We start from the raw sequence: 53,430 nt of genomic DNA, 5'->3' as shown, positions 1-53,430 counted from the left end.
GCGCGTTGATGTTGCGGATCGACCGGGCCGGTCCAATCGCCATCAACGTACGGGCGTAGTCGGGCGTCTGCAGGAGACCCGGCACCACGCACGGTTCGAAATTGCGGATGAGTTCCGCGTCCTTCTCAAGGCCGGCCAGGTCGAGAGCGGCGGCGGAGATACGCCCCTCATACGCGCGCTCCCAACTCTTCCCTGGCTTGTGGGAGGCCAAGTGGAGAAGGGACTCCCGTAAGGGGCCGTCAAGAACACCGTAGAAGTCGAGGAGGTCGGCCAGCTCCTGGCGGTCGATGGAGTGCAGGCCGTTCTCCAGCGTGCTGAACCAGCCCGTGGACCGACCATACCGGCGGGAGGCCGTCTCGATGGTGATGCCGCGGTTCTCGCGGGCCTGGCGCAGTGCCGAGCCGATCCGGCGCAGGCGGGCGGACGGGATGTTCCGGGAGGGCATCCGCTCACGATGTCACTTTTCGTGTTGCTGTGCGTACGGAATGGCACGGGTTGAACTTTCATTCGGAGAAGATTCGGCGCAGGTCAGCGAGTGTTGCGGCCTGCCGCGGCTGGTCGTGAAGGTGGCTCCGGCGAGTGAAGGGAGCCGTCGGTGCAGATGTCGAAGACGCGGTACGCGCTGCTGGTGCGGTTGGCGTGGGAGCTGCGGGCGACGCCGGTGACGTCGCTGCTGGTCGTGCCCGGTCACGGCGAGGCGGTGCTGTGGGTGCTGGGCCGGGGCGGCCGCAAGGAGGCCGTGCTGGCCGTACCGCGCCCGGACCGGTGGCGGCTGCTGTGGCGCGGCGTCGAACTGGACGTCGCCTCGGTACCGGAGGCGGCCCGCCGGATCGCGGCGGCGGTCGCGGCGTGACCGAAGAGGCCGTCGTCCTCGGCGAGATCACGCTGCCGGGCATGCGCAGCTCGGTCGCGCATGCCCGCGCCTTCCTGCGGGAGCTGCTGCCGTGCGACCATCCGGCGCTCGACGACCTGGTCACCGTGGGCAGTGAGACGGTCTGCAACGCCGTCACCCACACCGCGTCCGGACAGGCCGCCGGGCGGGTGACGGTCGTGCTCCTGGCGCGGGGCGGCGCGTACCGGCTGGAGGTCACCGACGACGGCGCCGGCGGGTCCCGCCCGCGCCTCGAGGCGGAGGACGGCGGTGAGAGCGGGCGGGGGATGCGGATCGTCGACGCGCTCGCCCGGCGCTGGGGCTACCGGGAGGACGGCGCGCGTACGGTCGTGTGGGCCGAGTTCGGGAACGGCTAGGCGGTGACCGGCTCCTGGAAGGCGGCGGCGTTGCGGGCGCACCAGTCGGCGAAGGTGCCGGGCGCGCGTCCCAGTAGCCGCCGTACGGTGTCGGTGCGGAGTCCGGTGGTGTCGGCGCGCATGAGGGTGAACCCTTCGACGATGGCGTCGGCGAGCGCCGGGGGAGCGCCGTGGGGGAAGCGTGCGCGTACGGCCTCCTGTGGCGTGGCGATCTCGCGGACCTCGAGGGGACGGCCGATCGCCTTCTCCAGGATCCGGGCCTGCTCGGTGACGGTGAAGGTCTCCTCCCCGGTGAGGACGTACTCCTCGCCCTGGTGTCCGTCCTCGGTGAGTGCGAGGGCCGCGACCGCCGCGATGTCGGCCGGGTCGATCGGCGCGTAGCGGCCGGGGCCGATCGGGTCCAGGATGTAGCCCTCCTCGTGGATGGTGGGCAGCCAGTCGAAGGCGTTGGTCATGAAGCCCCCGGGCCGCAGGAAGGTGGCGGGGATGCCGGAGGCGCGGATCGCCTCCTCTCGCTCGTGGTGCCAGCGGCCCATGGCCGGCATCGGATCGCCAAGGACGTTGAAGGACGACAGGTGGACGATGCGGCTCACTCCGACCGCCCGGGCGGCGGCGACGACGCGGGCGGTGTGCTCGATCCCGATTCCGGGCGTGAGCAGGAACAGCCGGTCGACACCGTCGAAGGCGGGCGTCAGGGTCGCCGGGTCGTCCAGGTCCGCGACGACGCGTTCAGCGCGGGCCGGCAGCGCGGCGGCGCGGGCGGGGTCGCGGACGAGGATGCGGAACTCAGCGTCTTTGGCGGCGAGCTGCCGGACGAGCTCACGGCCGACGTTTCCGGTGGCGCCGGTGACCAGTATCATCGGGATTCCCTAGGGTCGTTTGCCGTCTAACGATTACAGCGCAAGACGTTAGCCGGGAAATGATTAGCCGTCAATCAATCTGCTCGCGGGCCCGTTCCGCGATGCCCTGGAGGCCCGATGCCCGAGTTCCTGGACCTGCACGGCAGGACGAACAAGGTGGTCCGGGCCGCGGCCGAGGCCGCCGTACGACGCCACGGCCTGCACCTCGGCCAGGACCACCTGCTCGCGGTGCTGTGGGAGCGCGACGGCAGCACTCCGGGTGAGATCGCCGCCGCGCTCAACGTCACCACCCCCACGGTCGTCAAGATGGCCACCCGGATGGCCACGGGCGGGCTGCTCACGCGGCGCCGGGACGACCGGGACAGCCGCCTCGTACGGCTCTGGCTCACCGACACGGGACGCGCGCTGCGCGAGCCGATCGAGGCCGAACGACGGCACCTGGAGGAGAAGATCACCGCGGACCTCACCGAGACCGAGCGCCGCCACCTGATGAGCGCGCTGGCAAAGGTCCACCGGTCGGCGAACGACCTGCTGGACGGCCCGCCCATCGAACCCGCCGGCTGACATCCGGGCCGCCGGCATGCCGCGCGGTCAGGCCAGGTAGCCGCCGTCGACGGTGAGGACGGCACCGGTGACGAAGGACGCGCCCGAACCGGCCAGGAACGCGATCCCCGCCGCGATCTCCTCCGGCCGCCCGAAGCGGTCCATCGCGTTGGCCCTCCACTCGGGTCCGTGCGACCAGCCCCAAAGTAGCTCTGTGTAGTTGCGGATCCTGGTCGTGAGGCGGCAGGCTGGATCCGCCGTGGAGCCGTCCCGCCCCCACCTTCGGGCGGGTTTCCTCATGTTGGCGGGTCGCTCCGGGGCGAGCTGGGTCCCGTCGCGTCGGCTCCCCGGTGTGACGGGACCTAGATGATCGCCAGCCAGGAGGCCATGGGTTCGCTCGCGTCGACCGGCAGGCGCACGTACGGTTCCTGGTCCTCGGCCGGGGTGTCGGGCGGCGGGTCGTTCTCGGTGGCGTGGCCGTCGGTGAGCGGGGTGGTCACGCGGGTTCTCCGGCGGGGAGTTCGGGCCGTGGGGCGGGGACGGCGGGCTCCAGTTCGGGGCGGCGGCCGTCGGAGAGTTCGGGCACGTACTTGTACAAGGTCGCCCGGGAGACCCCGAGCAGGCGGGCGATGGAGGCGATGGTGGCGTCGGGGCGGGCGAGCATCGCGCGGGCGTGGGCGATCTGGTCGCGGTCCATCGCGGGCGGGCGGCCCAGGCGGGTACCGCGGGCGCGGGCGGCGTCCAGGCCCTCGTTGGTGCCTTCGATGATGAGTTCGCGGATGAACTCGGCCAGGGCGGCGAAGACGTGGAAGATCAGGCGGCCGCCGGCGGTGGTGGTGTCCAGGGCTTCGTGCAGGGAGCGGAACCCGATGCCGCGTTTGCGCAGGCCGCCCACGATGGCGATGAGGTCCTGGAGGGAGCGGCCGAGCCGGTCCAGGGACGGGACGACCAGGGTGTCGCCGGGCCGTAGGTAGTCCAGGGTCTTCCCCAGTTCTTCGCGTTCGGCGTTCTTGCCGGACTTCTTGTCGGCGAAGATCCGGATGCAGCCCGCGCCGGTGAGCGCGGCGAGTTGGCGGTCCAGGCGTTGGTCGCGGGTGGAGACGCGGGCGTAGCCGATCAACGCGCCGCCGGGGAGGGCGGGTTCGGGCAGCAGCGGTTCGTCGGGCAGCGCCAAGGGCGCGGGAACGGGAGCGGTGGCCACGGCTCCAGCGTAGAGAAAGGGGTGCTGGCGGTGTTGTTGAACACTCGGCTTTGCAACACGTTTCTCAACGCGTCCGGACCGGTTTCGGCGCGTGCGGGACGCCGGAAGTTGATCTTGTTGTAAATCGAACGATTCTCAACGGTCGGGGTCGGCGGGGCGGCTGGGGCGGGGCCGCGGTGTACGACTCGGACCGGGCCCGGGGCCATCATCGGATGCTGATCCGCCGGCGTAGCGAGGTCGTGTCGGACATTCAGCAAGACCGCCGTCGTCGTCATCACCGCGAAGTCCGCCGGGCGCAAGGTCTTCGGCCTCGCCACCGCAGACGTCCGTCTCGCTTGACCTCTTGCGCGTCAGTCCGGCAGCCAGTGCAGCTCGTGCGCCAGGGTTTTGGCGACGGCACGGATGCGGCGGTGTAGTGGCGACTGCTCGCGTGGGAGGACCAGGTGGATCGTCAGGCTGGGCGCGCCCCGCAGCGGTCGCCAGGTGAGACCGGCCGGTGGTGCCGTGCCCGCGGCTTCTCCGGCCGGGGCGAGGGTGACCCCGTCGCGCAGGTCGCGCTGAGACATGTCGAAAGAGACTGCGGGCGTGTGGAATCGGGGGTGTGGTCGGGTGTCTCGGAACAGTGCGGACAGCTGATCGTGGATCACGGGGTTGGCCGCACGGTCCGGGAGTCGCAGCGGATACGCGGCCGCGTCGGCGATCTCGATCTCCGGGTGTTCGGCCAGCGGATGGTGCTGCGCCAGCTGGACCCCGATGCGCTCACGCCGCAGCAGGAACCGGCGCACGCCACGGCCCGGCTGTTCACCGCGGGTGATCCCGGCATCGATGCGGCCGTCGGCGACCGCGGGGGAGATCTCCGGTGTCGCCATCGGGACCGCGCCGACCTCGAGTCCGCTGTTGCCGCGAATCAGCCTGTCCACCAGGGCCGGTGCCGTCTCGGCCCCGGCGCTGAGGCTGTATCCGATGCGCAGCGTGCCCAGTTCACCGGCCGCCGCGCTCCGGGCGGTGTCCCATGCCCGGTCCAGCGCCGCCAGCGCGGGCGGCGCGGACTCCGCCAAAGCCGCACCGGCCGTGGTCAATACGACGCTACGCGTGTTGCGGACCAGCAGGGCCGTACCGAGTTCCGCCTCCAATCGGCGCATCCGGGCGCTGAGTGCGGGCTGTGCGATACCGATCCGTGCGGCCGCGCGGGTGAAGTTCAACTCCTGCGCCAGCACCAGGAAGTACCGCAGGCTCACCGTATCCGGCGCCACGTGCCCTCCCTGCCGATTGATAACGATCCGTTCTGAGTCTATCCCGTACCGGTCTTTCCCTCGACCGCACATCAAGCCCTAACCTGCGCATATGACGATTCAACTGACCGCAGTACTGGACATCGCACTCACGCACACCGCCGATTTCGAGTCCGCCCTCACGGCTCTCGCGAAGGCCGCGGCCACCGAGCCCGGTGTGCTCGACTATGGATTCTGGCGCGACCCGACCCACCCGGGCCCTCCCCGATGTCGTAGCCTTCGTCGGCGACCTCCCGCTGTGGCTGGCCACCGACTCCCCCGCGCTCCTCGAAACCACCTCCGTCCTCACCCAGATCCCGATGCTCCGCACCTAGCGAGGTCGGCGGCAGTTCTTAGCAGGAACTCCCAGGTCACCCGGAGTGTTATGGTCTCGTCTCTGGACGGAGGTCGTCATGCATAAGTTGGTGGTCCTGTATTCCAAGCCCGCCGACCCTGACCACTTCCGCGACTACTACGTGAACAACCACCTTCCACTGGTCATGAATTGGCCCGGCCTGCTTGCGTGGCGCTACAGCTTCGACGTGGCGACGACCAAGGGAGAAGCGCCGTATTTCGCGGTCTTCGAAGGCGACTTCGCTGACGCCGCCGCCATGGCCGCGGCGCGGGAGTCGGCGCAAGGCCAGCGGGTGGCCGCCGATGTCGCCAACTACGCAACCGGCGGTGCGGTCATCATCCACTATCCGGTGCAGGACGGCACCGGCTGAGGCAGGCCGGTACGCTCCGGGACGCGTTCGGTCGGCCGTTGCGGCCAGGTCCGGCTATCGGCGGACGCCGTTCGCGGTTGCCGGTTCGTTGAGCGTCAAAGGTGGGCCGATGTCCTGGCAGGATGTCACGGTGGTTGATGCGTGCGTGCGGCGCGACGGCCGGGGCGGTAGCCCCACGGCCGTCACCGACGACGACCCGGCGGCGACGGACGCGGACCGGCGTGCGGTCGCTGCTGCGGCCGGCACCTCGCACGCGGCGTTCCTCGGCCCGGGGCGGACGCCGGACGGTGGCTGGCCGGTCCGGTTCTTCACCGCCACCGCCGAACTGTCCGGCTGCGGCCATGGCACCGTTGCCGCGCAGGCCGTCCGGTTGACCCGCACCGCGCTGGGCGAGCTGAACGACCGCCAACACACCGGCGGGCGCACGTTCGACACCGTCGCGATCCGCCGCCCCGCCGGCATCGAGGTGTGGTTCGACCAGGGCCTCGTCGCGCTGCGTCACCCGGCACCGGACGAGCGCGCCGCGATCGTCGCCGCGCTCGGGCTCACCGCGGACGACCCGCATCCGACCGACGCGCCACGGATCGCCGCGCCCGGCGCACCACGCATGCTGGTACCGGTCCACGACCGGTCGGCGCTGCTCCGAGTCTGCCCACACCTCGGCAGGCTGACAGCGGCGTGCCAGCGGTACGGGCTCCTCGGCTGTTTCGTGTACGTACCGCCGGTGGGCGACCGACCGGGTGCGGCGCGGATGTTCGCGCCGGCGATCGGTGTCGACGAGGACGTCGCCAACGCCAACAGCACCGGCTGCCTGGCCGCCCACCTGCTCGACACGACAGGGGCGCAGACGGTCGCGATCGAGGTGGAGCAGGGTGACACCCTCGGTCGACCGGCCAGCGTGCTCGCTTCGGCCCGACGCGGGCCGGCGGGCATCACGACCCGGGTCGGCGGGGTAGCGGTGGTCCGCGACGGACACCGAGGCGACGACTAGACCGTCCTCTTCTGCGATCCGCGCATGGGGCTGGGGCTGTCCGCTGCGGTCAAGCGTTGGCACCCGGTGGCGGCCGTCAGCGGGACGCGGTGTCGAGGGCGCGGCTATCCCGTGCAGGTGAACCGTGAGGCGAAGGGCCAGCCCTTGCGGCCGGCGCGGCCCGGACGGTAGATGCGCCCGCGCAGCTCGCCCCGGTAGATCACGGGGTCGGCGGTGGTTCCTGGTGTGCCGTAGATCATGGTGGAGCGTTTGGTCTCGCCGAGGTCGGTGACCATTACGTCCCCGACCCGTTCGAACCAGCCGAACGAGTCCGCTCCGTGATGCGCGCCCAGGCAGGAGCAGTCGCAGTCGACCCCCTCTGCCTCCAGGCACGCCCTGGTGCATCGCGACAGCCGTGACATGTCCCGCCACAACACGACGTGGCCGTACCGGTCGACTGCCGCGATGATCAGCCGGTTCAGGCAGGTTGTACCCGGTCGTAGCGCCGACTCGACGCTTGAGCGTGTCGCCCGGTCCTCGGGGTCGATCGAGCGAAAGAGGGGCGGCGGAGTGCGTCGAGCGCCTCCACCCTGCGCGCGTGGTGAGACGCGCAGGGTGGAGAGCGGTGACCCAAGGAGGCGCTCGCCGGCCGACGCCGACGCAGCGGTAGCTAGTGCCTAGGCGTCTCGGACGGCCTGGTAGGTGAGGAGGGCGAGGCCGTCGCCGACGGTGCGGGTGTCGACGAGGCGCATGGGCTTCACGCCGCCGGTCTCGCCGAAGAGCCGCTCGCCTGCCCCGACCACGCACGGGTAGGTCATCAGCCGTAGCTCGTCGGCGAGGTCGTGCTCTATCAGCGTCTGCACGAGGCGACCGCTGCCGTAGACGACGATGTCCCCGTTCACCTGCTGCTTCAGCTTCGAGACCTCCTTCACCACGTCGCCCGTCAGGACCGTCGAGTTGCTCCAATCGGGACCTTCGAGGGCGGAGGAGGAGACAACGTACTTGGGTAGGCTTCGCAACCTGTCCGCCCACTCGCCACTGCGGGATGCCCAGCCACGGGCGACGAACCACGCGTAGCTGCGTCGCCCCAGCAGCAGGGCCTCGGCCCCCAGCGCCTCCTCGTACTCGACCTTGGCCCACGCTTCGCGGTCCTTGTCCCCAATTCGAGTGAACCAGCTGCCGCGCTCGAAGCCCTCCTCGCCGGCCTGGATGACTCCGTCGAGCGAGATGTTCTCGCTGATGACGATGTTTCCCATGTCGGTACTCCTTTGTTGGTGTTGTCGGCTACCACTGATCTAGACGCCACGGCGTCGGAAAAGGGGGCGCTCGGCAACCGCCCCCTTCGCCCCTCGGCCGGCGTCCATACAGGGTGGAAGCGCGACAGGGCGCAGCAGAGAGGTGGCGAGAGTGGAGTTGGTGAGAGCCGACCTGATCAGCAGGGCTCGGGCTGGGGACGGCGAGGCGTTCCGAGCGCTGACCGAGCCGCACCGCCACGAGCTACAGGTGCACTGCTACCGGATGCTCGGGTCCTTCCAGGACGCCGAGGATGCCCTCCAGGACACCATGTTGGCCGCCTGGCGGGGTCTTGGAGGGTTCGACGGGCGCGCCTCGCTCCGCACCTGGCTTTACCGGATCGCCACCAACCGGTGCCTCGACGCGCTTCGCTCGGCCAGCCGACGACCCGCCAAGGAGTGGGACATCCCGGGCGTTGAACCGCCCGAGCCGACCCGACTCGGTGAAGTCGTATGGCTCGAGCCATTTCCCGACGCCCTCCTCGAAGGCGCGATCAACCTGCCGCTCGGCCCGGAGGCCCGCTACGAGCAGACCGAATCGATCTCCTTGGCCTTCGTGACCGCGCTTCAGGTCCTGCCGCCCCGCCAGCTCGCCGTCCTCATCCTGCGCGACGTCCTCGGATTCCACGCGAACGAGGTGGCCGACATGCTGGATTCGACCGTCGAATCGGTCAAGAGCGCCCTCAAACGGGCGCGCGCCGGCCTGCAGCGCCGCCGACCGCCGACCGCCGACCGCGAATCGCCTCCCGCCGCCGACTCGCCCGCCGAGGATGCGATCGTGGCGAAGTTCGTCAGCGCGTACGAGTCCGCCGACATCGACGCGCTGGTGGCCCTGCTGACCGACGACGTCTTCATGTCCATGCCACCGCTGCCCCTCGAATACCAGGGCCGAGACGTCGTGGCCCGCTTCTGCACCGACATGTTCGGCTCGGGCCGAAGGTTCGACCTCGTGCCGACGCGAGCCAACGGTCAGCCGGCGTTCGCAGCCTACCTGCGCGCCCCAACCGGCATCCGCCATGGGACCGGCCTGTTCGTCCTCACCCTCGCAGGCGACCGGATCTGCGCCATGACCCGCTTCGAAAACAGCGTGCTCCCATCGTTCGGGCTACCCCGATCACTCCCTCATCTCCAGAGGCCGGGATAAACCTCAATGAATCCGGCAGATCATCACATATGCGCTTGCCGCATAACGGACTCCTGATCGGTTTCGGGTCGGTGGCGTCAGGCGGGGACGCGGTCGGCCGGGGCGGTGGCCGCGCGGCGGTCCCGGCGCAGCAGCAGCGCCGCGATGCCCAGGCCGGCCACGGTGAGGAGCGCGCCGGCGAGGGGGATCGCCCGCAGCCCCGGGCCGTCGTCGATGATCCGCCCGCCCAGCCAGCCGGCGAACGCGGCGGCGAGCTGGAAGCCGGAGGCGTTGACCGCGACGGCGAGGGCGGGGGCCGCGCCGGCCGCGGTCACCACCCGCGTCTGCATCCCGGGGATGATGGCGAAGGCCAGCGCCCCGACGGCGAAGGTCAGGACCGCCGTGGGCGTCTTGAGGCCGCCGGTGAGCCAGAACACGGTCAGGACGCCGGCGAGTACGGCGAGCAGCCCGGCCAGCGCCGGCATCAGCGCCCGGTCCGCCAGCCGGCCTCCGGCGAAGTTCCCGAAGATCGCGCCGGCGCCGTAGACGAGGAGCAGGACCGGGACGACATTCGCGGCGAACCCGCCGACGTCAGTGAGCAGGGGCGTGATGTAGATGAAGACCGTCACGACGCCGACGTTGCCCACCGCGGTCAGCGCGATGGCGAGCTGAAGCTCGCGGTTCGCGAGGACCCGCAGCTCACCGCGGACCGATCCGGTCGTGGCCGGGGGCTGGGCGGGGACGAACCGCAGCACGAGCAGCAGGGCGGCGGCGCTGAAGGCCGCGACCGCGAGGAAGGTCGCCCGCCAGCCGAGGTGCTGGCCGACGAACGTGCCGATCGGCGTGCCGAGGATGATTCCCAGGTTCATCCCCAGGGCCACCTTCGCGACGCTGGACGCCTGCCTGCCGGCGGGGGCCGTGGAGATGACTGTGGCGATGGCGACGGCGAAGAACGTGGCGACGACGAGGCCCGCGACGAACCGCGACAGCAGGAGGATCAGGTGGTCCGGCGCCGCCGCCGAACCCAGGTTCCCGAGCACCGAGACCGCGATGAGGCCGGCGATGAGCGGTTTTCGGGCGGCCCGGGCCGTGAGCACGGTGATGACCGGACCGCCGATGATCATGCCTGCGGCGTAGGCGGTGACCAGCAGGCCGGCCGCCGGGATGGACACCGACAGGTCGGCGGCCACGTCGGGCAGGATCCCGGCGATCACGAACTCGCCGGTGGTGAGCCCGAAGACCACGAGCATGAGGGAGAACACAGAGACAGGCATGGCAGAACTCGTTCTGTCGACAAGAGGTGATCGGTGACAAGGCGGCGGGCAGGGGAGCGCGCCGCACGCGACGTCCGCCCGCACCCGCGGCCGGGCGCGGTGACGCGGTCCGTCACGTGACGATCTTCGGCGCGACGGTTACGATGCGGCAAGTACCTACCTAAAAGTCAGGTACTTACCTGGAGGTGTGTTCGCATGTCAGGGCGCAGGTGCCAGACGTTCGTCGGCGGGCTGGACGCCGCCATCGACGTGGTCGGCGGCAAGTGGAAGGTGCTCATCCTGTGGACGCTGAGCGGCGGCCCGAAGCGGTTCGGTGAGCTCAAGCGCTCGCTGGACGGGGTGAGCGAGAAGATGCTGATCCAGCACCTGCGCGAGCTCGAACGCGACGAGGTGGTGCACCGCGAGGTGCACAACGTGGTGCCGCCGAAAGTGGAGTACTCCCTCACCGCGTTCGGCACCACCCTCATCGAGGCCCTGCGGCCGCTCGGCGACTGGGGGTGTGAGCACAAGACCCGCCTGGAGGCGATCAGGAACGCCCCGGACCACGCGGCCGGCGCTCCCGTTCCCGCGGGCACGGCGCGGGGGGCCATGGAGACCTGACCTTCCGGTCATGTACGAGCACGCGTGGGAGAAAAAGGGTGGCTCAGCGCGTCATTCTCGACGGGAGTGCCCGAGTATGCGGCTCAGCCACTGGGTTCGGGCGTGGCGGGCTTCGCGAGTGAGGGCCGCGGTGGGGGCGACCGAGTCGAAGCCGTGAAAGGCGCCGGGCCAGACGTGGAACTCGGCATCGCCGCCGGCACGCCAGATCGCGTGAGCGTAGGCGACGTTCTCGTCTCGGAAGGTCTCCGCCGAGCCGACGTCGATGTAGGTGGGCGGCAGCCCGCTCAGGTCGGTGGCGCGGGCGGGGGCGGCGTAGGGCGGCAGGTCCGGAGCGCCGTACTGGTCGCCCAGGTAGGCCTGCCAGGCGACGGCGGCCGAGGACCTGTCCCATAGGCCGATGCCCGCCATCTGGTGGGCGGAGGGGGTGTCGAGGCGGTCGTCGAGCATCGGGCACTGCAGGAGCTGCCCGATGGGTGTCGGTCCGTCGCCCCGGTCCCGGTTGAGCAGGGCCAGGGCCGCGGCGAGCCCGCCGCCGGCGCTCTTGCCCCCGATGATCACGCGTTCGCCGTCGATGCCGAGTTCGTCCGCGTGGCCGACGGTCCACAGAAGTCCCGCGTGGCAGTCTTCCAGCGGCCCCGGATAGGGCGTCTCCGGCGCCAGCCGGTACTCCACGGACACGACGGCCAGGCCAAGCGGGGCGGACCAATCGCGGAGAATCTTCGGCAGGACGGACCAGGCGTTGCCCGTGATCATCCCGCCGCCGTGCATGTAGTACAGCACCGGCAGCGGCCGGGCGGCGTCGGCGGGACGGGCGTACACGAGCGTGACGTCCGGACCTCCCTCGGCACCAGGCACGCTCAGCTCCTCGACGGCGAAGCGGCCGTCGGCCCGCAGCTCGGCCGCGGTGGGGAGGGGCCGGCTCGCGGCGTCTCGTTGGCGCTGGGCTGCGAGATTCTCAGGAGTGAGCCGTTCCCCCGACAGATCGCCCAGGGCCGTCAAAGCGGCGCCCAGCTCGGCGTCGAACGGCGGGGCCGTCCGTACGGCGATTGCTTTGGAGGCCAGGGCGCCCCGGCGCCCGGTCATGACGCGCCGCGCCGGCAGGCGAAAAGACGGCCTCGGGCCGTGCTGAGCCGCCGGCCCCCGGCAGGCACGGCTACAACGCCAGATATCGGTGTCATGGCGATCATGGCCCCAGCAAACCACGGACAGCGCCGGTCACGGCTGGTGGCTGCGGGCCGGTTCCGGCTCGTGCTGCGACGTCTGGCCGTGTCGGGGAAGCAGGAGCGGGGTGGCCAGGATGAGCAGTCCCGCGACCGTGAGAGCGGTGCGTGGGCTGGTGACGTCGGCGAGCAGCCCGGCGAGCGCGGTGAAGACGGCGATGGACGCCTGCTGGCCGATCGACCAGGCCGACAGGGTTCGGGCGACGAGATGCCTGGGGGTGTGTTCGAGCCGGTAGGTGGCGAGCACCGGGGTGTACAGGCTCATGCTGATGATGATCGCCAGCTCGACGGCTATCACGGTGACGAGACCGACGACGCCGGGACGGACGAAGGCCAGGCCGATCAGCCAGATGGCGCGCAGGGTACCGACCGTCCGGAAGACCCCGTGCTGGCCGTAGCGGGCCACGACACGGCGGGCCAGCCGGGAGCCGATGAGTCCGCCGACGCAGGGGGCGGCGAAGGCGAGGCCGTACTGCCAGGGCGGGAACCCGAGCTGGCGAAGCAGGAGCACGGCCAGCAGCGGCTCGGTGGCCATGATCAGACCGCCGACGAGCATGTTGTTGAGGTAGAGCGCCCGCAAACCCGGATCGCCCAGGATGTGTCGCCAGCCGTCGAGCAATGCGCCCGCCCGGACCAGGCTTTTGCCGGTTGCCTGCGGCGCTTCTTCTCGGCCCTGAATCGCGGTGATGCCCAGCGCGGAGAACAGGTAGCTGAGCGCGTCGGCTACCACGGTGGTGACCGGCCCGAACAGGCCGATCGCCGCTCCGCCCAGCGGTGGCCCGACCGCGATGGAGCTCCAGTTCGTGGACTCGAACCGCGCGTTGGCCACGAGCAGGTCATCCGGCCGGACGAGGGTCTTGAGGTAGGCGCCGCTGGCCGCGTTGAAGGCGATCTTGGCTGCGGCGACCACGGCCGAGATCACGAGCAGCTGGACGAAACTGAGCCAACCGACGGCGTAGGCGACCGGGATCGTCGCCATGACCGCAAACCGGGTCAGGTCCATCGCGATCATGACCGGGCGCTTGCGCCGAAACTCCACCCACGGCGCGAGTGGCACCGCGATCAGCGCGCCCACCGCAGGCCCCATCGCGGACAGCGCGGACACCTCAGCGGGGCCGGCATGCAACACCAGCACGGCGATCAGCGGGAATGCCCCGAACCCCAGCCCAGACCCATAGGCGCTCACCGCATAGGCCGCCCACAGCCAGCCGAACTGCCGACCCAACGGTCTCCTGCCCACCATGCTCAGCGCGCCCCTTGATGTCCCACCCGAACAAACCGACGTTGACCAGTGAGAGCTAAGCGAGCAGCACAACAGCAGGTCAAACAACCGCACTGCCGGCGATTCACAACCATCCGTTGTTCACTAAGGTCGATCGGCGTGGATCTCGAAGCAGTACGTACCTTCGTCGCCATCGCAGAAGCGGGCCAGTTCCAGGAGGCCGCCGCCGAGCTGGCGGTCACCCCGCAGGCCGTCTCCAAGCGCATCGCCGCGCTGGAGCGCAACCTCGGCGTGCGGCTGTTCACGCGCGCCCCCCGCGGCGCCGAGCTCACCATCGATGGGCAGGCGTTCCTGCCCCACGCGCGCGAGCTGCTGCGCGTCGCCGAGCGCGCGGTCGCGTCCGTGCGCCCGGGCAGCCGTCCGCTGCGCGTCGACGTGATCGCCTCGCGCACCGCGGCGTCGGGCCTGATGCGCGGCTTCCACCGCGCGTACCCCGAGATCGAGCTCGACGTGGTGATGCTGTTCGACATCGAGACGGCCGTCGCCGACATCCGGTCCGGGATGATCGACGCGTCCTTCCGCGCCGTCGCCGTGCCCGGCCGGCCCCTTCCCGAGGACATCGAATCCGTCCGGGTGCTCGACGAACCACTCCAGCTCCTCACCGGCCCCGCCCACGCGCTGGCCGGCGCCCGGTCGGTGACCCTCGCTCAGCTCGCCGGGCAGCGGATCTGGATTCCCGGCCTCGTCCCCGGTACCGAGTGGGCCGCCTACTACGACGATCTCGTCGCCGAGTTCGGCCTCACCATCGAGGCGACCGGCCCCAACTTCGGCTCCGACGCGCTCCTCGACACCATCGCCGACACCCCGGCCCTGGCCACCTTCATGGGCGAGCAGACCCGCCTCATCTGGCCCGCCGACCACGGCCTGCGCCGCATCCCGGTGACCGGCCCCACGCCCGTCTACCCGCACTCGCTCCTGTGGCACCGCGACAACCCCCATCCAGCGCTGGCCACCCTCCGCGCCCACCTCTCCGCCGCAGCGGCCGGCCACGGCGCCGCCGGGACCTGGGCACCGGGCTGGGTGATTCCGCGCTGAACGGCCCCCGCCGCTCGTGATGGCGTGTCGCCCGCAGGTCAGATCCGGTTCTCACCGCCGTCGACGTACAGGTTGGCTCCGAGGAGGAAGCTGCTCTGCTCGGTAGCGAGGAAGGCCACCACGTTGGCGACCTCGTCCGGGCGCCCGATCCGGCCCAGTGGGACACCCGCGGCGAACTGTGACTTGGTGAGGGCCGTGTCTCCCGCGACCATGGCGTCGAGTCCAGGAGTTCGGCGTCCAAGGATCCCTCGCCGGCGACGACCTCCGGCAGGTGGCCGACATGGCCTTGCGAAGCTGGCCACCTGCCTGACGGCTCGACGACCGAGGGTGCCGGCGGAGGATCCGCAGAGCGGAAGCGGAGATCGCTCGTACCCGAGATGCCCGGACGCTCCAGTGCCGCAACGAGGATGGCCCTCGACCGCGATCGTGGTCGAGGGCCATCCTCGTGCCTGCATGGGTGCAGGCGCCCTGGCCGGGCTCAGCGCTTGGCCACGAAGACGTGCGCGGCGGTCCGCGTGGGGAGCTCGGCGGCCTCCCCGCCGCTGCCGACCAGCACGCCGCCGGGCGACGACGTCACGCTCACGAACGCGCCGGCCTGCACCCCGGCGTGCCGCAGGGTGTACATCAGCCGGGGGTCGGTCTGGATCGGCTCCCCGATGCGCCGTACGACCGCGCTCGCGCCGTTAGGCCCGAGCTTCAGGTCGCTGAGGCTGACCATGCTCTCGTCGAGGAACGGATCCACGGCGCTCGTCCCGCCGAGCTCCTCCAGGCCCGGGATCGGGTTGCCGTAGGGCGACTCCCTCGGGTGCCGCAGCAGCTCCAGGACGCGGCGTTCGACGGCCTCGCTCATCACGTGCTCCCAGCGGCAGGCTTCGGCGTGGACCTGCTCCCACTCCAGCCCGATCACGTCGACGAGCAGGCACTCCGCGAGCCGGTGTTTGCGCATGACGCGCGTGGCGATCCGCCGGCCCTCTTCCGTCAGCTCCAGATGTGCCGGTCGCCGGCGACGCGCAGCAGACCGTCGCGCTCCATACGGGCGACGGTCTGGCTGACCGTGGGGCCGCTCTGGTTCAGACGCTCGGCGATGCGGGCGCGCATGGGGACCACGCCTTCCTCCTCGAGCTCCAGGACGGTGCGGAGGTACATCTCCGTGGTGTCGATGAGTCCGGACATGCCGTTCGTCAGGCGGGGGTTTCGGCGGTTGCGGTCAGGATCGCGCGGCCGAGGATGTGGCCGGCCATGGTGAAGCCGAGGAAGGCCGGGGTGGCGTCGGCGGGAACGCCGATGGACTCGGCGTCGAGGGCGTGCACCACGATGAAGTAGCGGTGCGGGCCGTGCCCGGCCGGCGGGGCGGCGCCGATGAAGCGGGCCACGCGGGCGTCGTTGGGCAGCTGGAAGGCACCCTCGGGCAGGCCCGAGCCGGTGTCGTCGCCGGCGCCCTCGGGCAGTTCGGTGACGGTGGCGGGGACGTCGGCGACCGCCCAGTGCCAGAACCCGGACCCGGTGGGGGCGTCGGGGTCGTAGACGGTGACGGCGTAGCTCCTGGTGCCTTCCGGGGCGCCGCTCCAGGACAGCTGCGGGGAGACGTCCTTCCCGCCGGGGACGCCGGAGGAGAACTGCTCGGGCGACCAGGCGGCGCCGTCGGTGACGGTGGTGCTGGTAACGGTGAAGGAGGCCGCCTCGGGGAGGCGGGCGAAGGGGTCGTTGGCGCTCATCGCGTCGTTGTTCCTTTCGGGCCGTGCTGTGGGGTGACGGTGATGCGGCCGGCGGAGGGCCCGCCGCGTCGCGGAGAGGCAACCGCCGTCGTCTTTCATCGACCGTCAGATCGACCATAACACGGATAATCGATTATCTACTCGATCGTCTATGCTGTCGGCATGACCCAGACGGCCCACACCTCGACCTCGTCGGGGAAGCAAATGCTCTCCGAGCAGGTCTACGCACACCTGCGGGACATGATCATGCGCGGGGACTACGCCCCCGGTGACGCCCTCAAACCGCAGGACCTCGCCAAGGAACAGGGCGTGAGCCTGGCCGTCGTGCGTGAGGCGCTCGTGCGGGTGGTCGGCGAGGGCCTCGCCGACCGGCTGCCCAACCGCGGCTTCGCCGTCCCGGCCTTCTCCGACCGCCGCTGGCAGGAGATCGCGGAGGCCCGCCGGACCATCGAGCCGGTCGTGCTGCGCATGTCCATCGAGCGCGGCGACGTCGACTGGGAGGCCCGCGTACGAGGCGCCCACCACCGCCTGGCCCGCACCCCGGCGTACGTGCCGGAGGAGGGCGAGTACTACAGCGGCGCCTGGTCCGAAGCCCACCGGGTCTTCCACCGCACCCTGCTGGAGGGCTGCGGCAACCCCGTCCTGCTCGAGACCTTCGACCGGATGTGGACCGCGAGCGAGCTGGCTCGCCGCTGGTCGGCGCACCGCGATCCCGACCGCGACGGCGCCGACGAACACCGCCGGCTCGAGGAGGCGGCGCTGGCCCGTGACGCCGACACCGCGGCCGAGGTACTGGCCCGGCACCTGACCATGACCGCGGCCGCACTGACCGGCCGCACCCACCACGAACCCGCGAAGGAAGCCTGACACGCCTCGCCGGCCCGGACGACTGACAGCGCGGCCGATGACGCCTCCGCGTACGGCCGGGCGGTTGTCGATGGGCGACAGCGGAGCCGCACGACGTTGGCGCCGGTGATCTGTGCGGCGGCGCACGCCGTACGGAGACTTGACGCGGTGCCGTGCTGACGGCGGCGATCGGTGAGGAGACGCGATGTCCGGCAGGAGACTCAGGGCCCTGATGATCTGCGCGGCGACGGCCGCGGTGCTGTCCGTTCCGGTGAGCCCGGCCGGTGCCGCCGGGCTGCGGGACGTGTTGTTGGTCGGCAACAGCCAATCCGGCAGCGTCAGCTTCATCGACGGGCGCACGTACCAGAACCTCGGGACGTTCGACGTCATCGGCGACCTGCAGCAGCGGCTCGACGAGATGGACCCGATCCAGCGGGCCGGGTACGAGACGGTCAAGCAGATCGAGGGCGGCGACCGGTTCGTCGACGACGTGCAGCTGTCCCCGGACGGCAGGACGCTGTACGTCTCGCGCGGCAACCTCGACGACGCGGCGGCGTACGACCTGGTGGCGAAGCGGCAGCTGTGGCACACCCGGCTGGACGGCTTCCACGCCGACCACGCGGCGCTGTCCCCGGACGGCAAGAAGTACGTGATCTCGGCGACGACCGCGCAGGTCGCCGAGGTGCTGGACACCGCGACCGGAGCGGTCGTCGGGAAGTTCGCCACCGGCACCTACCCGCACCAGAACGACTACACCGCCGACGGCAAGTACATCTACAACTCCAGCATCGGGGTGACGTCGCTGTCGCAGGCGCTCGAGGGGCTCAAGGGCACCTTCCAGCTGACGAAGGTCGACGCCTCCACCCTCAATGTGGTCAAGACCTGGAAGCTCCCGCACGGGATCCGGCCGAACCTCATCGCGCCGGACGGCAACACCTTCTACGCCCAGCAGTCCTACCTCAACGGCTTCATCAAGTACGACCTGGCGCAGTCGAAGATCGTGGCGACGGTCACCATGCCGTACAGCGACCACGGCAAGGCGCTCAAGCCGGACGACTACCCGCAGAACTCCGCGCACCACGGCCTGGCGCTGTCCGGGGACGGCTCGAAGCTGTGCGACGTGGGCACGATCGACGACTACACCGCGATCGTCAACACCGCGGACCTGTCCACCAAGGGCATCGTCAATTATTCGACGGACAGCCTGCCGTACTGGGGGACCAGCAGCGTCGACGGAACGCGCTGCTTCGTCTCCCTGAGCAAGGCGAACGCCGTGTCGGTCGTCGACTACGCGACGGCGACAGAGGTCGCCCGCGTCCCCGTCGGCGTCTTCCCCCAGCGGGAGCGGATCGGCCAGGCCGCCCCGGAGGCCATCGCGGCCCTGACCCCTGCGGGCTGATCCGGTCCACACTGGGCGTCACGGGAGGAGCTCCCGTGACGCCCAGTGCCAGGAGACGAACATGACGGATCGCGCCGTCCTCCGCCGTCTCATGGAGAAGATGCGCGCCGATCCGGGAACCCTCGAAGCCGTCGTCGAGGCCGCCCGCGCCGAGTCCCCGCCGATCGCGGTGCTGCCGGTGCAGGAGGTCCGGCGGCACATCGCGGCGCTGCTGGCGGTGGTGTCGGCGGCGTTCATCGACGAGTCGGGGCTGAACGAGGACGACGCGCGGGTCGCCGACCGGCTGGCCACCGACCGGGCGCTGCAGGGGGTTTCGCTGGCGGCGCTGCTGGACGGGTTCCAGGCGGCGCGCTCGTACATCCTGAAGCGGCTGCTGAACGAGGCCCGTTCGGCGGGAGTGTCCCTCGACGGGCTGATCGAGGAGCTCATGGAGCTCGACGCGTACGCGAACGGGCTGCAGAACCGGCTCATCCACGCGTTCCGGGAGACGGAGCTGAGCCTGGCGCACTCCGCGCACGCCGCCCGCGTGCAGGCGCTGCGGGACCTGCTCGCCGGCGGCCCGGTGTCGGCCGCCGCCGGCGCCGGCCTGGACTCCCGTCGGCGGTACTACTGCCTGGTCACCGATGTCGGCGACCCACGGGAGGCACACCGTACGGAGGCGGCGCTGGGCCTGCCGGACGGCGTGTCGGGGCTGGTGGACGGCCGGTTGTGCGCGGTGACGACGCGGCCGCCCGCCGAGGCCGCGATCCTGGTGGTGGCCGGTCCGGCGGTCTCACCCGGCGAGCTGGCCGAGGTGTACCGGCTGTGCCGTACCGCGCTGGCGTCGGCGCGACGGCGTGGGCTGGACGGGCTGTGGGAGCTAACGGCGCTGGCGGTCCCGATGGCCCTGGACGCCCATCCCAAGCTCGGTGAGATTCTCGTCCGGGAGCGCCTTCCGGGCCTGGACCCCGGGGACGAGTTCCACCGGCTCCTGGCCGAGACGGCCCTGACGTACCTGGAGCACGGCGGGCGCGCCGATCGGACCGCCGCCGCGCTGCACGTCCACCCGAACACCGTCAAGCACCGGCTGCACCGCCTGGCCGCGCTGACATCGTTCGGCGAGCCGGTGCCCCCGGCGGAGACCCTGGCCGGCGCCCTCCGCTGGCACTGGGCGCTGCGGACGTGGCTCGGCGTTCGCCCGGATCCGCATCGCGAATGAGTTCCGGGCCGGCGACCGTCACCGCGACGTCGGGGATTCGCAACCGCAGCTTGCACGCTGGATCAGCGAGACCGGGAGGATCTCCTCCCCGCCCGGCCTCTCGTGACCTTGCCATGCCCGGTCGAGGCCGGCGATGGCGGAGCGCGCCATGCGCTCGGCCGGCACGCCGATCGTCGTCAGCGATGGATTGGTGAACGCGGTCTCCGGTACGCCGTCGAAGCCCACCAACGCGATGTCGTCCGGCACGCGCAGGCCGGCCTCGGCCACGGCGTGCAGAGCGCCGACGGCGAGTTCGTCCGTGGCGGCGAAGACGGCGGTCGGCCTGGCCTTGTGCTCGAGGAGTCTCCTCATGCTCGCGTGGCCGCCGGCCCGGGTGAACGCGCTTCGGGATCGCACCCGCCGGTGCTCCGGGACACCGCGTTCGGCCAGTGCCCGCCGCCATCCGGCGACCCGCGCGCCGACCGGCCCGGCGTCGTCGGGGCCGGCGAGCACGGCGACGTTCTCATGACCGTGGTCGAGCAGGTGCGTGGTCGCCAGCCGTCCGCCGCCGTCGTTGTCCGCCAGGACCACGGCCGAGAGGGTGTCCGGCGGCGCATGGTGGACGTACACGGCCGGGACCGGTGCCGAGGCGAGGGCGTCGAGGGCGCGCGGGCTGTGCCGGGCGCTGACGACCACCAGCCCCTCCACCCGGGAATCGAGGAAGGCGTGCAGGTACGCCTCCTCGCGGTCGGGGTCGAAGCCGGAGTTGCCCACGACGACGAGCCGCCCCGCGTCGAAGGCGGCGGCCTCGATCGCCTGCCCCAGCGACGCGAAGAACGGGTTGGCCGTATCCGGCAGCAGGACGCCGATCACCCCGCTGCGCTTCGCGCGCAGCGCCCGCGCCACCCGATCGGGGCGATAGCCGAGCTCCGCGATCGCCTGCAGGACGCGTTCGCGCGTCGCCGCGGCCACCGGGCGCGGGCCGTTGTTGATGACGTAACTCACCACAGCCGTCGACGTCTGTGCGCGGCGGGCGACGTCCGCCAGCGTGACACCCAACGTTCCCCCTGACTCTCGGCACTCGGCCATCCGACGCCACAGCGTCGCATCCCGCGCCGGCATCCGCCACCGCCCACTTCCATGTCACCCTCTCGCTCCTCTAAGGTATCTAATCGATTAGATCGGAGATCGGATGAACGACGACGGCGGGACACCGGACCGGGGCACCGACCCCCTTCGCCTGGTGATCGACACGGATACGGCATCGGACGACGCGGTCGCCCTGCTCCTCGCGTGCGCGGAGCCGATGACGGAGATCGAAGCGGTGACGACCGTCGCCGGGAACGTGCCGCTCGACGTGGCGACCCGCAACGCGCTGATCACTCTGGGCATGGCGGGCCGAGGTGACGTACCGGTGTATCCCGGCTGCGCGCGACCCCTGCGCCGCCCGCCGGAGACCGCGCAACACGTCCACGGCGCCGACGGCATGGGAGACGTGGGTCTGCCCGATCCGGCACGGTCCGCGCAGTCCGCGCACGCGGTCGAGCGGCTCCTCGAACTCGCCCGCTCCAGGCCCGGGGAGCTCACGCTGGTCACGCTGGGACCCCTGACGAACATCGCCGCGGCCCTGGTGCGGGACCGTGACCTCCTGCGCAGGTTCCGTCACGTCTACAGCATGGCCGGGGCCTCCGACGCTCAGGGGAACGTCAGCCCGGTCGCCGAGTTCAACGTTTGGGCGGACCCGGAGGCCGCCGCCGTCGTGCTCGACGCCGGCGGGCCCATCACCTTCGTCGGCTGGGACGTGTCCCGGCGGTATGCCGTGCTGGATCCCGACGATCAGGCCAGGCTGCTCGCGATGGGCACCGTCCGGGCCGACTTCGCGCATCGGATCAACCGGAGCGTCGCGGAGTGGGCGGCCACGGTGACCGGCCTGAAGGGATACGACCTGCCCGATCCCATCGCGATGGCGGTGGCCCTGCGTCCGGAGATCGCGCGAGTGATCGAGCGCGTGCACGCGACAGTGGCGGTCGGGGACGAGGCACGCGGGGCTCTTCTCGTCGATCGGCGGGTGAACGCGCCCGCCGGCAACGTGGATCTCGTGCGCGTCGTCGATTCCGCGGCGTTCAAGGAGATGCTCTTCGAGGCCTGCGCAAAAGGGCCGCGCATGGCGGACACCCTGGTGCACGGCGCAGGGGGACCCCGATGACCGGGCGAATCGAACTGCACTGCCACCTGGACGGCTCGGTCCGGCCGGAGACCATCCGCCGCCTGGCCGCGGCCCAGGATCTGACGCTGCCGGGGCCGGTGGACAAACTCGCGGTGGCCCCGCCCTCGTGCAGGACGTTGCCCGAGTACCTGGGGTACATCGATATCGCCCTCGACGTGCTGCAGCGGCCGGAGGCGCTGCACCAGGTGGCGGTGGAACTGGTCGAGGACTGGGCCGCCGACGGCGTCGGCCACGGGGAGGTGCGCTTCGCCCCACAACTGCACCAGCGGGCCGGCCTGCGGCTCGAGGAGGTCCTGGACGCCGTGGACGAGGGCTTGGTCGAGGGAAGCCGCAGATGGGGCGTGACCACGAGCCTGATCCTGTGCTGCCTGCGGCACCAGCCGCCCCGGATCAGCGCCGAGGTCGCCCGTCTCGCACTCGACCGCCGCGATGTCGTCGCGGGGCTGGACCTCGCCGGGGACGAGACGATGCCCGGAGCGCCGCACCGGGAGGCCTTCGACGCCGCCCACGCCGCCGGTCTTCCGGTGACGATCCATGCCGGTGAGGCCGCCGGCGCCGACAGCGTGTGGGAGGCGCTCGACGTGCTCGGCGCCCAGCGCATCGGCCATGGAGTCCGCAGCGCGGAGGACCCGGCGCTGCTGAGCCGGCTGCGCACGGACGACATCGTGCTGGAGATGTGCCCGACGTCGAACGTGCAGACCGGCGCGGTGACCACGCCGGCCGCCCATCCCATCGACACGCTCTTGCGGCAGGGGGTCCCCGTCACCGTCAGCACGGACGCCCGCACGGTGTCGAACACCACCCTCGGCCGAGAGTTCGAGAGCCTTCGCGCGATGTTCGGGTGGACGGCCGCGCAGGAACGCGAGTGCCAGGACAACGCCGGCCGCGGAGCCTTCCGCGCCCCGTGAGCGGATGATCACTACCGTTTTCTGCTTGAAACCGTCGTCCATGATCTGGAGGCCCTGAATGGCCGGTGGCAACTCGATATCCCAGAAGCGGGAGAAAGCCGCCGTGCCGGGCCCGAGCGGAAGGACGGCGAGGGTGCGCTGGTGGCTCCGGCGTCCGCGGGTGATCATCCCGGTGGCCGTGGCCGCCTTGGTGCTGGTTGCGACGGGCGTGCGCTACCTGCTCGACGACGGCATGTCGGGGCCGTCCGGGCCGTTTCCGCGTCCGGTGGCCACGCAGGCGCCGGCGGGCGTGCCGCAGCTGGTGGCCACGACCCCGGAGGGGCCCGGAAGGATGCAGATCTACGGCGGGGTGGCGATCAACGGAGCTCTCAAGTTCTTCGGCGGTCGGGGCGATGCCGTGCGAGCCGTCGGTATCGCCACCGGCAGGACGTACTGGAAGTACAAGCAGAAACATGCCCAGCCGATCGGATTGGATCGCACAACCGGCGACGTGTACGTCGACGGGCGACACGACCTCGTGAAGATCAACGTGCGTACTGGGCGGATCCGCTGGTCCAGGCCCACCCCCGGCTACTTCCCCAACGAGCACGCCATCGTGTCCGGCACGGGGACGCTCGTGATATTCGACGACTACGGCAGCGGCGGAGATATGACCGGGATCGATCCCGTGACGGGGCGAACCCGGTGGACGAGCGCCCACAGCTGCGACAAGGTGAAAAGGACCACGGTGGTGGTCGGCGGAACACTCGCCATGGCCTGTGGGCTGGCAGACGACGTAGTGCGCGGCGTCGACCTGGCGACCGGGAAACAGCGATGGCAACAAGAACAGTCTTCCGACTTCTCTGTACTGGACGACGGGCAGGGCCACGTCGCGGTATCGGCCAAGGATGGATTCGATCTGCTCGATCCCGCGACGGGCAAGGTCCTCCGGCACCACCTCACAAAAGGTGAGGTAACGGTCGCGTTCAGCGATGGAATGCGGCTCAGTGCCTGTGCGCTCGGCAAGAGCCGAGGGATGTGCGGGAGTGACGCGGACACCGGAGAACGGCTGTGGAGCAGCGCCTTCCCCGGCCATCCGGCCGGATACGTCCCAGGCGACCCCGGCAACCGCGCATACGCCACCGTGGCCGACGGACGGGTCTACAGCCTCTCTGCGATCGACACCCCACAGAGAGAGGTCGACCAGATCGTCGTGTTCGACCTCCGCACCGGCAGGCGTCTCGCCGACTGGTCACTCGATGGCTTGACCATGAGCCAGGTACCCCTGACCATCGCCGATGGCGTACTCGCCGTCCACAAAGACGACGTAGCGGGGGCTGTCGGCCTGTACGCCGACCGCCCCGACCTGCACCGTACCCGCCATCTCTTCTTCCAGTAACGCCACCTGCGAGAGCCTGGCCGCGCCGACGTCCTTCGATGAATCCGGTGCCGCCGGGGGAGTCCTCGCGGGCGCGCTGTGCCGGCGGTGGGCGCTGCACGCCTGGCTCGACGGACGCGGCCGCTGAAGCTGAAGAGCACCGGGGACGGAGGCCGCCGCCCGGTCAATGGGCGGAGAACCCGCCGTCGACGAAGATCGCCTGGCCGGTGACGTAGGCCGACGCGGCGCTCGCGAGGAACACGGCCGCGCCGGCGAAGTCGGCGGGCTCGCCGTTGCGGCCGATCAGGGTGCGCTCGGCCATCGCGCCCTGGCGTTCGGCGGGGATGTGGGCGGCCAGCGGCGTCACCACGAAGCCCGGCACGAGCGCGTTGACGCACACGCCGTGCGGCGACCATGCCTCGGCCTGCGACCGGGTCAGCGCGACCAGCCCGCCCTTGGAGGCGCCGTAGGCGCCGCTGTTGCTGAAGGCCCGGAAGGACTGCTGGGAGGCGATGTTGATGATGCGGCCGTGGCCGCGGCGGGCCATGCCCGGGCCGAACCGCCGGCCGAGCAGGTGCGGGGCGTCGAGGTTGACGGCCATCGTCCGGTCCCAGGTGTCCTCGTCCACGTCGTCCATCGGCGGCCGCAGGTTGATCCCGGCGCAGTTGACGAGGATGTCCGGCTCGCCGAACGGCTTGGCGGCCTCCTCGGCGGCCCGGTGCACCTGAGCGCGGTCGGCCAGGTCGGCCGGGACGTACGCGGCGGGGCGGCCGTGGGACTCCAGCTCGGCGGTCGTCTCCCGCAGTTCGGCCTCGCGGCGGGCGATGAGGACCACTCGTGCCCCGGCCCGGGCCAGGGCGACGGCGATGGCCCGGCCGATGCCGGAGCTGCCGCCGGTCACCACCGCGACACGGTCGTCGAGGGAGAAGAGGTCGTCCAGGAAACTCGTCACGGGCCGCCACCTTAGTGGACACAGGGGCGGGGGAATCGCGGCGACAACGGCAGTGAGATGCTGATACATCCAGGCGGGAGGCGGTTCCCCGGCGGACCGTACCGTTCGCTACCGGGAGGCCGCGCTGCACACCGTCGTCGCCGAGATCGTCTCCGTCGTGCTGCTGGTGGCGGTGCTGGTGTTCGCCGTCGCCCGTCCGCGCGGGCTGCCGGAGGCGGTGGCGGCGGTGCCGGCGGCCGGTGTCCTGGTGGCCGCCGGCGCGGTGTCGCCCGCCCAGGCGTGGGCGCAGACCCGCACCCTGCTCCCGGTGGTCGGGTTCCTGGCCGCGGTGCTGGCGCTGGCGCAGCTGTGCGACGACGAGGGACTGTTCACCGCGGCCGGGGACCTGGTGGCGCGCGCCTGTCACGGGCGGCCGGTGCGGCTGCTGGCCGGGGTGTTCGCCGTCGCGTCGCTGATCACGGCGGTGCTGAGCCTGGACGCGACGGTGGTGCTGCTGACCCCGGTGGTGTTCGCGACCGCCGCGCGGGTCGGGGCGCGGCCCCGCCCGCACGTGTACGCCTGCACCCACCTGGCCAACTCCGCGTCCCTGCTGCTGCCGGTGTCGAACCTGACGAACCTGCTGGCGTTCGCGGCCAGCGGGCTGTCGTTCGCGCGGTTCGCCGGTCTGATGGCGCTGCCGTGGCTGGCGGTCATCGGCGTGGAGTACGCGGCGTTCCGGTGGTACTTCCGGGGCGACCTGGCCGTCGTGCCGGGAGGGTCGCGGCCGGCCGGACGGCCGCAGGTGCCGGTGTTCACGGTCGTGGTGCTGGCGCTGACGCTGGCGGGGTTCGCGGTGACGTCGTTCACGGGCGTGAACCCGGCCTGGGCGGCCCTCGGCGGCGCGCTGGTGCTGGCGGTACGGGCGCTGCGGCAGCGGCGGACCACGGCGCGGGGGCTGGTGGTGGCCGCCGGTCCGCTGTTCTGCCTGTTCGTGCTCGCGCTGGGCATCGTGGTCAAGGCGGTCGTGGTGAACGGCCTGGACCGAGGCGCGGACCTGGTGCTGCCGCACGGGTCGGGCCTGCCCGCGTTGCTGGCGGTGGCCGGGCTGGCCGCGCTGCTGGCCAACCTGATCAACAACCTGCCCGCCGTTCTGGCGATGCTTCCGCTGGTGGCATCCGGCGGGCCCGGCCCGGTGCTGGCGGTGCTGATCGGGGTGAACCTCGGCCCGAACCTGACCTACGTCGGTTCGCTGGCCACCTTGCTGTGGCGGCGGATCCTGCGCGAGCACGACGCCGAACCCGGCCTGGGCGACTTCACCCGGCTCGGCCTGCTGACCGTACCGGCCACACTGGCGGCCGCGACCGTGACACTGTGGGTCGTGCTGGCGACGATCGGAGGCTGACCCACCGTGAAAGTGATCATCTGGGTCGCGGAGGGCACCTGGGAGGCCGCCGTCGACGCGGCCCGCGACCTGGCGCCGGCCGACGCCGACCTGACACTGCTGCACGTGACCGGCGACGAGATCGCCGCGGCCGCCCACCAGGCCTTCGCGGGTCTGCTCGGCCGGGGTCGCCGCGACCGCGATCCCGGCGCCCGGCTCGAGGCGCTGTCGCAGGCCGCCGCTGCGGACCTGCTGGAGGCGGCCACCGCCCGGCTCGGCCGTCCCGCGACCCGGCAGGCCCGCCACGGCCGGATCGAGCGCGAGGTCCTACGGGCCGCCGAGGACGCCGACCTGCTCATCTGCGCGCGCGACGGCGCCCGCGACCGGCTGGGGCCCCGCAGCCTGGCCCCGCCGACACGGTTCGTCGTCGACCACGCGCCCTGCCGTGTGCTGCTGGTGTGGCCGGAGCCGGCCCCGGGCCTGGACTCCCTCCCGCCCCCGCCGGGCTGAGGGGTCAGCGGTCCGAGGCGACCTCGGGCCGGTCGGCGGGCCCGGTGGTGTCCTCTGCGGTGTCCTCTGCGGTGTCCTCTGCGGCGGCCGGTTCGGCGCGGGCGTCACGGCGGCCGCGCATGCTCCGTACGGCCAGGACCGCGACGACCAGGCCGATCGCGGCCCACGTGCCGTAACGGGAGATGGTCTTGGCGACGTCGACGGCGTCCTGGCCGAGGTAGTAGCCCAGGCCGGTGAGCATGCCGATCCACAGCAGCGCGCCGAGCGCGTCCAGGATCACGAACGTCACCAGGCGCATCCCCGTCCATCCGGCGATGACGAACAGCAGCGCCGCCGGGACGGGCACGTAGTAGGCGACGACGAGGCCGACCCAGCCGAGCCGGTGACCGAGGCGTTCGGCGCGGGCGATCAGCCGCTCGCCCCGGGCGCCGCGCCCGGCCGCGAGCGTGAGCATCCCCCGGCCCCACAACCGTCCCGCCCACCAGAAGAACGGGTCGAACATGATCATGCCGGGCACGGCGGCGAAGACCGCCAAGGGCAGGGACACCTCCCCGACCCGGGCGAACGCCCCCGCGGTGACGATCGAGGTCATGCTGCCGGTCAGCAGCTCGAGCAGCACCGGATTCCGGCCGATCAGCAGCGGCCGCAGCGGGATGAGCGCCAGGCCGTACAGGCCGCTCAGCGCGATCCCGGCCCAGCAGATCAGGTCGGCGCGGCGCGGCCGACCCGTCCAGGGCAGAGCGGGCTGTGGTCTTTCCCCCGTGGCCGACATCCTCCGATGGTAGGCCGTCGGTGCCGAGGTCCGGCGCGCCGACGGCTTCCGGCATAGCGGCGGGCCCGGCGCGCGTCTACGGGGGTACATGACGAGAGGAGACCCGTGAACGCTGAGGCGCGTCGGCAGTTCACCGAGTTCGTCGCCGCGCGGACGCCGAGCCTGCTGCGGCTGGCGTACGTGCTGACCGGCGACCGGCACGCGGCAGAGGACCTGCTGCAGAGCGCCCTGACCAAGACGGCGGGCCGCTGGGGGAGTGTGCGCGACAGCCCCGAGGCCTACGTGCGCAAGGCGATGTACCACGAGCAGGTGGGCCGCTGGCGCAGCCCGCGATGGAGGCGCGAGACGGTCAGCGCGGACATGCCCGAGCCCGTGGTGGCCGACCGGAGCGAGGAGGTCGATCTGCGGCTCGCGCTCGAGCGCGCGCTGCTGGCCCTGCCGCCCCGACGGCGGGCCGCGATCGTCCTGCGCTACTTCGAGGACCTGCCCGAGGCGGAGGTCGCGCGGATCATGGGCTGCTCGGTCGGGACCGTCCGCAGCCAGACCGGCCGCGCGCTGGCCCGGCTGCGTGAACTCGTGCCCGACTTCGCGGCCTTGGTCGAGGCGCCCCCGGCCGGATCGATGAGGAGTTGAGATGACCGTACGCCAGAACGAGATGCTCGAGGACACGTTGCGGCGGATGGCCGACCGCACCGAGGCCGGTGAAGGGCTGCCAGAACGACTCGCCGAACAGGCTCTGCGCGGGGCGTCCCGGCGGCGCGCCGCGCGGATCGGCGTGGGAGCGGTGGCGGCCGTCGGCGGCGTCGCCGCCGTGGCGCTGATGCCGATCGCATCCGGAGACGGCCGGGCCACGCCCGTGGCGGCGCGGCCACGGCCGGTCGCGACCGGCCGTGCCGTGCTGCCCGCCAATACGGCGGCCCAGCTCGCGATGGTCCGTGCGTGCATGGTCGGCGACCCGAACATTCCATCGCCGCCGCGCCGGCCGACGCCCGGCGCCGCGGCCGATCACGGGCGCACCGGGCCGGGAACCCACGTACGTGACTTCCGGGTCCTGGCCACCTACCGGGACTCCCGGGGCCAGGCGGTGTTCCTCGGCAGCACCGTCGCGCACCGCGTATGCAACCTCGACACGTCCGGGCGCCCCAGCCCGAGCGATCGGACCCCAGGGCAGACCGCCGTCAACTGGTGGCACTTCCCCGCCTTCACCGGGCCGATCTCCCTGGAAGATCAGGCCGGCGGCGTGCTCAGCACCAAGGAACAGAGCCGGAGCCGGGCCTACGCGGAGGGAATCGAGGAGCACCTCGCCGGTTGCGTCACCCCCGACGTCGCTCGGGTGACCGTCACCCTGCCCGGCGGGCGGGCCCAGGACGCCGCGGTGTCGAACGGGTTCTTCCTCTGGCGGGCGGCCCGGACCGGGGCCTCCCTGGCCGGGGCCGGGCAGGAGAAGGAGGTGATCGTGCGAGCCTATGATCGCGGCGGCCGCGTGCTGAAGACCGTGACGCGCCGCGTCGACGCGGCGGTCCTGCCGCGATGACCAGGGCCGAATGCCGCGGGGGAGGCCCGTGGTCGTGCTGATCCGCCCGGCGCCGGGCGGCCCGCAGCATGATGTCGGATTTTCGCTAGCAGAACGCGGTGGCCACCGGCAATGCTTGTCGGTATGCATGAGGACGTGGAACGCTGCGTACGCGCCGTGCAGTCCAAGGACGCCCGGTTCGACGGATGGTTCTTCACCGCGGTGCTCACCACGGGGATCTACTGCCGTCCCAGCTGCCCGGTTGTGCCGCCGAAGCCGGAGAACATGCGGTTCTTTCCCAGCGCCGCGGCGGCCCAGCAGGCCGGGTTCCGGGCGTGCAAGCGATGCCGCCCGGACGCCAGCCCCGGCTCTCCGCAGTGGAACGAGCGCGCCGACCTGGTCGCCCGCGCGATGCGGCTGATCGCCGACGGGGTGATCGACCGGGAGGGCGTGCCGGGCCTGGCCGCCCGGCTCGGTTACAGCACCCGTCAGATCGAGCGCCAGCTGCGCGCCGAGCTCGGCGCCGGTCCGCTCGCGCTCGCCCGCGCCCAGCGCGCCCAGACGGCCCGGCTGCTGATCGAGACCAGCTCCCTGCCGATGAGCGACGTCGCGTTCGCTGCCGGGTTCGCCAGTGTGCGGGCGTTCAACGACACCGTGCGGCAGGTGTTCGCGATGTCCCCGACCGAGCTGCGCGACCGGGTCGCCCGCGGGCACCCCGCCGCGGCCTCCGGCGCCCTGTCGGTGCGGCTGCCGTTCCGCGCGCCGCTGTGCCCCGACAACCTGTTCGGGCACCTGGCGGCGACCGGTGTGCCCGGCGTCGAGGAGTGGCGCGACGGCGCGTACCGGCGCACCCTGCGCCTGCCCCACGGCCACGGGGTCGTCTCATTGCGGCCGGCTCCCGATCACATCGCCTGCCGCCTGCACCTGACCGACCTGCGGGACCTGTCCATCGCCATCAGCCGCTGCCGGTGGCTGCTGGACCTGGACGCCGACCCGGTGGCCGTCGACGACCTGCTGCGCGCCGACCCGCTGCTGGCCTCGCACGTCGACAAGGACCCCGGCCGCCGGGTGCCACGCACCGTCGACCCCGCCGAGTTCGCCGTACGGGCCGTCCTCGGCCAGCAGGTGTCGACCGCGGCCGCCCGTACTCACGCCGCCCGGCTCGTCACCGCCCACGGCGAGACCGTCGACGACCCCGAAGGCGGCCTGACCCACCTGTTTCCCGGCATGGACGCCCTGGCAGCGCTGGACCCCGAGACGCTGGCGTTCCCCCGGGCGCGCCGTACGACACTGACCACGCTGATCGGCGCGCTGGCCCGCGGCGAGATCGACCTGGGCGCGGGAAGCGACTGGGGGCGGGCGCGGGAGCTGCTGTCGGCGCTGCCGGGCCTGGGACCATGGTCCGTGGAGATGATCGCGATGCGGGCGCTCGGCGACCCGGACGCGTTCGTCCCCACCGACCTGGGCATGCGCACCGCCGCACGGGAGCTGGGCCTGCCCGTCACCCCCGTGGCCCTCACCCGGCACGCTGTGGCCTGGCGGCCCTGGCGCGCGTACGCGGTGCAGTACCTGTGGGCGACCGGACAGCACGCGATCAACCGGCTGCCCGCCTGACCTTGGAGAAGGAGCACTGATGCAGCACCGGGCGTACACGGTGATGGACAGTCCCGTCGGCCCGCTGACCCTGGTCGCGGCCGACGGCGTCCTGACCGGCCTGTACATGGACCGGCAGCGGTACCGGCCAGAGGAGCACACCTTCGGCGAGCTTGATCCCGCGCCGTTCGGCGCGGCCGTACGGCAGCTGGAGGAGTACTTCGACGGCCGGCGGACGGTCTTCGACCTGCCACTCGCCCTGACCGGCACGGCGTTCCAGCGGCGCGTCTGGGCGGAGCTGTGCGAGATCCCCTTCGGTGAGACCGTCTCCTACGGCGAGCTCGCCGAGCGGATCGGCCGCCCCACCGCCGCCCGCGCCGTCGGGCTGGCCAACGGCAAGAACCCCGTCGGGATCATCGTGCCCTGCCACCGCGTCGTCGGTTCCTCCGGCGACCTGACCGGATACGGCGGCGGTCTGAACCGCAAGCGGCACCTGCTCGCGTTCGAGCAGCGCGCCGACGCGCGCACCGAGGATCGTGCGCCGATGGCCCCGCTGCCCTCCGAACCCGCGGGGGACGGCGCCGAGCCACTGTTCAGCGCCCACACGGCTCCATGAGGCGGGAGGGAGCTCCGCGCGGCGGCCTCAGGCCTCCCGGACGCTGAGATCCTGGGTGCCGACCACCCTCAGCAGGTGCAGCGCCTCATGTGACGGGGTGCCCGGCGCGGCCGTGTAGAAGATCGTCCACTGGTCGCGGTGCGGGTCGTGCAGCGCCTCGTAGTCCAGGTCCAGCCACCCGACGAGGGGATGGTGCAGCCGTTTGCTCGCCGAGCGGCGGACCTGGACGTCGTGCCGGGCCCACAGTTCGCCGAACTCCGGGCTGGCCGCGCGGAGCCGCCCGACCAGGCGGCGGATGCCCGCGTCGTGGGGGTAGCGGGCCGCCGCCGCGCGCAGGTCGGCGACCGACTCCCGCGTGAACCGCCACGCACCGTCCTCGTCATGCCGGGCGCGGGCCTCCGGATCGGTGAAGAACCGCCAGATCAGGTTGCGCTCGCCCGGCGGCAGGCGGGAGAAGTCCCCCAGCAGGGCGGCCGCCATCGCGTTCCATGCCGGGACCTCGTAGGTGGCGTCGAACACCAGCGCCGGGGTGTCGTCGAGCCGGTCCAGCAGGTGCAGCACCCCGGGCCGTACGTCGCGGACCGGCGCCGGCGGCGGGCCGGGCACCTCCCCGCCCAGGTGGTACAGGTGATCGCGCTCGTCGTCGGACAGGCGCAGCGCCCGGGCGATCGCGGCGAGGATCTGCCGTGACGGCCGCGGGCCCCGGCCCTGCTCCAGGCGGATGTAGTAGTCCACCGACATGCCGGCCAGCTGCGCGACCTCCTGCCGGCGCAGGCCGGGGGTGCGCCGCCGCGGCCCGCCCTCCAGCCCGACGTCGGCCGGGCGTACCCGGGCGCGGCTGCGCCGCAGGAATCCGGCCAGCTCCGCTCGGTCGAGTTCGCTCACATCCCCAAGCGTGCCCGACCTGCGACGCCGTGCCATGGGACCGCCGGTACCAGCGTCTCTGATCAGCTTAGGGATCCGTAGTCAGATTGGAGCGTTGTGACTGGGGGATCTGCCCACCGTGGTGGGGTGGCGTGGGCGTGCAGGTGGAAGCCTGCGCCCAGCGCCGCTCCCTTGGGCCGATGCCGTGACCGGTTCCGACGGGTGGTGGGGGTGTTTGAGCTGATCGTGTGCACGGGTGTGCGCACGCCCTGGTACCGGCAGGCCGCGCGAGGCAGCTTGCGGTCCGTGTGAGCGTGTCCCTCCGGACGCTGACCCGCCGACCTTTGAGGGCCGGGGATGGAGGGTGCCCCGCGTCGCCTGGGCACGGGGCGTGAGGATCGGCGCGGGGTCGGCCCCGTCTTGGACCGCTCACCCCCGCTGGCCTGATATTGCTCAGGTGCGGTCGGGGTGACGACCGTGCCCGTTTCGAGTACGTCGATCACGCGGGGGATGGCCATCTGGCCGGTGGCGCGGTCAACGGTGGTGTTGTGCTGGTGCGTCAGGCCACGGGCGGCGATGCGCCGCCAGGCGCCCTGGTCCCGGTCGCCCTGCCAGCCGCAGTCGGGGCTGGGGCAGATCGCCCACTTCCACCCAGGAGTCGTGGGCCGGTCGGGCGCCTTACAGTGCCGCAGCGGCATCAAGCAGTGCGGGCAGTGCTTGGAAGTGTTGCGGGCCGGGACGGTGACCACGGCGATACCGACCTCGGCGGCCAAGTGCCGCATGTTACCGACGATCTGCCCCCGCACCGCTTGGGATAGCCGGGTGTTGAGGGTGCGGCCCATGCCCTTGGCCTCCATCGACCGCAGATCCTCCACATAGATCACACTCGCCCCCGCAGCGATCGCCTGATCCACCACCCACCGCGCCGCGGACCAGGCCAGCGCGTCGTTCAGCCCCGACCGGCGATCGGCCACATGCCGACGTTCGGCCGTCAGCACGGAGTGCTTGGCGGCCAGGTGATGGCCCTCCTGGCCGCCGATGAGGCGAGCGTAGGTATCGGTTTTGGCATGCAGGTGTTCGCCGTGACGGCGCAGCCGGTGCTGACGGGCCATCACCCCACCGGCCCGGAACATCGCCCCGCCCCGAGCGCGGTGATACGCCCATCGTCCTGACGGTGCACCGCGCCTGCCGACAGCAGGGTGTTCAGACCCCAGTCGACCCCCAGCGCCGTCGTGTGGCCCTTGCGTTGGGTTTTGGGGACGGGGTGGGAGAACGCCAGGTCCGCGTGCGTCCTATCGCCGCGCGGCCCGGTGGTGGGGCGGAGAGTGGGCAGGTGCAGCACCGCATCCGGCGGGACGGTCGGCGGCAGGGTGATCGGGCAAGCCACCCAGGTCCAGTCGGCATACGAACGCGGATCCGGGCGGACGGGCAGCTGCAGCCGCAGCAACGCCCTGGCCGGGTCGTCGTCGGCGCGTTCCAGGGTGGCCTGCTGGCGGTCCACTGCGGCCAGCACCAGCATCCGCGCCGCGTTCGGCGGGTCTTCCAGGTCGAACACATCGACCGGAAGCCGTGCATTCTCGTTGAGAAAGGCGGTGATCTGTCTGGTGCGTGCCTTGATCACACTGCTGGGCAGGGATCGGGCGTCGGGGATCGCCTCGCGGACGGCGTCCCATTCGGTCAGCGTGCGCCTGTCCGGATCGGCGGGCCAGGTCGCCAGGATCCCGGCGACCATCTCGGCGCGGTGATGCGCACCACGCAGGATCCGCCCGGCCTGTTCTTGCGCCATCCGCACGATCCGATCATTGACCCGCACCCCCTCAGGCGCGGTCACGCCCCAACCCAACCGGCGCAACGCCATCCACGCATTCGACGGCAACACACGGCCCGCATCATCAACCCCGGAGGCCAGCCTCGCTACATCATCGACGTTCCAGTACTCGGCCAGCAGACCGGTGGCCATCCCAGCGACCAGGTCCGCGACCCAGCCCACCCGCTCGGCCACCACCCGGGCCGTGACCACTTCTCCGGTCTTCTCATCCACTCCGCTGCGCAGCAGCACGCGGGCGGTCGCGGTCCGGGCCATCTGACCTGCGGCCAACGCAAGCTTACGGCTCATGCGACACGACCGGACGACGTGCAACCATGCATGTACGCACAGTAGCGATCCGTATTCGCATTCCGCTTGGTGATTCGAAAATCCGAGCGAGGAAAGCCCGTCAGGGCGCCGACCGCCCATGGGCGAAGCACTATCGCGGTACACCCGGCACTCACGATCTTTCGGCCGTGGTGTGGCGCGCAACCTGGCCGTTTGGTGGGGTGTTATTCACGCGTTTCGTTCGGGCGGCCTCGAGTGAGTCGCCCAGGGTCCATAGCGCCACGCCGATCAACACGAGGTCCTTGAGGAGGAACTGCCCAGGTTGAGCCGATAGTACGGGGAACCCGTCGGCGAAGGTGTCGACGACCCCTGGGGTGGTGAATAGGAAGCTCAGCGTTCCCAGGAACAGCATGACCGCGAGAGCGCTGCCTATGGCAGAGACCCTGGGCCAGAGCAGGTGAACAGCGATGAACACTGCGGCGATAATCTCCATGCTTCCCAGTGCATTCGCGACCGTCCTATAACTCAGGAAGTCGTACAGCCAGCCCAGTAGGGGGCTGTGTTCGATCAGCACTCGGCTTTCCATTTTGACGTATTTTCCCGCACCGATCCACGCCAGGACAACGACTAGTCCATATCGGCTCACCAATCGACCGGCTACTGCAATCCGGCCGCCGGCTCTTTCCAGTGATGCCGAAATATTTGACACGTTTGCCATGATGATTCCTCTCGCCATGGAGCTTGATCGTTCAGGGACAATCGATCGGAGGCCCGCGCTTCGGCTCAGTACGGAAGCGTGCGGCCTGACGGCGTGCGCAGGTCAAGGTCGGCGGTGGGCTCCCGGCGCCGCCGCCGGACCTTGACATGGATCTGGCGCATCTCAGGTTCTCCTTCCCGACGGGGCCCTCATTGAGCCGCAGCGGCGTTCAGGGCTGTTGCCATGAGGGCGGCTCCGTGGTCGACGACGCGGCGGTCGGGGAGTAGTTCGCCGGTGTCGTCGAAGACGACGACACCGTTACACAGCAGGCTCCAGCCCTGTTCGGGGTGGAGCGCCACGACACGGGCCGCTGCCCGGTTGCGGGCGGTCGCCGCCGGACACTGGGGACGGTGCGGGCACCTGCCCTTGGCTGTTCGATGGGATGCAGATGTTCGCGGCTTCGATGCGGTCCTGCCGCCCAGTGAGTTGGTCATGTCTTGTTGGCATCGCCGCCGCGCAGGGTCTTACCTGCGAATTCTTCGCTCGCGGGTGGTGGCTAGCATGAAAGATATGGGTGACGCCGGAGCGCGCCGTGGATGAGATCTCGGCCACCCGTGCCTGCCTCGATGCCGAGTCGGGTGAGTGGCTGCGGGTGCTCACCTGCGGTGGGGCAGAGCAGGAGGCAGCCGTGGGGCGGCTGCATGGACTGCTCCTGCGGATCGCCAGGAACGAGGTGCGAAGGCGCGGTGTTCAGCTGCGCGTCACCGGCCCTGAACTGGACGATCTGGCGTATCAGGCCGCGGCCGACGCGCTGTTGGCCATCACCTCCAAGATCGGTGAGTTCCGCGGTGAGAGCCGGTTCACGACCTGGGCCTACAAGTTCGTGATCCTTGAGGTGTCGGTGAAGGTCGGGCGGCATTTCTGGCGACGTTGCCCCGCTGTGCCGTTCGAAGGTGCTGACTGGGAGCGTCTGCCGGATCGGTTCGGCTTCGACCCGGCCAGGGAGTCGGAGTGGCGCGATCTGCTCGCCGCACTACGCCGGGCCGTGCAGGAGAAGTTGACCGAACGGCAGCGCCGGATCTTCGTCGCGATCGTGCTCAACGGTGTTCCGCTGGACGCCTTGGTCCTCCAGCTCGGCTCTAACCGGAACGCGATTTACAAGACGATGTTCGAGGCCAGGCGTAAGCTGCGGGCCGCGCTCGTCGCGAACGGTTATGTGGACAGTGACCTGTCGAGGCGCTCATGAACGGCTGGGCGGAACTGGACCGCTTCCTGCACACCGACCCACAGGACGTGGGGTGCGACAAGGCGATGGCCATGCTCCACGTCTACGTCGAGCTGGTGGCGCAGGAAGCCGGGGCCGAGCAGCGCTACCCGGGCATCGCCGCGCACCTGCGCGCGTGCGGCCCGTGCTCGGAGGATTTCGAGGGGCTGCTGGCCGCGGTATGCGGCCAGCTGGACTGAGGAGCCCCAGACGCCTCTGACCACGGGCCAGGTCACCAGTATCCGCCGGCCCAGGCTTCATGGTCGTTCTTGTGCGTGGGATGGGCAGACCGGTCACGACCGCGTTCCGGTAATGGCCGCAACGCCTGGCCGTCCGCCACCATCCCGGTGGACATCCAGCCAGGCGCGAACCAGCCGCTCTCCCTCTTCGATCAGGGCGGGTGTGTCACGGAAGTCGAAAGGGTTCACCGTCTCGAGTCTGGGTGCGGGCAGCATCCAGACCTCATGATGGGCGACGGCGACCGCATTCACTGAGGCGTGGTCCAGCAGCTGGCTCAGCGCGCGCAGTGCGACCGGCACCGCGCCATGCGGGACGGACTCAGGCGCGCATCGGCCGAGGGAGGGCAGCACGTAGCTGATGTCCGCGCCCAGAGCATCGGCTTGCAGTACGGGGGTGGCCGCGGCGATCCCGCCGTCGTAGAGCAGCCGCCCGCCGACGTCGACAGCAGGGAACACGCCTGGCAGCGCGCTGCTGGCAAGCAGCGCCTGCACCGTAGCTCCCCGGGAGAGGATGACCGGGTCCCCGCCGGCCAGATCGGTCGCCACCACGTGCGCGGGCAGCGCCAAGCCGTCGAAGGTCGTTTCGCCCAGCTCACGCTCCAACAGCCGCCGCAGCGCCTTCTGAGAGGAGACCCCGCTGCCGCGGCCCACCAGCGCATGCGCCAGGCTCCACGCCGATACCGGGAACACGTTCTTGCGCTTCACCGAGTACCAGAGCATCTCCAGACGCTCGATCTGGGCCAATGTCGGCTCCAGCGCGAAGCAGACCGCGTTGATCGCTCCAGCCGAGGAGCCCACCACCAGATCGGGCCGGATTCCCGCCTTGCTCAGGGCACGCAACATCCCCACCTGCGTGGCGGCAACGCTACCGCCACCCTCGAATACGAAAGCGGTCCGCATACCAATCTCCTCCCTCGCTTCGGCACCCACCCGGTCCATCGGTCAGGTGATGCCTCCGTTCGGTCGCGCAGAGCCTGCGTCGCGCTCAGCGATGCTGGTTCGGCCCGATCAGGGCCCCGGTCGATGATGGCCGCGGGCAGACTGCGGGCCGCTTTGGCCGACATGCCCGCGCCGGTCACCAGCGCGGCCCTGCCTGAGTGGTCATGTGTTGTTGGCGTCGCAACCGTGCGGAGTCTTACACCGGAACTCTTCGCCGATCTCCCACACCGCCACCGACAAGGGCACGGGCGGATCACGGGCCCACCAGGTGCCATCTGCGCAGTTTCCGCAGGCCGCGGCGGACCTGCTCCGATAACGCCGCCTATCTGGGAGGAAACCTCAGATGGCGGCTGGAGGTAACTCCCTCCGATCTGCCTCAAGGTGTTCGACGAGAAGACCAGCGGCAAGCTGAGCACCGACGACCGGCCCGCGCTGCTGGACGCGCTGTCCCACATCCGCGACGGCAACATGCTGACCGTCCAGGAGGTCGACCGCCTCGGCCGCAACCTGCTCGAAGGGCTGATCGTCCTTAACGACCTGTTCCAGCGCGGCATCGCGGTCAAGGTACTGGAGGGCATTGCGGCCGGCGAGCACACCGAGCGTTCCCTGACCCTGGATCTGGCCTTGGCCCTGTCGGAGGACCGGCGCCGCGACATCGTCCGCAAGACCAAGAACGGCCTGGATGCGGCCCGCCGCCGGGGCCGGGTCGGCGGTCGACGCCCGGTGGTCGACGACGACAAGCGCGCCGCGATCCTGGCCCGCAGCCAGCGCAGAGAATCCATCCGCACCATCGCCACCGGAGTCAAGGTCTCCATCGGCGTCGTCCACAAAACCCTCAAGGACGCCAACGCCTCGTAGACCGCCCCAGCGACTGCGGCCCGCGGCCCCTTTCTCCCGTATTCCGGCCGCACCCGTACACCGTCGCCCAGATCGCCGCCGAGTTCGGCGTCACCCGGCCCACCATCTACCGGCACCTCGCCACCACACCCTCGCAAGATCATTCTCAGCGATAACGGCTGTTCCTGGGTTCCCCAATCCCGTACTGCGCGACCGACCTGAACGGCCACACCGGTCACATCAGCGCCGAGGAGGGCGGCGCGCACATCGCCGGCCAGGTCACCCTCCCCGAGGACGGCCCGACCGGGGTGTTCCTGAACGAGAACGGCGGCACCTATCCCTGGTGACGTCCCGGCCCGTCCGAGGAATCGAGCGGCGGTGCGGAAGGGGCGAGGCCGGGCAGCGCCCAGCGGGTCGGCTCGATCTCGATCACCTCGTAGGCGACCGCGCCGGTCTCCAGGAACGGATCCTCGGCGATGATCCGCTCGACCGCCGCGCGGGAGGCGGCGCGGGCGAGGATGACCCCTCCGACCCGGGGCACCCGGCGACCGGTCAGCAGGAACGTGCCGGCCGCGACGTGCCGGTCGACGTACGCGTAGTGATCGGGCAGGACCCGGTCGAGCCGGTCCAGGGCCCCGTCGCGGTAGTTGAGCATCAGCAGGAACATGCGGCCAGGTAAACCCGCGTCGCCGCGCGGCGTCCACGAGGCGTCGCCTCACGCGGATGAGGCGGCGCCTAACGGGCCAGGCGGCGGGCGATGCCGGCCGGGCCGGAGTGAGGGACGTCACCCGGCCACGCCAGCGCGTACCGCAGCCGCGGCGGCTCGGGGGCCAGCGGCCGCCACACGAGCCCGGGCCCGGTGTCCCAGGCCGGTCGCAGCGCGATGACCGGGTCCCCGCAGGTCAGCTCGGCCAGCACGATGGCGCGGCGGGCCCGTACGACCCGCTGCCGCGGCCGCCATCCCGCGCGATGACAGGCCGCCAGGACGTCGTCGTGATAGCCGGGCGCCAGGTCCCGCCGGAACCACAGCAGCTCCTGCCCGCCCAGATCCGCCCAGTCGACCACCGCGCGGGCGGCGAGCGGGTGCGCGGCGGCCATCAGCACCCCGAGCGGTTCGTCGTGGATCACCGCGGTGACCAGCCCGCCGGCGTCCTCCACGGGCAGCGTGAGCAGACATCCGTCCAGTTCCCCGTTCTGTACGCGGGACGGCTGCTCGCCGCTGGGCAGGTCCTCGAACCGCACCGGAGCGCCGCAGGCGGCCTCCCGGAGCCGGCGCGGCAGGTCCGGCGGCACCCCCGGCGGGACACCGATCACGCACGCGCGGACCGGCGCCGCGGCCTCGCGTACCGCGCGGGCGGCGCGTTCGGCCGCGGCGAGAGTGCGGCGGGCCTCCGGCAGCAGCGCGTCACCGGCCGGGGTGAGCGACATGCCGCCCGGTGTCCGGTCGAACAGCCGCGCGCCGAGCTCGCGCTCCAGGGCGCGGATCTGCTCGCTCACCGACGGGGAGCGCAGGCCCAGCCGCTCGGCGGCGCGCCCCAGGTGCTGCTCGTCGGCGACCGCGCAGAAGTATCTGAGCTGCCGCAACTCCACGCGGCGAGGGTAGCCGACCCGCCACCGGCCGAGGCCGGGGCAGCCGCCTTCTGCCGCTGGGGGCCAGAGGCCGCCGCCCGCCGTCTGCCGCTGACCGCGTCACCGCGACGCGGGGAGCTCAGGCCGGATGCGGTGTCTCGGCCGCGAAGCGGGCGGCGAACGCCGCGCGGTTGGCCGAGTCCGGCTTACGGTCCCAGACCGCGAAGACCACGTGGTCGAACACGGAGCGGAACTCCCCGCCCGCCGTCAGATGCGCGTGGAACGCCGCGGCGACCTGACGCGGATCGTTGCGGAACACCCCGCATCCCCACGCGCCCAGGACCAGCCGGCGCGCGCCGTGGTGGGCGGCCACGGCCAGCACCCGCCCCGCCCGGTCGTGCAACACGCGCGGGAGCCGGTCCCGTACGGCCGGGTCCCGGCGCAGCGCCTCGCCGGCGTTGGGGGCGGGACAGGTCAGGAACGACACCGGATACGGATCGGCCAGCAGCTCGCCGTCGTCGCCGCGGTGCACGGGCACGTCGGGCGACCAGATGACGCGGTGGCTGTAGAGCAGGTCGGGGGAGGCGCGGTGCGCCTCGTAGTAGTCCGGGGCCCGCAGCAGGCAGTGGTATAGGAGGGAGTGACGGCACAGGTCCTCCTCCTGCGCGCGGGCGCCGCCGAGGTAGCCGCCGCCGGGGTTGCGGGCCGAGGCGAAGTTCAGCACGGCGATCCGGCCGGTGCCGGCGAGGTGGAGCCGCCGGGCCGCCTGCAGGCTGCCCTCGGCGGTCACCTCGACACGGGTCCGGTCACCGTCCCGCGGGGCGGGCGGCGCGATCCGCGCGTCGGCAGGGTGACTCACCGTGCCCGCCATCGCCGCCTCCAGGGCGGGGCCCACGGCCACGACGGTGCCGTCCGCCGTGGTGTACCGCCCGTCGGCGGCGACCTGCGCGTTGTCCGCCGCGTACCGGCGCAATCTGCTACCCACGGACGGTGATCGTACGGCGTGCGGGCCGGCGCGATCGAACGGTTTTCCCGCCGGCCGCTCCGCGCGCTACCCCGCCTGGCGGGCCCGCCACTCGTCCTCGAGCATCGCGTAGATCACCTCGTCGGTCCACTCACCCTTGACCATCTCGTTCTGCACCAGGTGCGCCTCGCGGCGCATGCCGAGGCGTTCGAGCACGCGCGCCGAGGCGGTGTTGCGGCCGTCGATGCGGCCCACCACGCGGTGCAGGCCCAAGCCTTCGAACCCCAGGCGCAGCATCACCGCGGCGGCCTCGGTCGCGTATCCATGGCCGCCGTGGTCGGGGTGGAATATGTAGCCGACCTCGCCCTGGCGGTGTGCGCGGCTGGTCCAGAACAGCACGACGTCCCCGACGAGCGCGCCGGTCTCCGGCAGGACCACCGCCAGCTGCAGCGCGTCGCCCTCGTCGGCGAGCACCGAAGAGCGGATCTTCTTCTCCAGGGCCTCGCGGACCTCGTCGCGGTCGCGGGCGTCCCAGTACAGGTAGCGCGCCACTTCCGGCCGCGAGTGGATGTCATAGAGAGTGTCGAAGTCGTCGGGGGTGTAGGGGCGCAGCTGCAGACGATCGGTGACGATGGGGTAGTCGGGTTTCAGCACCACTCGATCTTAGGGAGTGCCGTCCCGGGCGGTGTCGTAGCGGCCCCGGGACCTGGCGACGTACTCCCGGTGGTCATCGGCCCACCGGATGAGCGCGGCCACCTGATCGGACAGGGTCGCGCCGACCGGGGTCAGCGCGTAGTCGACGCGTGGCGGCGAGGTGGGGGTGACGGTCCGGTCGACCAGGCCGTCGCGTTCCAGGCTCCGCAAGGTGAGCGTGAGCATCCGCTGGGAGATGCCGTCGATGGACCGGTGCAGCTCGGAGTAGCGCTGAGGCCCGCTGCCGAGCAGATCCATGATCAGCACACTCCACTTGTCGCCGACCCGGTCGAGAACGTCCCGCAGCCGGCAGATCGGATGCTCCTCGCCGATCGGCTCACGCACATCGGTGTGCGTTCCGCTGGTCAAAGTGCCTTCTTCCGCCATCGGGCCATTGTGGATCACACTCTCCTCGCGAACAAGAAGTGACCAGCGCACAAAAAGTGCGCGGCCCGTGGGCGGCCCCGTGCCGGACTGCCCCCGCCGGGCCGGTGTTCCCTGTCGAGGAGTGATCACAGATGCGTGCAATGGCGTTCTCCGGCTTCGGCGAGCCTCTCGTGCCGGCCGATCTGCCCAGGCCCGAGCCGGGGCCGGGAGAGGTCCTGGTCCGGGTCCTCGCCTCGTCCGTCAACGGCTTCGACCTCGGATCGCTCGGCGGGTTCCTCAAAGGCGCCTACGAGTACGAGTTCCCGGTCGTTCTCGGCAAGGACTTCGCCGGCGAGGTGACCGCCACCGGCTCCGAAGTGACCGCCGTGGACGTCGGCGACCAGGTGTTCGGTGTGGTCATGCGGCCGACCCTGGGGCAGGGCGGCTTCGCCGAGTACGTCGTCGTCAACGCGGAGTACGGCCTGGCCCGGATCCCCGACGGGCTCGGGCACGCCCGCGCCGGCGCGCTCGGCCTGGCCGGCACCGCGGCGCTGAACGCGGTGGACTCCGTCGCCCCTCGCGCCGGTGAGACCGTCCTCATCTCCGGGGCGACCGGCGGCGTGGGCGCGTACGCCGTCCAGTTCGCCGTCGCGCGGGGCGCGACCGTCATCGCCACCGCCGCGCCCGGCGCCCAGGCCGCCTTCGTCACCGCGCTGGGGGCCGCCTGGACCGTCGACCCCGCCGACCTGACCGCGCAGGTCCGCGCCGTCGCGCCGGACGGGGTGGACACCGCGCTCCACCTCGCCGGCGACGGCCCCACCGTCGCCCGGTTGCTCGCCCGGGGCGGGCGGATGGCCTCCACCGTGCACTTCACCCCCGACGAGCCCGCCGAACGCGACATCAAGGCCACCACCGTGATGTCCGACCCGAACCCCGCGACCTTGACCAGGCTCGCCGCCGACGTCACCGAGGGACGGCTGCGGGTCCCGATCGCCCGCACCTACCCGTTGGCCGAGGCGGCCCAGGCCGTCACCGACTTCACCGCCGGGACGCTCGGCAAGCTCGCCGTCACGATCTGACCCGGGAACGGCGGCCCGCCACGACGCGGCCCGTGCCACGCCGGGATTTCATCAGTGGTAGAAGCCCTCGACCGGGACACGAGCCTCGTCGTACAGCGCCGGGCCCTCCTGCGGTACCTGCGGCCAGTCACCGCCCGGCTTGAGCCCATTGAGCTGGTCGGTGGCCAGCGCGAACACCACCCGGCCCAGGCCGGAGCGCTGGATGGCGCCGTAGCACATCGTGCAGGGCTGGCAGCTGGTGTACATCGTCGTGGCCGCCACGGTCGCCGGGTCCAGCTCGCGGGCCGCCCACCGGGCCAGCTTCAGCTCCGGGTGGGCGGAGATGTCGCGGTCGCTCGTGACGGTGTTGTGGTCCTCGGCGAGCACCTCGCCGTCCGGGCCGACCAGCAGCGATCCGTAGGGGGCGTCCCCGCTCGCGCGGGAGCGGGCGGCCAGCTCGATGGCCCGGCGCAGGAATCCCTCGTCCTCAGGTGTCACTGTCTCTCCGTTTCGTGAGGCGCGCCCAGGTCCCAGTGGTCGGCCACGGTCGCGAGCGCCCGCCAGGCCGTCTGCGGGCACAGTGTCTCGGCCGGGTCCCCGCCGAACGGGTCGAGGACGACGGTGTCGGCGCCGAGCAGGCGCAGTTGTTCGAGGTCGTCGACGATCTGCGCGATGGAGCCCTCCCCGGCGACACGGTCGGGGCCGGGGATAGGGGAGTCGGTGAGCCGAAGGAGGATCCGCGGGGTCAGCGCGGGCACCGGGCGTTCCAGCTCGTCGGCGAGGGCCTTCATCCGGCCGGCCGCGTCGCGCAGCCGGGAGAGGGTGAACGTGCGCAGCGGGTGCCACGCGTCGCCGAGCAGGACCGCCCGGCGCATGCCCACCTCGCTGTTGCCGCCCACCCAGATCGGGATCGGGCCGCTGCGGTAGTCGTCCTCGTCCGCCCAGGCGGCGCGCAGGGCCCGCAGATGGCCGTCGGTCAGCCGGCCACGCCCCTCGAACGGCACCCCGAGCGCCGCGAACTCCTGGCGCGCCCAGCCCACGCCCACTCCGAGGACGAGCCGTCCCCCGCTGATCCGGTTGAGGTTAGCCGCCATCCGGGCGACGAGCAGCGGATGCCGGTACGGCACGATGAGCACCGAGGTCCCGAGCCGGACCCGCTCGGTGACGCCCGCCAGCCACGACAGCGTGGTGAACGGCTCGTAGAACGGAGCCGGGTACTGCTCGGCGACGTCCGGCGTCACCGCCACATGGTCGGAGATCATCAACAGGTCGAAGCCGAGGGCCTCCACCGTCCGCGCCCAGCGGCACAGCACGTCCGGATCGGTCCCGGGCCCGAAGTTCGGTATGTTCACCCCGATTCGCATGAGTCAACGCTAGCGAGGCGTTCCGCCGCCCTGGAAGAGATCGTTAACGGTGTACGAGGCGGGATGCCGTGGTTCTGCCGGTATATTCGCCGGATGGCCGAGGATCTCGACGAGACCGACTGGGCGATCCTGGGGGAGCTGCAACGCGACGGCCGGCTCCCGCTCACCGAGCTCGGGCGCCGAGTCAGCCTCAGTGCCTCGGCGACGACCGAACGGGTCCGGCGGCTGGAGTCGCTGGGTTTCATCGCCGGATACCGCGCCGACGTCGACCTGGCCAGGCTCGGCTTCACCGTGCTGGCGCTGGTGCGCCTGAAGTACCCCGGCAGCCGCCACGAGCCGCTGCGCCGGCTGCTCGCCGAGCGCACGGAGATCCTCGAGTGCCTGCGGACCACCGGCGAGGACTGCTACACGCTCAAGGTGGCCGCCGGATCCATGGCCCACCTCGAACGGCTCGTCGACGAGCTCGCGCAGTTCGGCAGCACCACCACCAACGTGGTCTACAGCCAGACGCTGCCCTATCGCGGGCCCTCCTCGCCGCCGTCGGCGGACTGACCTCCACGGCCTGGCAGCAGCCCGGCGACCAGTGCGCGCAGGCCGTACACACAGGTGTCCTCGTCGGCCGGCGCGGACCAGCGCCGGTTCAGCGACGCGAGCCGGGGCAGCGCCTCCGCGTCGAGCCGGCTCCGGCGGCCGCTGCCGGCCGAGCCCACCGCCTCACGATGAGGGGTTGATCTAGAGCCGACTCTAGCTCCTAAGGTACGGGGCGGAGCAGGGCCGCCTGCCGGTTCGGACCGGCAGGGGCGAGGCCCCGGGCTCCGCGATCACCGGCGTGGTCGCCCTCCCGTAGCGACAAGGAGCAACGATCGTGCGCTATCGCGTTCTCGGCGGCACCGGCATCGAGGTGAGCGTCCACTGCCTGGGCACCATGATGTTCGGAGCCGTCGGCAACCCCGACCACGACGAGTGCGCCCGCATCATCCACGCGGCCCTCGACCAGGGGATCAACTTCGTCGACACCGCCGACATGTACTCCGCCGGGGAGTCGGAGGAGATCGTGGGCAAGGCCCTGAAGGGCCGCCGCGACGATGTCGTGCTGGCCACCAAGGTGCACTTCCCGATGGGGGAGGGACGCAACCGGGGCGGCAACTCACGGCGCTGGATCATCAAGGAGGTCGAGGAGAGCCTGCGGCGGCTCCAGACCGACTGGATCGACCTGTACCAGATCCACCGTCCCGACCACACCACCGACATCGAGGAGACGCTCTCCGCGCTGAGCGACCTGGTGCACCAGGGCAAGATCCGCGCCTTCGGATGCTCCACCTTCCCCGCCGAAGAGATCGTCGAGGCCCACCACGTCGCCGAGCGCCGCGGCCTCCTGCGCTTCCGCACCGAGCAGCCGCCGTACTCGCTCCTCGCCCGGGGGATCGAGGCCTCGGTGCTCCCGACCTGTCGCCGCCTGGGCATGGGCGTCCTGACCTGGAGCCCGCTCGCATCGGGATTCCTGACCGGCAGGTACCGCAAGGACCAGCCCATCGACCTGTCCAGCGGCCGGCCGTCCCTCACGCCGGGACGCTTCGATCCCGCGCTGCCGGAGAACGCCAGGAAGTACGAGGCCGTCGAAGCGCTCGTCGAGCTGGCCGCCGACCTCGGCTGCTCACTGCCCGCGCTCGCGGTGGCCTTCCCGGTGGCTCATCCCGCGGTGACCTCTGTGATCATCGGTCCGCGGACCATGGAGCAGCTGGAGGAGACGCTGAAGGGCGCTTCGCTCACCCTCGACGACGCGGCCCTCGACCGGATCGACGAGATCACGCCTCCCGGGACCGACCTGTACCGCGCGGACGGCGCTTGGCAGCCGCCCGCGCTGACCGACACCTCCGTACGGCGCCGCCTCCTCACCGAGCGCGCCGCCGGCTGAGCGCCCGAGGCGCGGCGCCGGGTCACAGGTTGACGATGACCTTGCCGATGCCGCTGCCGGTCTCGACCGCCTCGTGGGCGGCCGCGATCTCATCGAGTGGGTGGCGTGCGGCGATGGGGTGGTCGAGGGCGTCCCTGGCCAGCAGTTCGGTGATGTCCTCGAGGCCCGACCGCAGCGCGTCTTCGGGCATCACGTACACCAGCACCATGCGGACGACGATGCCGCGCCGCATGAGCGGATAGAACGGCAGCGCCGGCTCCGGTACGGCGTCGGACGCGTAGCTGGCGATGGTGCCGTTGGTGGCGACGGCCGCGGAGGTGAGGGGAAGGTTGGCGCCGAACGCCACGTCCACGACACGGTCGGCGCCGCGGCCGCCGGTCAGATCGAGGATGGCCTCGGCCGCGTCCGTACGGCGGTAGTCGACGACGTGGTCGGCGCCGGAGGCCAGGGCGGCGCGCTGTTTCTCTCCGGTGCTGGCGGTCGCGATCACGGTCGCGCCGTGGTTCTTGGCGAGCTGGATCGCGTAGTGGCCGACGCCTCCCGCGCCGCCCGTGACCAGGACCGTCGCCCCGTCGACCGGGCCGTCGGCGAGCAGACAGCGGTGCGCGGTCAGCGCCGGGACGCCGAGGCACGCCCCGGCCTCGAAGCCGACCGCACCGGGCAGCTCGACGGCCTGCGCGTCCGGCACCACGACGTATTCGGCCGAGGTGCCGAACGGCGAGTGCTGCCCTGCAGCGTGCACCCACACCCGGCGTCCGACACGGTCGGCGGGAACACCGGGGCCGACCCTGTCGATGATCCCGGCGCCGTCGTCGCCGGGGATGACGCGCGGCGCGGTCATCGCCCGCCCGCCGACGCCGGAGCGCCGCTTGACGTCGGCGGGGTTCACCCCGGCCGCCGCCACCCGTACGCGGACCTCGCCGGGCCCGGGTTCGGGATCGGGCAGTTCCCCGACGGTGAGGACCTCGCGAGCGGCGCCGTTGCGGTCGTACCAGGCGGCCCTCATCGCGGATCGCCCTCCGCGGCGGCGGGCAGGAACTCGTCGAGGGCGTCCGCGACCAGTTCGGGCCGCTCCAGGGTCTGCTGGTGCGGCGTGCCGGGCAGCTCCACGTAGGTCGAGCCGGGGATGCGCTTGGCGATCCCGGACATGATCTCGGGGGTGGTGGAGGCGTCGACGGCACCGGACAGCACCAGCGTGGGCGCGGGGAGATCGGCCAGGCGGCCCTGCACGTCGAGACCCTTGTACGCGCGCCAGGCCGCCGTCCAGTCCTGGGGCAGCATGCGGCGGATCCGCTCGCGGGCGTACCGGACGCCCCAGGTGTCGGCCGCCAGCGCGTCCGGTGTGAACCACCGGGTCAGCGTCGGCGCCACCTGGGCCTCCATCCCGTCGGTCTCGCCGGACCGGGCCCGGTTCTCGAACGCGTCGGTGAACGGGTGGTCGCTGGTGGCCAGCAGCGCCAGTGACGCGATCCGTTCCCGGTGCCGTACGGCGGCGGTCTGCGCGATCGAGCCGCCCATCGACAGGCCCACCACATGCGCCTGGTCGAGACCGAGCGCGTCCATGACGCCGAGCAGATCGTCGCCGGTCTGGTCCATCGTGAACGGCGCGGGTGAGCCGGCGGCCGAGCCGTGCCCGCGGATGTCGTAGGCGAAGACCCTGCGGCCCTCGGCGAGGCGGTGCATGACCGGCTCCCACATCCGCCAGTCCAACCCCAGCGAGTGGGACAGCAGCACGGCCGGTCCGCTCTCGCCCACCTGCGCCACCACGGTCTCGTGGTCCTCGAGCCGTACCTTATGGAGTCGTGGGGGAGCGGGGACACCCGCCTCGGTCAGCACCCGGTCGATCACGCTCAAGGCGGTCAGGCCGCGCGGGAAACCGGCGTACAACGCCACGTGCTCGGCCAGCGCCCGCAGCTCATCCGCCCCGATGCCCTGGCGCAGGGCGGCGCGTACGTGCACGGCGAGCTTGTCGTCCGCGCCGCCGAGCGTCGCGATGACCGCCACCGTCGCCAGCTCCCGGGCGGCCCGGCCGAGCTCCGGCCGGGTCATCGGCCCGGCGAAGGCGGTCTCGATCATCGTTTCGTACATGTGCGGCGAGGCTGCCTTGATCCCGGCGAGCTGCTCCTCGGCGGAGCCGCCGATGAGCGCCGCGTATTCCCACTGGCCACGTTCGTTTCTGTTCATGACTCGATCATTTCCTCAGACCGAGTCATACGTCCAATATCTGATCAGCCTCGTGGTGATAGGCCGAGGATATCGCCGTGCTCGGCCACGAACTCGACGAAGGCCTTCAGCGCGGGAGTCGGCACCCGTACCGCGGACCAGGCCAGCGACGGCCGCCATGTCAGCACCGGCTCCAGATCGATCACCCGTACGGGCGGGCCAGGCTCGGTAGCGACCGAGCGCGGCAGGACGGCAGCGGCGAGCCCGACGCTCACCAGCGACCGCGCCGTCCCGTAGTCGCGCGTCTCGAACCGGAACCTCCCGGAGACCCCGGCGTCGGCCAGCGCCCCCGCGACCACCTCCCGTACGACCGACCCGGCCGCATAGGTGACGAGGTCGAGGTCGCCCAGCTCGGCCACCCTCGCCTGCCCGCCCGGCGCGAAGGCCGTGCCCGGCGAGGCGGCGTCCGTGAGGGCCGCGGGCGTGGCATGCCGCGGCGGGGCGTCAGGCGCCACGATCAGCACCAGCGGTTCTTCTCCGAGCGGGCGGGCGGCCAGCCGTGGCTCGTTCTGCGGCACCTCGGCCACGGTCGCCACGTCCAGCTGTCCGGCCAGCAGGCCCTCCACCATCTCCCCGGTGGTCATCTCGCGGAACCGCATCTCGATCCCGGGATAGGCGGTGCAGAACTCGGCCAGCAGCCTGGACATCCCCGAGATGAGTCCGCGCGCCACCCCGAGCCGGATCCGACCGCGCGTACCACCGGCCCACCCCCGCATCTCGTCCTCGACCGCGCCGAGGTCCGAGAGGATCCGGTCGGCTCGCTCCAGCAGCGCCGAGCCGGCCTCGGTCAGCGCCACCCGATGGTTGTCCCGCTCGAACAGCACCACGCCGAGCTGGCGTTCGAGCTTTCGGATCTGCTGTGACAGCGCGGGCTGGGCGATCCGCAGCGCCCCCGCGGCCCGGGTGAAGTGCAGCTCCCTCGCCACGGCCTGGAAGTACTCGAGCTGACGTGAACTGATCACCGCCCGACTATCCCACCCCCGCAGGGCAGACGGTTCAGAGCCAGATGGCGCCGAGCCAGGCGGTCGCCGCGGCGGCCGCCAGGAGGGCGATGTTGAGCCCGATCTGCCGGACCTCGCCACGGCTCAGGTGGACCGCGATGCCGCCGATCTGGATCAGGACGAGGCCGATCGCCGCGGCGATGGCGAGCCAGGGCGCGATCCCGGTGAGCGGCGGCAGGATCAGGCCGGCCGCGCCGAGGACCTCCAGGACTCCGATCAGGCGGACGAGCGGCATGGGGACGGTGTCGACCCAGCCCATCATCGGCTGGAGCTGCTCCTGACTCTGGATGATCTTCTTGCCTCCGGCGTAGAGGTAGAAGACGGCCAGGAGCGCCGCGACGATCCAGTAGGAAATCTCCATGAAGGACACCTCGGGGGCTAGTGACGTGGCGCTGGCGACGTTGGTTACCAGTCGTAAGTAGCCGCATGATGCATCACTATTGAGAGCCTTACAAAAGGCACATGCGTGTGCGTTACACACAGGGGGCTGTCATGTCGGAGTACGAGCACACCTGCATGATCCGAGGAGATGGAGGACGGACGATCCGCGCCATCCTCGACCGCATCTGCAACAAGTGGACGTTGCTGATCGTGGCGACCCTCGACCAGGGAAGCCTGCGCTTCACCGACCTGCACCATCAGGTCCCCGGGATCTCCCAGCGCATGCTGACCCTGACGCTCCGGAACCTCGAACGCGACGGCCTGGTCTCCCGGACGGTGTACGCCGAGGTCCCGCCACGAGTCGAATACGCGCTGACCCCTACCGGCAAGAGCCTTATTCCACCGGCATTGGCCCTCGCCGGCTGGGCCATCGAGCACATCTCGCACATCGAGGCCAGCCGAGAGGCCTACCAGGGCTCCCGGTAATCCTGGCCTGATGTCCTGTGGGACGGCCATATTTCGGTTGACGGTGGGAACCGCCGCTGTGAGCCTGATCTGGATGTCCCGAGCGTAGAAGCACCTCGATCACTTGCAGGGGATGGTCCCGGAGCCGAAGGCCCGGTTGAGACCGTCGCCCTGCCGATGCCGCCTGTCGTGGCAGCGGCCCGGTTCGCCGGCGCTGCCGACCCGTGTGAGCGACGAGGGTTCCGGCCATACGGAACCCTTCGGTGATCGATGCAGGCGTCGAGGACGCCGAGAAGGACTTCTCATGGAACTTCACGAGTACGCGCGGTATGACGCGATCGGGCTTCGGAATCTGATCAGGGCGGGAGAGGTAAGCGCCGAAGAGGTGGAAACCGTGGCGCGCGAGGCCCTGGCCGTGGCGAACGCCGAGGTGAACGGCCTGGCGCTGCCATTGTTCACGCCAGCGCTCGATCATGCTGAGACCGGCCCCTTCGCCGGGGTCCCGTTTCTCATCAAGGACCACGGGCCGGTGGCGCGGGGGATCCCGTTCTCCATCGGGAGCCGGGCTCTGCAGGGCGCGGTCGCTCGGCACGACAGCGATCTGATGGCTCGTTTCCGGGCCGCCGGCCTGGTCACCCTGGGCCTCACCACCGTGCCGGAGATGGCGATCAGCTTCTCCACCGAGTCGGTCAAGCATGGACCGACACGCAATCCGTGGGATCTGGAACGGGGCGTCGGCGGGTCGAGCGGCGGTGCGGCAGCTCTTGTCGCAGCCGGTGGCGTTCCGGTCGCCCATGGCGGCGACGGAGCCGGGTCCATTCGGATCCCGGCCGCCTGCTGCGGTCTCGTCGGCCTCAAACCAAGCCGAGGCCGCGTCCCGTGCGGGCCGGACATGGGAGAGCCGATGCTCGGGATGGTCTACGAGTTCGCCTTGACGCGGACCGTCCGTGACGCCGCTCACCTGCTGGATGCCGTTCAGGGACCGGGCGTCGGCGACAAGTACACCGCACCGCCTCCACGGAGCGGATACGCCGACGACCTGGGAATCGAGCCAGGGCCGCTGCGGGTGGCGGTGACCACGGCGGCGTGGTCGGGAGCGTGGGTGGACCCACAGGTGGCAGCAGCGACGGTCCAGGTGGGCCGGACACTGGAGGAGATGGGCCACACCGTCGCCGAGGCCCGCCCGGTCCTCGACTGGGATGACGTCATGCGATGCGCGATGGCAACAACTGTGGCGATCGCCTCGACACTGCTCCTGGCACCCAGACAACCCGACCCGGCCAAGTTGGAAGCGGTCTCCAGGCGGCTTCTGGAAGTCGCGAAGGACTACAGCGCGCTGGACATGATGGCCGCCTTCAGCGCACAGAACCGCGTGACCCGATCGGTGGGCGCGTTCTTCACCGAATACGACCTGCTCATCACACCCACACTGGGCCGGCTCCCGGCGCCTCACGGCACCCTGCGCTACGACGACCCCGACCACACCCTGACGAGCTGGCTACAGTCGATCTTCGACTACGGCCCGTTCACGATGGTCTTCAACATCTCCGGGCAGCCGGCGATCAACCTGCCGCTCGGCCAAGGCGACGGCGCACTGCCGATCGGAGTGCAGATCATCGCACCCTACGGCCGTGAAGATCTGTTGTTCCAAATCGCGGGCCGGCTGGAACAGGCAATGCCCTGGAACCACCGAACCCCTCAATTCGCCATCGGAAGGCGCTGACAGGCCGCCGCAGACCCGGAACCCATGGCTCGGGGTTACTGCTGTCTTCCACCGTAACCCCTAAGGGGTTAAGGGGTTATGTTGATAACCCCATCATCCCCCCACAGGGAGGACCGGTCGTGCCGAAGATCAACGTGTACCTGCCCGACGACCTGGCGGAGGCGGTCAAGGACGCCGGCGTGCCGGTGTCCGCGGTCTGCCAGCGCGCCCTGGAACAGGCGGTACGGCGCGTCACCGCCATCCGGCAGACCGCATTGAGCGAGCTGTCGGCCGACGACCTGACCGAGCGGCTGCCCGCCTTCACCGCCCGGACCCGAGCCGCGATCAAACTGGCCGTCGACCGCGCCCGCGCCGACGCCTCCGCGAACGTCGGCACCGGACACCTGCTCGCCGGCATGATCGCCGAAGGCGGAAACCTGGCCCTGCACGTGCTCCGAGCCCTGGACATCGACCCCGCCCAGATCCAGCGCGACCTCGAACGGCAGACCGGCGCCGAGGAGGGTGGAGCGGAGGACGACTCGTCGGTGCACTTCAGCACCGCGGCCGCCGGCGCACTAGAACTCGCGGTGACCGAGGCGACCGCGCTCGGGCACAACTACGTCGGCTGCGAGCATCTGCTGCTGGGCCTGGTCACCGAACCCGACGGCACGGCCGGCCAGATCCTGCGAGCACACGGAGCCGAGCCCCGGCTGACCCGGCGTGCCGTGACGGCCGCTCTGGCGGGTTACGTGCACCTGCGCGCCCAGACCGCCGCCACCGATCCCGCCCAGGCCCTGGCCACCGCCGTCCAGCAGCAACTCCAGCCGCTCGTCGCACGCGTCGAGCGGCTGGAGGAACGCCTCGGCCCGGTGCCCGAACAGCAGTGACCGGTGCGGTGCACCCCGCGGGCCGGCCAGGGTCCGGCGATCGCACCGAGGCTCGCATGCCCGGGCCTGCCACCCGTGTCGTGCTCCGGTACGCGGCCGTGACCGGCTTCTGGCTGGTGGTCCTGCTCCCGATCCTGTCCGGCACGCGGTGACCGGGCCGGCGGAGCGGAAGCGCGGGCCGTCCGCTGATCGGCCGTGATGCGGGCCTCAGGTCGTGATGTAGTCGTGCAGGCGGCCGGAGCCCTCGAGCATCGCGGTCGTCTGCCGGTTGAGCGCCTCCCGGCGTTCGTCGAGCGCTGCGCGCAGGGCCTCGCGGCT

At 71.4% G+C, this 53,430-nt stretch carries 65 protein-coding genes and 2 pseudogenes (2 of these 67 running past the window's edge); 31 read left to right on the top strand and 36 right to left on the bottom strand.

Annotation, left to right across the window (positions count from 1 at the left end; translation table 11 throughout):
* A protein-coding gene (locus ABEA24_RS07115; RefSeq protein ID WP_345429856.1) for a helix-turn-helix domain-containing protein crosses the window boundary here: on the bottom strand, positions 1–445 show its 5' portion. Its footprint begins 410 nt before the window's first position; only the first 445 of its 855 coding nucleotides appear in the window; it begins with the start codon at positions 443–445; the stop codon falls past the left edge of the window.
* A 150-nt stretch (positions 446–595) separates the two neighbouring features.
* On the opposite strand from ABEA24_RS07115, the gene ABEA24_RS07110 reads away from it, so the two are divergent.
* Both ABEA24_RS07110 and ABEA24_RS07105 read left to right on the top strand, forming a co-directional pair.
* On the top strand, positions 596–853 hold the full coding sequence (locus ABEA24_RS07110; RefSeq protein ID WP_345429855.1) for a hypothetical protein: 258 nt from the start codon (positions 596–598) through the stop codon (positions 851–853).
* The gene (locus ABEA24_RS07105) at positions 850–1,248 is read left to right on the top strand and encodes an ATP-binding protein (RefSeq protein WP_345429854.1); all 399 of its coding nucleotides are present in this window, start codon (positions 850–852) and stop codon (positions 1,246–1,248) included. The genes ABEA24_RS07110 and ABEA24_RS07105 overlap by 4 nt, the downstream gene beginning before the upstream one ends.
* Here the strand turns inward: ABEA24_RS07105 and ABEA24_RS07100 are convergent.
* The gene (locus tag ABEA24_RS07100; protein ID WP_345429853.1) at positions 1,245–2,108 is read right to left on the bottom strand and encodes an NAD(P)H-binding protein; all 864 of its coding nucleotides are present in this window, start codon (positions 2,106–2,108) and stop codon (positions 1,245–1,247) included. The two genes, ABEA24_RS07105 and ABEA24_RS07100, sit on opposite strands and share 4 nt — an antisense overlap.
* A gap of 117 nt (positions 2,109–2,225) precedes the next feature.
* Here ABEA24_RS07100 and ABEA24_RS07095 point away from each other — a divergent pair, with 117 nt between their 5' ends.
* A complete protein-coding gene (locus tag ABEA24_RS07095) occupies positions 2,226–2,672 on the top strand; it encodes a MarR family winged helix-turn-helix transcriptional regulator (protein ID WP_345429852.1) in 447 nt (148 codons plus the stop codon).
* Between the two features lie 27 nt (positions 2,673–2,699).
* Here ABEA24_RS07095 and ABEA24_RS07090 read toward each other — a convergent pair whose 3' ends face one another.
* The 4 genes from ABEA24_RS07090 to ABEA24_RS07075 form a co-directional block, all read right to left on the bottom strand.
* A complete protein-coding gene (locus ABEA24_RS07090; RefSeq protein WP_345429851.1) occupies positions 2,700–2,816 on the bottom strand; it encodes an SDR family oxidoreductase in 117 nt (38 codons plus the stop codon).
* A 197-nt stretch (positions 2,817–3,013) separates the two neighbouring features.
* Positions 3,014–3,151: a hypothetical protein gene (locus tag ABEA24_RS07085; protein WP_345429850.1), complete on the bottom strand. Its 138-nt coding sequence runs from the start codon at positions 3,149–3,151 to the stop codon at positions 3,014–3,016.
* Complete coding sequence (locus tag ABEA24_RS07080) at positions 3,148–3,852, bottom strand: recombinase family protein (RefSeq protein WP_345429849.1); 705 nt, start codon at positions 3,850–3,852, stop codon at positions 3,148–3,150. The genes ABEA24_RS07085 and ABEA24_RS07080 overlap by 4 nt, the downstream gene beginning before the upstream one ends.
* Positions 3,853–4,202: 350 nt before the next feature.
* Positions 4,203–5,105, bottom strand: coding sequence for a LysR family transcriptional regulator (locus ABEA24_RS07075; RefSeq protein WP_345429848.1), 903 nt, complete (start codon positions 5,103–5,105; stop codon positions 4,203–4,205).
* Positions 5,106–5,311: 206 nt separating this feature from the next.
* Between ABEA24_RS07075 and ABEA24_RS07070 the strand changes: the two genes are divergently transcribed.
* The 3 genes from ABEA24_RS07070 to ABEA24_RS07060 all read left to right on the top strand — a co-directional run bounded on the left by ABEA24_RS07070 (position 5,312) and on the right by ABEA24_RS07060 (position 6,839).
* The gene (locus ABEA24_RS07070) at positions 5,312–5,458 is read left to right on the top strand and encodes a hypothetical protein (protein WP_345429847.1); all 147 of its coding nucleotides are present in this window, start codon (positions 5,312–5,314) and stop codon (positions 5,456–5,458) included.
* A 78-nt stretch (positions 5,459–5,536) separates the two neighbouring features.
* Positions 5,537–5,848: an EthD family reductase gene (locus ABEA24_RS07065; RefSeq protein WP_345429846.1), complete on the top strand. Its 312-nt coding sequence runs from the start codon at positions 5,537–5,539 to the stop codon at positions 5,846–5,848.
* Between the two features lie 109 nt (positions 5,849–5,957).
* Complete coding sequence (locus ABEA24_RS07060) at positions 5,958–6,839, top strand: PhzF family phenazine biosynthesis protein (RefSeq protein ID WP_345429845.1); 882 nt, start codon at positions 5,958–5,960, stop codon at positions 6,837–6,839.
* 104 nt (positions 6,840–6,943) lie between these two features.
* Here ABEA24_RS07060 and ABEA24_RS07055 read toward each other — a convergent pair whose 3' ends face one another.
* Positions 6,944–7,240, bottom strand: a complete 297-nt coding sequence (locus ABEA24_RS07055; protein WP_345429844.1) for a hypothetical protein — start codon at positions 7,238–7,240, stop codon at positions 6,944–6,946.
* A 255-nt stretch (positions 7,241–7,495) separates the two neighbouring features.
* Positions 7,496–8,074, bottom strand: a complete 579-nt coding sequence (locus tag ABEA24_RS07050) for a dihydrofolate reductase family protein (protein ID WP_345429843.1) — start codon at positions 8,072–8,074, stop codon at positions 7,496–7,498.
* A gap of 151 nt (positions 8,075–8,225) precedes the next feature.
* Between ABEA24_RS07050 and ABEA24_RS07045 the strand changes: the two genes are divergently transcribed.
* Positions 8,226–9,254, top strand: coding sequence for a sigma-70 family RNA polymerase sigma factor (locus tag ABEA24_RS07045; RefSeq protein WP_345429842.1), 1,029 nt, complete (start codon positions 8,226–8,228; stop codon positions 9,252–9,254).
* Positions 9,255–9,331: 77 nt separating this feature from the next.
* On the opposite strand, the gene ABEA24_RS07040 is transcribed toward ABEA24_RS07045, so the two are convergent.
* Complete coding sequence (locus tag ABEA24_RS07040; protein ID WP_345429841.1) at positions 9,332–10,507, bottom strand: MFS transporter; 1,176 nt, start codon at positions 10,505–10,507, stop codon at positions 9,332–9,334.
* 195 nt (positions 10,508–10,702) lie between these two features.
* Here ABEA24_RS07040 and ABEA24_RS07035 point away from each other — a divergent pair, with 195 nt between their 5' ends.
* Positions 10,703–11,107 carry a winged helix-turn-helix transcriptional regulator gene (locus ABEA24_RS07035; RefSeq protein WP_345429840.1) on the top strand — a complete coding sequence of 135 codons (405 nt, stop codon included), beginning with the start codon at positions 10,703–10,705 and terminating at the stop codon, positions 11,105–11,107.
* 51 nt (positions 11,108–11,158) lie between these two features.
* On the opposite strand, the gene ABEA24_RS07030 is transcribed toward ABEA24_RS07035, so the two are convergent.
* Together ABEA24_RS07030 and ABEA24_RS07025 are read right to left on the bottom strand one after the other, a co-directional pair.
* Entirely contained in the window at positions 11,159–12,190 is a 1,032-nt protein-coding gene (locus ABEA24_RS07030; RefSeq protein WP_345429839.1) for an alpha/beta hydrolase, read from the bottom strand.
* 132 nt (positions 12,191–12,322) lie between these two features.
* A complete protein-coding gene (locus ABEA24_RS07025) occupies positions 12,323–13,552 on the bottom strand; it encodes an MFS transporter (protein WP_345429838.1) in 1,230 nt (409 codons plus the stop codon).
* Positions 13,553–13,702: 150 nt separating this feature from the next.
* Between ABEA24_RS07025 and ABEA24_RS07020 the strand changes: the two genes are divergently transcribed.
* Complete coding sequence (locus ABEA24_RS07020; RefSeq protein ID WP_425551165.1) at positions 13,703–14,644, top strand: LysR family transcriptional regulator; 942 nt, start codon at positions 13,703–13,705, stop codon at positions 14,642–14,644.
* Positions 14,645–14,682: 38 nt separating this feature from the next.
* Here the strand turns inward: ABEA24_RS07020 and ABEA24_RS07015 are convergent, their stop codons facing one another.
* The 3 genes and pseudogenes from ABEA24_RS07015 to ABEA24_RS07005 all read right to left on the bottom strand — a co-directional run bounded on the left by ABEA24_RS07015 (position 14,683) and on the right by ABEA24_RS07005 (position 16,359).
* Positions 14,683–14,856 (bottom strand): SDR family oxidoreductase, encoded by a 174-nt coding sequence (locus ABEA24_RS07015; protein ID WP_345429836.1) that lies wholly within the window; start codon positions 14,854–14,856, stop codon positions 14,683–14,685.
* 266 nt (positions 14,857–15,122) lie between these two features.
* Positions 15,123–15,817 (bottom strand): annotated as a pseudogene (locus ABEA24_RS07010) (iron-dependent transcriptional repressor DtxR).
* An 8-nt stretch (positions 15,818–15,825) separates the two neighbouring features.
* Entirely contained in the window at positions 15,826–16,359 is a 534-nt protein-coding gene (locus tag ABEA24_RS07005; protein ID WP_345429835.1) for a YbhB/YbcL family Raf kinase inhibitor-like protein, read from the bottom strand.
* Between the two features lie 162 nt (positions 16,360–16,521).
* Here ABEA24_RS07005 and ABEA24_RS07000 point away from each other — a divergent pair, with 162 nt between their 5' ends.
* The 3 genes from ABEA24_RS07000 (at position 16,522) to ABEA24_RS06990 (ending at position 19,802) form a co-directional block, all read left to right on the top strand.
* Positions 16,522–17,226 (top strand): GntR family transcriptional regulator, encoded by a 705-nt coding sequence (locus tag ABEA24_RS07000; protein ID WP_345429834.1) that lies wholly within the window; start codon positions 16,522–16,524, stop codon positions 17,224–17,226.
* Positions 17,227–17,410: 184 nt separating this feature from the next.
* Entirely contained in the window at positions 17,411–18,604 is a 1,194-nt protein-coding gene (locus tag ABEA24_RS06995) for a YncE family protein (protein WP_345429833.1), read from the top strand.
* Between the two features lie 61 nt (positions 18,605–18,665).
* On the top strand, positions 18,666–19,802 hold the full coding sequence (locus tag ABEA24_RS06990; protein WP_345429832.1) for a PucR family transcriptional regulator: 1,137 nt from the start codon (positions 18,666–18,668) through the stop codon (positions 19,800–19,802).
* Between the two features lie 18 nt (positions 19,803–19,820).
* Here the strand turns inward: ABEA24_RS06990 and ABEA24_RS06985 are convergent, their stop codons facing one another.
* A complete protein-coding gene (locus tag ABEA24_RS06985; RefSeq protein ID WP_345429831.1) occupies positions 19,821–20,840 on the bottom strand; it encodes a LacI family DNA-binding transcriptional regulator in 1,020 nt (339 codons plus the stop codon).
* Positions 20,841–20,973: 133 nt separating this feature from the next.
* On the opposite strand from ABEA24_RS06985, the gene ABEA24_RS06980 reads away from it, so the two are divergent.
* The 3 genes from ABEA24_RS06980 (at position 20,974) to ABEA24_RS06970 (ending at position 24,294) form a co-directional block, all read left to right on the top strand.
* Entirely contained in the window at positions 20,974–21,987 is a 1,014-nt protein-coding gene (locus tag ABEA24_RS06980) for a nucleoside hydrolase (RefSeq protein ID WP_345429830.1), read from the top strand.
* Complete coding sequence (gene add / locus ABEA24_RS06975; RefSeq protein WP_345429829.1) at positions 21,984–22,916, top strand: adenosine deaminase; 933 nt, start codon at positions 21,984–21,986, stop codon at positions 22,914–22,916. The genes ABEA24_RS06980 and add overlap by 4 nt, the downstream gene beginning before the upstream one ends.
* 133 nt (positions 22,917–23,049) lie before the next feature.
* Positions 23,050–24,294, top strand: a complete 1,245-nt coding sequence (locus tag ABEA24_RS06970) for an outer membrane protein assembly factor BamB family protein (protein WP_345429828.1) — start codon at positions 23,050–23,052, stop codon at positions 24,292–24,294.
* Between the two features lie 163 nt (positions 24,295–24,457).
* On the opposite strand, the gene ABEA24_RS06965 is transcribed toward ABEA24_RS06970, so the two are convergent.
* Entirely contained in the window at positions 24,458–25,225 is a 768-nt protein-coding gene (locus tag ABEA24_RS06965; RefSeq protein ID WP_345429827.1) for an SDR family NAD(P)-dependent oxidoreductase, read from the bottom strand.
* 157 nt (positions 25,226–25,382) lie between these two features.
* Between ABEA24_RS06965 and ABEA24_RS06960 the strand changes: the two genes are divergently transcribed.
* Both ABEA24_RS06960 and ABEA24_RS06955 read left to right on the top strand, forming a co-directional pair.
* A complete protein-coding gene (locus ABEA24_RS06960) occupies positions 25,383–26,606 on the top strand; it encodes an SLC13 family permease (RefSeq protein WP_345429826.1) in 1,224 nt (407 codons plus the stop codon).
* A 6-nt stretch (positions 26,607–26,612) separates the two neighbouring features.
* Entirely contained in the window at positions 26,613–27,095 is a 483-nt protein-coding gene (locus ABEA24_RS06955; RefSeq protein WP_345429825.1) for a universal stress protein, read from the top strand.
* A gap of 4 nt (positions 27,096–27,099) precedes the next feature.
* Here the strand turns inward: ABEA24_RS06955 and ABEA24_RS06950 are convergent, their stop codons facing one another.
* The gene (locus ABEA24_RS06950) at positions 27,100–27,867 is read right to left on the bottom strand and encodes a DedA family protein (RefSeq protein ID WP_345429824.1); all 768 of its coding nucleotides are present in this window, start codon (positions 27,865–27,867) and stop codon (positions 27,100–27,102) included.
* Positions 27,868–27,972: 105 nt separating this feature from the next.
* Here ABEA24_RS06950 and ABEA24_RS06945 point away from each other — a divergent pair, with 105 nt between their 5' ends.
* The 4 genes from ABEA24_RS06945 (at position 27,973) to ABEA24_RS06930 (ending at position 31,589) form a co-directional block, all read left to right on the top strand.
* Entirely contained in the window at positions 27,973–28,500 is a 528-nt protein-coding gene (locus ABEA24_RS06945; RefSeq protein ID WP_345429823.1) for a SigE family RNA polymerase sigma factor, read from the top strand.
* A gap of 1 nt (position 28,501) precedes the next feature.
* Positions 28,502–29,401, top strand: a complete 900-nt coding sequence (locus ABEA24_RS06940; protein WP_345429822.1) for a hypothetical protein — start codon at positions 28,502–28,504, stop codon at positions 29,399–29,401.
* 123 nt (positions 29,402–29,524) lie between these two features.
* Positions 29,525–30,994, top strand: a complete 1,470-nt coding sequence (locus tag ABEA24_RS06935) for an AlkA N-terminal domain-containing protein (protein WP_345429821.1) — start codon at positions 29,525–29,527, stop codon at positions 30,992–30,994.
* 19 nt (positions 30,995–31,013) lie between these two features.
* Positions 31,014–31,589 (top strand): methylated-DNA--[protein]-cysteine S-methyltransferase, encoded by a 576-nt coding sequence (locus ABEA24_RS06930; RefSeq protein WP_345429820.1) that lies wholly within the window; start codon positions 31,014–31,016, stop codon positions 31,587–31,589.
* A gap of 27 nt (positions 31,590–31,616) precedes the next feature.
* Here the strand turns inward: ABEA24_RS06930 and ABEA24_RS06925 are convergent, their stop codons facing one another.
* The 5 genes and pseudogenes from ABEA24_RS06925 to ABEA24_RS06905 all read right to left on the bottom strand — a co-directional run.
* Complete coding sequence (locus ABEA24_RS06925) at positions 31,617–32,474, bottom strand: helix-turn-helix transcriptional regulator (protein WP_345429819.1); 858 nt, start codon at positions 32,472–32,474, stop codon at positions 31,617–31,619.
* Positions 32,475–32,536: 62 nt separating this feature from the next.
* Entirely contained in the window at positions 32,537–33,565 is a 1,029-nt protein-coding gene (locus tag ABEA24_RS06920; protein WP_345429818.1) for a zinc ribbon domain-containing protein, read from the bottom strand.
* Positions 33,565–34,536, bottom strand: coding sequence for a hypothetical protein (locus ABEA24_RS06915; protein WP_345429817.1), 972 nt, complete (start codon positions 34,534–34,536; stop codon positions 33,565–33,567). Before ABEA24_RS06915 ends, ABEA24_RS06920 begins: the two co-directional genes overlap by 1 nt.
* A 184-nt stretch (positions 34,537–34,720) precedes the next feature.
* Positions 34,721–35,284, bottom strand: coding sequence for a YkgB family protein (locus ABEA24_RS06910; protein ID WP_345429816.1), 564 nt, complete (start codon positions 35,282–35,284; stop codon positions 34,721–34,723).
* Between the two features lie 170 nt (positions 35,285–35,454).
* A pseudogene (locus ABEA24_RS06905) lies at positions 35,455–35,664 on the bottom strand (DUF5999 family protein); the annotation flags it as partial.
* 173 nt (positions 35,665–35,837) lie between these two features.
* Here ABEA24_RS06905 and ABEA24_RS06900 point away from each other — a divergent pair.
* Entirely contained in the window at positions 35,838–36,491 is a 654-nt protein-coding gene (locus ABEA24_RS06900) for a sigma-70 family RNA polymerase sigma factor (protein WP_345429815.1), read from the top strand.
* Positions 36,488–36,709, top strand: a complete 222-nt coding sequence (locus ABEA24_RS06895) for a hypothetical protein (RefSeq protein WP_345429814.1) — start codon at positions 36,488–36,490, stop codon at positions 36,707–36,709. Before ABEA24_RS06900 ends, ABEA24_RS06895 begins: the two co-directional genes overlap by 4 nt.
* 93 nt (positions 36,710–36,802) lie before the next feature.
* On the opposite strand, the gene ABEA24_RS06890 is transcribed toward ABEA24_RS06895, so the two are convergent.
* Positions 36,803–37,648, bottom strand: a complete 846-nt coding sequence (locus ABEA24_RS06890) for a patatin-like phospholipase family protein (RefSeq protein WP_345429813.1) — start codon at positions 37,646–37,648, stop codon at positions 36,803–36,805.
* A gap of 420 nt (positions 37,649–38,068) precedes the next feature.
* Between ABEA24_RS06890 and ABEA24_RS06885 the strand changes: the two genes are divergently transcribed.
* Together ABEA24_RS06885 and ABEA24_RS53450 are read left to right on the top strand one after the other, a co-directional pair.
* On the top strand, positions 38,069–38,545 hold the full coding sequence (locus ABEA24_RS06885; protein ID WP_345429812.1) for a recombinase family protein: 477 nt from the start codon (positions 38,069–38,071) through the stop codon (positions 38,543–38,545).
* Positions 38,464–38,700, top strand: coding sequence for an ArsR family transcriptional regulator (locus tag ABEA24_RS53450; protein ID WP_425551164.1), 237 nt, complete (start codon positions 38,464–38,466; stop codon positions 38,698–38,700). The genes ABEA24_RS06885 and ABEA24_RS53450 overlap by 82 nt, the downstream gene beginning before the upstream one ends.
* Positions 38,701–38,858: 158 nt before the next feature.
* Here the strand turns inward: ABEA24_RS53450 and ABEA24_RS06880 are convergent, their stop codons facing one another.
* The 5 genes from ABEA24_RS06880 to ABEA24_RS06860 all read right to left on the bottom strand — a co-directional run bounded on the left by ABEA24_RS06880 (position 38,859) and on the right by ABEA24_RS06860 (position 42,137).
* Positions 38,859–39,191: a YciI family protein gene (locus tag ABEA24_RS06880; RefSeq protein ID WP_345429811.1), complete on the bottom strand. Its 333-nt coding sequence runs from the start codon at positions 39,189–39,191 to the stop codon at positions 38,859–38,861.
* 68 nt (positions 39,192–39,259) lie between these two features.
* Positions 39,260–40,114 carry a LysR family transcriptional regulator gene (locus tag ABEA24_RS06875; RefSeq protein ID WP_345429810.1) on the bottom strand — a complete coding sequence of 285 codons (855 nt, stop codon included), beginning with the start codon at positions 40,112–40,114 and terminating at the stop codon, positions 39,260–39,262.
* A gap of 118 nt (positions 40,115–40,232) precedes the next feature.
* The gene (locus ABEA24_RS06870; protein WP_345429809.1) at positions 40,233–41,078 is read right to left on the bottom strand and encodes a TIGR02452 family protein; all 846 of its coding nucleotides are present in this window, start codon (positions 41,076–41,078) and stop codon (positions 40,233–40,235) included.
* 66 nt (positions 41,079–41,144) lie between these two features.
* Positions 41,145–41,711: a GNAT family N-acetyltransferase gene (locus ABEA24_RS06865; protein WP_345429808.1), complete on the bottom strand. Its 567-nt coding sequence runs from the start codon at positions 41,709–41,711 to the stop codon at positions 41,145–41,147.
* Between the two features lie 9 nt (positions 41,712–41,720).
* The gene (locus tag ABEA24_RS06860; RefSeq protein ID WP_345429807.1) at positions 41,721–42,137 is read right to left on the bottom strand and encodes a winged helix-turn-helix transcriptional regulator; all 417 of its coding nucleotides are present in this window, start codon (positions 42,135–42,137) and stop codon (positions 41,721–41,723) included.
* A 131-nt stretch (positions 42,138–42,268) separates the two neighbouring features.
* Here ABEA24_RS06860 and ABEA24_RS06855 point away from each other — a divergent pair, with 131 nt between their 5' ends.
* A complete protein-coding gene (locus ABEA24_RS06855) occupies positions 42,269–43,195 on the top strand; it encodes an NADP-dependent oxidoreductase (RefSeq protein WP_345429806.1) in 927 nt (308 codons plus the stop codon).
* 51 nt (positions 43,196–43,246) lie between these two features.
* Here ABEA24_RS06855 and ABEA24_RS06850 read toward each other — a convergent pair whose 3' ends face one another.
* Both ABEA24_RS06850 and ABEA24_RS06845 read right to left on the bottom strand, forming a co-directional pair.
* The gene (locus ABEA24_RS06850; RefSeq protein ID WP_345429805.1) at positions 43,247–43,672 is read right to left on the bottom strand and encodes a nucleoside deaminase; all 426 of its coding nucleotides are present in this window, start codon (positions 43,670–43,672) and stop codon (positions 43,247–43,249) included.
* On the bottom strand, positions 43,669–44,538 hold the full coding sequence (locus ABEA24_RS06845) for an LLM class flavin-dependent oxidoreductase (RefSeq protein ID WP_345429804.1): 870 nt from the start codon (positions 44,536–44,538) through the stop codon (positions 43,669–43,671). The genes ABEA24_RS06850 and ABEA24_RS06845 overlap by 4 nt, the downstream gene beginning before the upstream one ends.
* Before the next feature lie 93 nt (positions 44,539–44,631).
* Here ABEA24_RS06845 and ABEA24_RS06840 point away from each other — a divergent pair, with 93 nt between their 5' ends.
* Positions 44,632–45,090 carry an Lrp/AsnC family transcriptional regulator gene (locus tag ABEA24_RS06840; protein WP_345429803.1) on the top strand — a complete coding sequence of 153 codons (459 nt, stop codon included), beginning with the start codon at positions 44,632–44,634 and terminating at the stop codon, positions 45,088–45,090.
* Here ABEA24_RS06840 and ABEA24_RS06835 read toward each other — a convergent pair.
* A complete protein-coding gene (locus ABEA24_RS06835) occupies positions 45,054–45,248 on the bottom strand; it encodes a hypothetical protein (RefSeq protein WP_345429802.1) in 195 nt (64 codons plus the stop codon). The genes ABEA24_RS06840 and ABEA24_RS06835 overlap by 37 nt on opposite strands.
* 155 nt (positions 45,249–45,403) lie before the next feature.
* On the opposite strand from ABEA24_RS06835, the gene ABEA24_RS06830 reads away from it, so the two are divergent.
* A complete protein-coding gene (locus tag ABEA24_RS06830; RefSeq protein WP_345429801.1) occupies positions 45,404–46,453 on the top strand; it encodes an aldo/keto reductase in 1,050 nt (349 codons plus the stop codon).
* A gap of 22 nt (positions 46,454–46,475) precedes the next feature.
* Here ABEA24_RS06830 and ABEA24_RS06825 read toward each other — a convergent pair whose 3' ends face one another.
* Genes ABEA24_RS06825 through ABEA24_RS06810 form a run of 4 tightly spaced genes read right to left on the bottom strand, consistent with a single transcriptional unit; the run spans position 46,476 to position 50,038 of the window.
* Positions 46,476–47,459, bottom strand: a complete 984-nt coding sequence (locus ABEA24_RS06825) for an NADPH:quinone reductase (RefSeq protein WP_345429800.1) — start codon at positions 47,457–47,459, stop codon at positions 46,476–46,478.
* The gene (locus tag ABEA24_RS06820) at positions 47,456–48,637 is read right to left on the bottom strand and encodes an alpha/beta hydrolase (protein WP_345429799.1); all 1,182 of its coding nucleotides are present in this window, start codon (positions 48,635–48,637) and stop codon (positions 47,456–47,458) included. Before ABEA24_RS06820 ends, ABEA24_RS06825 begins: the two co-directional genes overlap by 4 nt.
* 44 nt (positions 48,638–48,681) lie before the next feature.
* Positions 48,682–49,638: a LysR family transcriptional regulator gene (locus ABEA24_RS06815; RefSeq protein WP_345429798.1), complete on the bottom strand. Its 957-nt coding sequence runs from the start codon at positions 49,636–49,638 to the stop codon at positions 48,682–48,684.
* Positions 49,639–49,672: 34 nt separating this feature from the next.
* Entirely contained in the window at positions 49,673–50,038 is a 366-nt protein-coding gene (locus ABEA24_RS06810) for a DoxX family protein (protein ID WP_345429797.1), read from the bottom strand.
* Positions 50,039–50,169: 131 nt separating this feature from the next.
* On the opposite strand from ABEA24_RS06810, the gene ABEA24_RS06805 reads away from it, so the two are divergent.
* The 3 genes from ABEA24_RS06805 to ABEA24_RS06795 all read left to right on the top strand — a co-directional run bounded on the left by ABEA24_RS06805 (position 50,170) and on the right by ABEA24_RS06795 (position 53,112).
* Positions 50,170–50,544, top strand: a complete 375-nt coding sequence (locus ABEA24_RS06805) for a winged helix-turn-helix transcriptional regulator (RefSeq protein ID WP_345429796.1) — start codon at positions 50,170–50,172, stop codon at positions 50,542–50,544.
* Positions 50,545–50,827: 283 nt separating this feature from the next.
* Positions 50,828–52,246, top strand: coding sequence for an amidase (locus tag ABEA24_RS06800; RefSeq protein ID WP_345429795.1), 1,419 nt, complete (start codon positions 50,828–50,830; stop codon positions 52,244–52,246).
* A gap of 119 nt (positions 52,247–52,365) precedes the next feature.
* A complete protein-coding gene (locus tag ABEA24_RS06795) occupies positions 52,366–53,112 on the top strand; it encodes a Clp protease N-terminal domain-containing protein (RefSeq protein WP_345429794.1) in 747 nt (248 codons plus the stop codon).
* 207 nt (positions 53,113–53,319) lie between these two features.
* Here ABEA24_RS06795 and ABEA24_RS06790 read toward each other — a convergent pair whose 3' ends face one another.
* Positions 53,320–53,430: the 3' portion of a MerR family transcriptional regulator gene (locus ABEA24_RS06790; protein ID WP_345429793.1), read on the bottom strand. Its footprint extends 666 nt past the window's final position; the window shows 111 of its 777 coding nt (coding positions 667–777); its start codon lies off the right edge, out of view — the gene reads right to left on this strand; its stop codon occupies positions 53,320–53,322.

Source organism: Actinoallomurus vinaceus, assembly GCF_039542055.1.
In the GTDB taxonomy this organism is placed as follows: Bacteria; Actinomycetota; Actinomycetes; order Streptosporangiales; family Streptosporangiaceae; genus Actinoallomurus; species Actinoallomurus vinaceus.
The sequence above is the reverse complement of the archived record's forward strand: the minus strand, read 5'-3'. Positions and strand labels throughout refer to the sequence as shown.

Excerpts from the sequence above, each read along its gene's own strand:
- ABEA24_RS07050 (WP_345429843.1), bottom strand. The coding sequence starts at position 8,074 with ATGGGAAACATCGTCATCAGCGAGAACATCTCGCTCGACGGAGTCATC.
- ABEA24_RS06990 (WP_345429832.1), top strand. The coding sequence starts at position 18,666 with ATGACGGATCGCGCCGTCCTCCGCCGTCTCATGGAGAAGATGCGCGCC.
- ABEA24_RS06825 (WP_345429800.1), bottom strand. The coding sequence starts at position 47,459 with ATGAGGGCCGCCTGGTACGACCGCAACGGCGCCGCTCGCGAGGTCCTC.
- ABEA24_RS06845 (WP_345429804.1), bottom strand. The coding sequence starts at position 44,538 with ATGCGAATCGGGGTGAACATACCGAACTTCGGGCCCGGGACCGATCCG.
- ABEA24_RS06950 (WP_345429824.1), bottom strand. The coding sequence starts at position 27,867 with ATGTCGGCCACGGGGGAAAGACCACAGCCCGCTCTGCCCTGGACGGGT.
- ABEA24_RS06860 (WP_345429807.1), bottom strand. The coding sequence starts at position 42,137 with ATGGCGGAAGAAGGCACTTTGACCAGCGGAACGCACACCGATGTGCGT.
- ABEA24_RS07005 (WP_345429835.1), bottom strand. The coding sequence starts at position 16,359 with ATGAGCGCCAACGACCCCTTCGCCCGCCTCCCCGAGGCGGCCTCCTTC.
- ABEA24_RS07065 (WP_345429846.1), top strand. The coding sequence starts at position 5,537 with ATGCATAAGTTGGTGGTCCTGTATTCCAAGCCCGCCGACCCTGACCAC.
- ABEA24_RS06880 (WP_345429811.1), bottom strand. The coding sequence starts at position 39,191 with ATGTTCCTGCTGATGCTCAACTACCGCGACGGGGCCCTGGACCGGCTC.
- ABEA24_RS06920 (WP_345429818.1), bottom strand. The coding sequence starts at position 33,565 with ATGGCCCGTCAGCACCGGCTGCGCCGTCACGGCGAACACCTGCATGCC.
- add (WP_345429829.1), top strand. The coding sequence starts at position 21,984 with ATGACCGGGCGAATCGAACTGCACTGCCACCTGGACGGCTCGGTCCGG.
- ABEA24_RS07060 (WP_345429845.1), top strand. The coding sequence starts at position 5,958 with ATGTCCTGGCAGGATGTCACGGTGGTTGATGCGTGCGTGCGGCGCGAC.
- ABEA24_RS06915 (WP_345429817.1), bottom strand. The coding sequence starts at position 34,536 with ATGGCCCGGACCGCGACCGCCCGCGTGCTGCTGCGCAGCGGAGTGGAT.
- ABEA24_RS07035 (WP_345429840.1), top strand. The coding sequence starts at position 10,703 with ATGTCAGGGCGCAGGTGCCAGACGTTCGTCGGCGGGCTGGACGCCGCC.
- ABEA24_RS06805 (WP_345429796.1), top strand. The coding sequence starts at position 50,170 with ATGTCGGAGTACGAGCACACCTGCATGATCCGAGGAGATGGAGGACGG.
- ABEA24_RS06935 (WP_345429821.1), top strand. The coding sequence starts at position 29,525 with ATGCATGAGGACGTGGAACGCTGCGTACGCGCCGTGCAGTCCAAGGAC.
- ABEA24_RS06995 (WP_345429833.1), top strand. The coding sequence starts at position 17,411 with ATGTCCGGCAGGAGACTCAGGGCCCTGATGATCTGCGCGGCGACGGCC.
- ABEA24_RS06910 (WP_345429816.1), bottom strand. The coding sequence starts at position 35,284 with ATGGCGAGAGGAATCATCATGGCAAACGTGTCAAATATTTCGGCATCA.
- ABEA24_RS07015 (WP_345429836.1), bottom strand. The coding sequence starts at position 14,856 with ATGGTCGCGGGAGACACGGCCCTCACCAAGTCACAGTTCGCCGCGGGT.
- ABEA24_RS07030 (WP_345429839.1), bottom strand. The coding sequence starts at position 12,190 with ATGACCGGGCGCCGGGGCGCCCTGGCCTCCAAAGCAATCGCCGTACGG.
- ABEA24_RS07055 (WP_345429844.1), bottom strand. The coding sequence starts at position 7,240 with ATGTCACGGCTGTCGCGATGCACCAGGGCGTGCCTGGAGGCAGAGGGG.
- ABEA24_RS06820 (WP_345429799.1), bottom strand. The coding sequence starts at position 48,637 with ATGAACAGAAACGAACGTGGCCAGTGGGAATACGCGGCGCTCATCGGC.
- ABEA24_RS07070 (WP_345429847.1), top strand. The coding sequence starts at position 5,312 with ATGGATTCTGGCGCGACCCGACCCACCCGGGCCCTCCCCGATGTCGTA.
- ABEA24_RS06800 (WP_345429795.1), top strand. The coding sequence starts at position 50,828 with ATGGAACTTCACGAGTACGCGCGGTATGACGCGATCGGGCTTCGGAAT.
- ABEA24_RS06810 (WP_345429797.1), bottom strand. The coding sequence starts at position 50,038 with ATGGAGATTTCCTACTGGATCGTCGCGGCGCTCCTGGCCGTCTTCTAC.
- ABEA24_RS06855 (WP_345429806.1), top strand. The coding sequence starts at position 42,269 with ATGCGTGCAATGGCGTTCTCCGGCTTCGGCGAGCCTCTCGTGCCGGCC.
- ABEA24_RS06930 (WP_345429820.1), top strand. The coding sequence starts at position 31,014 with ATGCAGCACCGGGCGTACACGGTGATGGACAGTCCCGTCGGCCCGCTG.
- ABEA24_RS06840 (WP_345429803.1), top strand. The coding sequence starts at position 44,632 with ATGGCCGAGGATCTCGACGAGACCGACTGGGCGATCCTGGGGGAGCTG.
- ABEA24_RS06940 (WP_345429822.1), top strand. The coding sequence starts at position 28,502 with ATGACCGTACGCCAGAACGAGATGCTCGAGGACACGTTGCGGCGGATG.
- ABEA24_RS06890 (WP_345429813.1), bottom strand. The coding sequence starts at position 37,648 with ATGCGGACCGCTTTCGTATTCGAGGGTGGCGGTAGCGTTGCCGCCACG.
- ABEA24_RS07000 (WP_345429834.1), top strand. The coding sequence starts at position 16,522 with ATGACCCAGACGGCCCACACCTCGACCTCGTCGGGGAAGCAAATGCTC.
- ABEA24_RS07090 (WP_345429851.1), bottom strand. The coding sequence starts at position 2,816 with ATGGACCGCTTCGGGCGGCCGGAGGAGATCGCGGCGGGGATCGCGTTC.
- ABEA24_RS07095 (WP_345429852.1), top strand. The coding sequence starts at position 2,226 with ATGCCCGAGTTCCTGGACCTGCACGGCAGGACGAACAAGGTGGTCCGG.
- ABEA24_RS06980 (WP_345429830.1), top strand. The coding sequence starts at position 20,974 with ATGAACGACGACGGCGGGACACCGGACCGGGGCACCGACCCCCTTCGC.
- ABEA24_RS07100 (WP_345429853.1), bottom strand. The coding sequence starts at position 2,108 with ATGATACTGGTCACCGGCGCCACCGGAAACGTCGGCCGTGAGCTCGTC.
- ABEA24_RS06895 (WP_345429814.1), top strand. The coding sequence starts at position 36,488 with ATGAACGGCTGGGCGGAACTGGACCGCTTCCTGCACACCGACCCACAG.
- ABEA24_RS07040 (WP_345429841.1), bottom strand. The coding sequence starts at position 10,507 with ATGCCTGTCTCTGTGTTCTCCCTCATGCTCGTGGTCTTCGGGCTCACC.